We start from the raw sequence: 57,671 nt of genomic DNA, 5'->3' as shown, positions 1-57,671 counted from the left end.
ACTGAAGGTGAAGGTCCAAGCCTCTGGCTGTCGTCGTCGTTTGTTCGGTTGCTGGAGCTGACCACAGACACGTCAGGCCTCCTTCCCGCCCACAAGGCGTTTCTGAATCAAGGCAATCAGCAGCACGCCGATCACCAGCACTACTCCCAAAGCAGCTGCCACATCGGGATTCCCCTGGAGGATGCCCTTTTGGTACATCAGGAAGACCGGCGATGTGGAAGCGCCGTCAGGACCACCGCCGCCTGTGAGCAGATACGGCTCGGTGAACAGATTGGCACCGGTAATGGTGGCCAGGAGCGTGACCAGCACGCTGGCGGAACGTACGCCAGGGACCGTCACGTTCCAGAATTGGCTCCACTTGTTCGCACCGTCAACGGACGCGGATTCGTAGAGCTCGTCGGGGATGTTCTGCAGCGCAGCCAGGTAGAGCAGAATGAAGAATCCCAGTTGCTTCCACGTCACGTACAGGGCAACAGTGGGCATGGCGAGCCAGGAGTTGACCAGCCAGGACGGCTGCGGAGCGAGCGGCCCAAGCAAGGAGTTCACCAAACCGTTTTGCTGGAACAGGAACAGCCAGACGCCAACAACGGCAACGCTCGCCGTGACATAGGGGACGTAGTAGCTGACGCGGAAAAAAGTCTTGAGCCGGGTGACCCGGTTCAAAGCGTTGGCCAGGACCAGCGACAACCCCACGGTCAGGGGAACGTTGATGGCCATGAACACGCCAATGTTGGCGAATGATCGCTGGACGGCTGGATCTGACAACACCGTGACGTAGTTTTCCAAGCCTACAAACGGACGATCCACTGGCACGCCGGGGGCGGTGAAGAAGAAATCGTGGAAGGAAATATAGACCGCGTACCCCAAGGGGTAGGCCAGTACGGCAAGGATGAAAATCACGTAGGGTGCGCTGAACAGCAACCCCAGCGGCTGTCGACCCAGGATACTCCTGCGCCGCAGCCGCCGGGCCCCCATGCGCCCATCGGCCTTCCCTGTCACGGATGTGCTTTCTGAAGAGCGAAGTGGCATGGGAACCACCAGCTACTTCTGGGCTGCCAGTTGGTTGATCTTCTCTGCCGCGCCCTTGAATGAGGCGTCAATGCTCTCATTGCCGAAGATGACGGACTTGGCATAGGCGGTGCGGAAGGTGGACCAGATCTCTACGGAGTTAGCTACATTCGGAACCTCAACGGTCCGGGCCGCCTGCTCGGCAAACTGCTTGTAGGCAGGGTTCTTGGCGAAGTAGTCCGGGTAGACCGTGGTCAGGTCCTTGCGCATCGGCATCTGCCCTGTATCGGTCAGCAGCTTGCCGTCCTGATCCTGGCTCGTGGCGAACTTCAAAACTTCCCAAGCTGTGCCCTGGTTCTTGCAGGCAGAGTACATTCCCACGTTCTTGGCGTCGGAGAAGGTGTAACCGTCGTCCTGGGCCTTGGACCCGGGAACAGGGGCGGTGCCCCAATTGACCTTGCCCTGGTAGTAATTGATGGCCCACGGTCCGGCCAGGGAGATGGCCGCCTTGCCCTCGCCGAAGGAGTCGCCCTGGTAAACCTCGCTGGAAGCCAGCTTTTCCTTGTACAGGGTCTCGAACATCCCGGCTACTTGTTTGCCGGTCTCATCGTCGAACGTAGCTTTGCCGTCCTTCACCAAGGGAGCTCCCCCGGAGGCTGCAGCGTAGAAAGGGTAGAAATCGAACCAGGACTGGAAAAAGTCGCTCGCGGGGGATGGCCACACAGCGTTGGCCACCGCTCCGGATTTGACCAGCGTGCGCGCCGTGTCCAGGAACTCTTCCTGTGTTGCCAGCTTGGGGTTTTCCGGATCGAGTCCGGCTTTCTGGAAGAGGTCCTTGTTGTAGAAGAGGACTACGGGGTTGGACTTCCATGGCATCTGATACGTCTTGCCGTCGGCAGACTTGTACTGGTCCGCGAGATCGCCAGTTCGGTCCTTGATGTACTGGGCGCCATCCGGGAATTTGTCCAAGGCGACCAGGCCGCCTTGCTTCTGGAACTGCGGCACGGCCACGGGTGCCGTGTTAAAGACCAAGCACGGGGCGTTGCCTGCTGTGATGGCTGCTCCGATGACTTCCTCGGAAGATTTGCCGGCAGGGATCTCCTGGGCGTCGATCTTTTCGTCCGGGTGGCTCGCGTTCCACGACTCCACCATTGCCTTGCCCCATTTCACCTCGAACTCGTTGTTGGAGTACCAGATCTTAATGGGGCCCTTGGCTGAGGCGGCAGCATCGGCGCTGGTGTTTGTTGCACCGCCTCCGCAGCCGGCCATTGTGGCTCCCAGCACCGCCAAGGCTGCCAAAGACACTATTCGCATCGAGGTTTTTCCGTGCTTCATTGCAACTCCTAGATTGAAAATGGTTGGTGCGTTTGTTGCCTGGTCCCCGCAAGGCGGGAAGCATGCCACATCAGGTGCCGGCGTTGATGAGCCCGCTGCCCGGGCGTTCCCAGCTAGAGGGCGAGACTGTTGTGTTGCCTTGCGGCGACGGGAGACTGCTCGGGTGGCCTAGGCCGCGGACCTGACGGGACCCGTGGATCCACGGACCAGTAACCGTGGGGCCGGCAGTAGGATGTCCTCGGCCGGGGTTCCATTGAGATACTTGAGCAGCAACTCCGCCGCAGCTTGTCCCCACAACAGCGGATCGGCGGCAATCGTGGTTAGTGGGGGATTTAGGTATTGGGTGATTTCGGTGTTGTCGTAGCCAGTGATGGACAAGTCCGCCGGAACGGTGAATCCCCGCGTTTGGGCCAATGATTGTCCGGCGATGGCCATGAGGTCGTTGGCATAAACAATGGCGGTAGGCCGGTCCTGGCGGCTGAGGAGGGAATCGGTGGCAGCTGCGCCGCTGGCCGCAGTAAAGTCCGCTTCAATGAAGAGGTCGTCCTTGAGGCCTGCTGTTTCCAGCGTCTTTGACCACGCCCCGCGGCGGCTGCGGCTGTGAATGTAGTTCTGTGGCCCGCCCACGTGGGCAACGCGGGTATGGCCCAGCGAGATCAGGTGTTGCACTGCGGAGCTGATGCCATCGGTATCGTCCATGCAGACTGCGGGAAAAGGAGAGTTGGATTCCGGGCGATTGAGGGTAACGGCGGGTAGGCCCAGCTCATCCAGCAGAGCCAAGCGGGAATCGTCGTTTCGCATGTCAGTCAGGATGACACCGTCAACGCGGCCATCCTCGGCGAGCTTTCGGTAGCTTTGCTCCTCTGTTTCTGGTCCGGAAGCGATGGACAGCACCAGGGTGTATTGGTGCTCTACCAACGAGGTTTCAATCCCTGCGATAAAGGCAGGGAAGAACGGGTCTGTGCCTAGTAGTTTCGCATCGCGGGCAACCACAAGGCCCAACGCATAGGCCTTGGACGAGGACAACCCTTTGGCCCGGATGCTGGGCTTCCATCCCAGCTCCCTGGCAACTTGGAGAATCCGTGCCCGGGTTCCTTCACTGACGCCCGGCTGGCCGTTCAACGCGTAGGAGACAGCGCCCTTGCTGACACCGGCTGCACTCGCGACATCGTTGATGGTTACGGCCATTGCGTCTCGATTCTTCATTAGGTGACCGACGTCACTTGACCGGTTCAGTTGTTTGTAAGTAAACCGGTTCAGTTGAAGTAAGTCAAGGCTCTCGGTAATCGGAGATTTTGGCTTAGGGTATTCCAATGTTCTCAGAATCCACACCGATGTCAGAGAAGCAGGCGTCACCCATCAGGCTTGACCAGGCCATGGAAACCTCTCCTTCCGACCAAGACTGGTATAAGAAGGCGGTGGTTTATCAGATCTACGTGCGAAGTTTTTGTGATTCGAACGGCGACGGCGTAGGCGACTTGCAAGGCATCATCGGGAAACTTGATTATCTTCACATGCTAGGCGTTGACGTCCTCTGGCTATGTCCCGTCTATGTGTCCCCGCAGGATGACAACGGCTATGACATCAGTAACTACCAGGACATCGATCCCCTTTTCGGCTCCCTTCGGGATGTCGACGCACTGATTAATGGCCTGCATGACCGCGGTATGAAGCTCATCATGGACCTGGTGGTCAACCACACATCGGACGAACATCCTTGGTTCGTGGAATCTCGTTCCAGCAGGGACAACCCCAAACGTGACTGGTATTGGTGGCGGTCATCCGAGGCTGCGCCACCAGCACGTCCGGGTGCGGAACCCAACAACTGGGGCTCAGCATTTTCCGGGTCGGCTTGGGAATTTGATGAATCTACGGATCAGTATTATCTACATGTTTTTTCGCGAAAACAGCCTGACCTCAATTGGGAAAATCCGAACGTTCGTGCTGCGATTCATCAAATGATGAATTGGTGGCTCGACCGCGGCGTGGACGGGTTCAGAATGGACGTCATCAATTTCATTTCGAAGGTGCCCACCTTGCCTGATGGAGTAACTGAACCGAACAAGCCCTACGCGGACGGAAGACCCTACTATGTCAACGGACCGAGGCTGCATGAATTTCTGCAGGAGTTCCATAGGAATGTCTTTGAACACCGTAACGACCAAATACTCACGGTTGGTGAGATGCCGGGAGTGACTGTGGAGGACGCGGTGAGGTTCACGGAGCACGGCGGCCCGGGGCTGAACATGATTTTCCAGTTCGACCACATGACCTTGGACATGACGCGCGGCAACAAATGGCTGCCCGGGGAGTTGCGGCTTGAAGAGCTGAAGGCGTGCTTGGGGCGTTGGCAGGAGGGGATGGCGGAGCGAGGCTGGAACAGCCTTTTTTGGGGTAACCATGACTCAGCTCGCGCCGTGTCCCGCTTTGGTGACGATAGCGAATACCGCGTCCAATCGGCCAAGATGCTCGCAGGGGTCCTGCACCTCCACCGGGGCACTCCCTACGTTTACCAGGGTGAGGAACTAGGTATGACCAATATGGTTTTTGACGCGATCAGCGAGCACAGGGACATTGAAGTCCTCAACTATCACCGGGAAGCTAGCGGGCACGGTGGGCAATCTGAGGCAGAAATCCTGAAGGCGGTGCGTCCTCTTAACCGCGACAATGCCCGCACACCGTTTCATTGGGATTCGACTCCCGGGGCTGGTTTCTCCAGTGGCACGCCATGGATAGCGGTGAATCCCAATTCCAGTTCCATCAACGCCGAGGCACAAATCGATGATCCGGAATCTGTATTCACGTTCTACAGGCAACTAATCGGGTTGCGCCACTCCGATATTGTGATCTCGCACGGCGACTTCAGGATGCTCTTGCCCTTCGACCGGAATGTCTATGCTTTCATGCGTTCCCTGGACGGAGTGGAGATGCTTGTCCTCGGCAACTTCTCAGATCGCGAAGTAGAAGTGGACATCGATGACGCTTCCTGGGCTTCTGCGGATCAGGTGCTTGGCAACTATGCCACTGAAGCATCGCTGATGATGCGCCCTTGGGAATTGAAAGTGTTCCGTCGCTTGCAGCCTCCTGTGGCTGCCATCTCGAATCAGCTATCCGTCCTTGACGAAACCGGGGGTCGACCAGAATGACGGGAGGTCGCTGATGTGTGGACCAGAACGCTCGCTCTGTGATCACCTGGCTCCGGCGTCAAAGAACCAGGCTTCGGCCTTGGTGCGGCGAAAACCGCCCCGCCTCCCGCCCGGGCGCATCAGTAGATCACTGCTGCGAACGGCGGAAAGCGGGGCGGCAATCGGGCCCTGCATGGTTTGAGCCCGCTGGGGTGGGCTCAAGCCCGCTTATTGAGTTGGCTTAGTACCAGTTGTTGGCCAAGTGGAAGGCAAGGGCCGCCGAGGGGGAACCGTAGCGTTCCTTGATGTAGTTCAGGCCCCACTTGATCTGGGTCTGGTAGTTGGTCAGCCAGTCATCGCCTGCGGTTGCCATCTTCGAAGCGGGCAATGATTGCACGATTCCGTAGGCACCACTGGAGGTGTTGGTCGCGGTGGTCCGCCAGTTGGATTCCTTCTCCCACAGTGTGTTCAGGGCAGTCATTTCGCCCGGACCCCAGCCGTAGTTGGCGAGGATGCTGGCGGCGTATGCCTTGGCAGCGGCGGGATCGTCCACGGCCTTGGGAGTGGCGGCTGCGGCTGCGGCTGCAGCAGCGGCGGCATCGGCAGCCTGCTTGGCGGCTGCATCAGCGGCAGCCTTTTCGGCGGCGGCCTGTGCGGCAGCTGCCTGGTCGGCGGCGGCTTTCTCGGCCGCAGCTTTTTCGGCGGCGGCTTGTGCCGCAGCTGCCTGGTCTGCAGCGGCCCTGTCTGCAGCGCCCTTCTTGGCAGCAGCATCCAAGGACGCCGAGATTTCAGCTGTTTTGTTGCTGGCCTGGGCGGTAGCCTGCGTCTCGGACGCCCGGCTCGTTTCGGGGAGATTGAATGCGGCGTTTGCGGCCTGGCCAAGCGATGCGACGCCCAATGCTGCGGCAACGACTCCTGCAACAACAGACATTCGTTGCCCGGTCTTGCCGCGGCGTGCAGCGTTCTTCAGAACGGTTTGCGACTTCGTCAGGGGAGCGTTGTGTTCGTCACGGTGACGCGCGGAAGGGCGCGTCTGATCGTTGAGTTCAGACATGTGTGATTACCTCTCAGCGCCTGCGGAGTTAGCTGTCGGGTTCGGATGAGGTCATCCGGCCGCGCGCGTGGCTGCGGCTTCACCCCAAGGGCAAGGAAAGTACTGTGCCCGGAGACTCTGGGTCCCCCGTCTCTGCCTCGAATGAGAACGGAACTCCGGGAAGTGGCAGAGCTCGGCGCATCCCGGGTGTGGGCCAGTTAGGGGCGACCCACCCTTTCGAAGGTACAGGAGGTTTCGGCTTAAGTCACATTTGGGTAACAGAGATCACGTTCACGGCGAGTCATGTTGCCCGATTCGTTATATGCGTTCGTTCAAAGCTGCGGGGAGTCGGAGAGTGAACTCCGTGCGTCCCGGCTGGGACGTTACTTCCACGCTGCCGCCATGCGCCTGGACGATGGATTCGACGATTGACAAGCCCAATCCGGAGGTCCCTTCCGACCCCGATCTCGCCGCGTCAGCCCGGGCAAAACGCGAGAAGATTCGCCCCTGGAAAGCAGTCGGAATACCAGGCCCGTTGTCCGTGACTGTGACCACCGCGCTACCGTCGGCGGAAAGCATGACGCCTGTGACCACCGTGGTACCTGGATCGGTGTGCTTGCGGGCGTTGGACAGCAGATTGGCCAGCACCTGATGCAGCTGGGTTGCGTCCCCGCGCACCGTAATGGGCTCGTCAGGGAGTTGGAGCTTCCAGATGTGGTCCGGTGCCATCACCTTTTCGTCGCTGACTGTCTCGATCACCAGCTGCGTCAGATCAACATCCGTGACCTTCAACGGCTGGCCTTCGTCCAGGCGCGCCAACAACAACAGGTCCTCCACAAGCGTGGTCATCCGTTCCGACTGGCTCTGGACCCGCGCCAGCGACTTCCTGCCGTCCTCCGTGAAGTTCTCCGTCATACGAAGCAGCTCGGTGTATCCACGGATGGCGGTCAGCGGTGTCCGAAGTTCGTGGGAGGCATCGGCAACGAACTGCCGGACCTTGGTTTCGCTCTCCTGACGGGCTTCCAGGGCCCTGGAAACGTTGTTGAGCATTTGGTTCAAAGCGTGGCCCACGCTGCCAACTTCAGTTCCAGGATGAGCGGCCGACGGCGGTACGCGCACCGCGAGTGCCACCTCACCGGCGTCGAGGGGAAGGCGCGATACTTTCGTTGCAACCTCCGAGAGTTGCTCCAGTGGCCGCATGGTCCGGCGGATGATGACGGTGCCGGCGAGGCCGATCAGCACCAGGCCGCCAAGTGAAACAAACACCATGGTCCATACCAGCGAGGCCTCGGCATTTTGCTTGTCAGCCAACGGCAGGCCTGTCGCAATCACATCGCCGTAGTTGGTCTCAACTGCCACCAGCCGATAGTCGCCGTTGGACAATGAACGGTCTACGGGCCGGTTGTCGCGGGGGAGCGAGAGCAGGACCTGCTTGTCTTCTGCCGAGAGTGCGACCCGGCGACCGTTTGCGTTGAGGAAGCCCGAGTTGATGACCGTGGAACCATCGATCCTCGCGTTAAGTGTCCCGGCGCCCTGGCCACGGGCCTCAAGGGGATCCGGCCGACCGCTGGAGGGAAAGTTCGACGGCGGTCTGCCGAAGTCATTCGCGCGGCCTGACGCCTGCTCCAACTGCTTGTCGAGCTGTTTGTTGAAGTACATGTCCATGGAGGCGTAACTAACCACTCCAACTGCACCGCAAATCGCCACCAGCAATGCCATCGCCACCAGGACCAACCGCGTGCGCAGATGCCAGGTGGAGGGATTGAGCCAGTTCCGCTGGGTCTTACGGGCTACTCCGGAAGAGGTGGACAAGATTCAGTCCGCAGGCTTGATGACGTAGCCAGCGCCACGGATGGTGTGGATCATTGGCGGGTGGTTGGCTTCGATTTTCTTGCGCAGGTAGGAAATGTACAGTTCCACGATGTTGGCCTGCCCGCCGAAGTCATAGTCCCAGACGCGGTCAAGGATCTGTGCCTTGCTGACCACCCGCTTGGGGTTCTCCATGAGATAACGAAGAAGCTCAAACTGCGTTGCCGTGAGCTGGATGTCCTCGCCGGCGCGCGAAACCTCCCGTGTGTCCACGTTGAGGGTGAGATCACCCACCACCAGTTCCGCTGTATCCATGGCCGCAACGCCCGAGCGTTGTACGAGACGGTGCAGGCGCAGGAGAACCTCCTCCATGCTGAAGGGCTTGGTGACGTAGTCGTCCCCGCCGGCGGCCAGGCCAACGATGCGGTCCTGGACAGCGTCCTTGGCCGTGAGGAACAGTGCGGGCACTTCCGGCGCGAAGGCGCGGATCCGGTTGAGGACCTCGACGCCGTCGAATCCTGGAAGCATCACGTCCAGCACCAGCACGTCGGGGCGGAAGTCCTTGGCAAGCTTCACAGCTTCCGGTCCGTCGGCTGCCACCGCTACGGACCAGCCTGCCATGCGGAGGCCCATGCTCATGAGCTCAGCGAGACTCGGTTCGTCGTCCACCACCAAGGCTCGGATGGGGGAGCCGTCCGGGTGGGAAAGCTGGGGAAGGTTGTTCGTCATGGAGTGCGGGGATGCCATGTGACAACTCTCCATTCTGCTGGTTTGCCGAAGCTTTGCCGGTCCTGTGAGGATGCTGTGAGGTCAACACTAGCCACGTGGGAGTTCATTGGTAGGCGTTGCGGGAGTGCGGCAGTGAATACTCGCCTTCTACGGCTTGTAGCAGATTTTGAGGGAAAAATTCGAGCTTGGAGCAGGTTGCGATTGGACAGCAAGTGTTTCAGATCTTGAGATTCCGTCCTTTTGCCCCTCATGGGAATCAGGGAGGTCATCATGCACCATCTGCCGAAGAAAATTCATGATAAGCCGAATATTTCTCACCGAGACCGAATGAAATGACGTTCATTTTCCGCGACGGAAGAATTGTGATCTGCGGCACAATAGACCCTCTTGTCTCAAAATGTGGACGGTTTCACGCTTTGTTACTTGCGTGTTGCCATTGTTACGTTGCACACTTCCAATGTGAACAAGAACTCAACAGCACCTGCAGCCGCAGCAATCTGGTCCAGCACACCCGCTGGCGACGAGACCCGCTGTTGTCGAATGCAAGCCTAACTTTCCACCCCGAAGAAGTTTCAGGCATTCGCCCCCTAGCCCAGCGTTGGGCGCCCTTCCCCAAACTCATTGCGGGGACAACCAGCATTCGAAGCCGCGATGACGGCTATTCACTTTTGAGGTAATCACTCCATGTCAGTTGCATCCGGTTACGTCCACATCTCCGTCCGAAACGCCAACAAGGCCGCTTCCAACGCAGGCCTCCGCCCCGGCTTCGGCAACCGCCCCGGCTACGCCCCCGCCACCCAGGGCAACGGCCAGCAGGCTCCCGGCTACGTGCCCCAGGGCTACAACCCCAACTCCTACGGCCAGTTGCGGGCAGTTCCCACCAATGAGCCAGCACCCATGACGGCGCCTACTCCCGTCATTGCGCAGTCTGACCGCCTCCGTCCCGTTGCCAACGACAACGTGGCCCGCGGCTTCGTGCTCTACATGGGCATTGACGAAGAAACTGCAGCAGCGGCTGGAACCTCCATTGCCAAGCTCGCCCAGGAAATCCGGGCCTACGCCCAGTCCCTGGTCACCGGCGCTGAGAGCTACGCTGCAGTCGCCGTCGCACCCGCCGGGGCACCCGGCTCCGCGCTCGACGTCGTACGTTCCACCTTCGGTGACCCCACGGTCGCCGCCCGCCAGCGCACCGAGGCTTCACGCCCGGCACCGCAGCAGGAAGCCCGCCCCTCCGGCGTGTTGATCGACCTCGCCCGCCGCGAAGTCCACCTCGACGGTGAGTCGCTGAACCTGACGTTCAAGGAATTTGAACTCCTCAACTACCTCGTCGAAAACGGCACCCGCACGGTTGGCCGCGACGAACTGCTTGAGGGCCTGTGGCGCAACGCCGAAGAAGTGCCCAACGAGCGCACCATCGACGTCCACATCCGCCGCCTCCGCTCCAAGCTGGGCCGCCTCGCCAACACCGTACGCACCGTGCGTGGCCAGGGCTACCGCTTCTACGAGCACCCTGAGGTCATCGTCTGGGCCGCTCCGGAATACTCGATCTAGCCATTGCTTCCGCGAAAGCGCCTGTCCTGTAAAGGGCGGGCGCTTTCGCTTTCGCGGGACGATCTCTCGGCGCCTGCGCTCGTACCTCACGCAACAACGGCGCTTTCGGGATGCCCCGCTGCGCTGCAGCGCCCTCTCTTCGGTGGGCCGCTTTCGAACTTTCGGGGCCAGTGAGCATGTGCCTTCGCGGCGCTAAGGTTGTGGAATGAGTGACCATCACATCAGGCGCCTGGTGATCATGCGCCACGCCAAAGCGGATTGGCCCATGGGGGTCCCGGACCATGAACGTCCCCTCGAGGAACGCGGACACCGTGAAGCTCCGCTGGCTGGGCGATGGTTGCTCAAGCATGGGGTAGTTCCAGACTTCATTCTGTGCTCGTCTGCGCTGAGGACCCGCCAAACCTGCACGTGGGTGTGCGATGAGTTGGGGGACAAAGCCCCGACGCCCAAGCTCGAGGACGGCTTGTACGCTGCCTCGGCAAACCGGATGTTGACCGTGATCAACCATGTCCCGGACACTGTCACCACCTTGATGGTGATCTCGCACATGCCCGGTGTCCAGGACCTGGCCATGCATCTTGCTTCGCGCGACTCGGACCATGATGCCTACATGGATGCCGCCACACGGTTCCCAACCAGTGCTTTGACGGTGATGGAGACTGAGAAGCCATGGGCGGAGCTGGATGGGCAGGACGCTCGTCTGACGCACTTCAAAGTGCCGCGCAAGTAACCCAACTGACTGGCATTAGGGGTTGTTTCGAGGGCTCAAAACAACCCCTATTGCGAGCTATTTGGGTTCAGGGCGGACGGGCAGCTCGTGTTCTGCCGCCACTTCGCGCAGCAGCCGGACGGCATGCCGGATATTGGGGCTGGCGGTCATGGTCTTTCGATACACGATTCCGACGGCTCGCTGCTGGATGGGGTTGACGACCGGCACTGCAACGACGCCGGGTGGCAGGGGTGGCCTGCCCAGCCGAGGCACCAGTGCTACGGCCACGGCCTGCTCCACCATGGCAATATGGGTGGAGAAATCGGGATCGTAGACACGGATATCGGGGACCCTCCCAAGCCCGGCGAAGATCTGGAGGAGGGCTTCGTTGCAGATGGCGCCGGCCGGCGTACTGACCCAGGTTTCGTCCAGCAGGTCTTCACGCTCGACGACGGTCCGTCCGGCAAGTTCGTGGCTGCTGTTAACGAGGACGTCGGCCTGGTCCAGGCAGAGGTCCTCGTGCGCCAGGTTCTCAGGAATGACCAGCGGCACGGAGTTCCAGTTATGCACTACCGCAAGCTCAGCCTCGCCTGACGCAACCCGGTGCACGGCTTCACGCGGGTCCTCCGCCAGTACGCTGACTTCAAGTTCCGAATCCCTACCGATACGTCCGAGCATGGGCCCCACCAAGCCACGGCAGGCCGTTGAGAACGCCACCAGCCGCAGCAGCCCGGAAGGCTTCGCGGGATCGGCGAGGAGTGTTGCCTGGAGTTCCTCGAGTTCGCCCATTATTCGCCGTCCATAGCCGGCGAGGGCAAGGCCCCGTTCCGTAAGGAGTACACCGCGGCCATTGCGTTCCAGGACGGCCACTCCGGTTTGCTTCTCCAGCTTCTTTATCTGCTGGGAAACCGCCGAAGGACTGTAGCCCATCACGTCCGAGGCGGCCACGACAGATCCGTGCTGTTCCACAGCTACCAGGGCGCGCAGAGCTGAAATGTCGATCATGAAGTAAACCTACTTGATTTCATACAGAATTCAACGCTGGTGCTTAAACCATTCGAGATGCCACAGTGATTCTTGTGAACCTTCGCCACTCCGCCCTCGCCGTCCTCGTCGCTGTCCTTTGGGGCGTGAACTTTGTCGCGATAGACCTTGGCCTCCACGCCAACGGCCGCGATGTCCCGCCGTTGCTGTTCGTCGCCTTCCGATTCCTGCTGGTCGTTTTTCCGTTCATTCTGTTTATCCGCAAACCCGACGTGAGCTGGAAGGCGATCATCGGCGTCGGGCTTTTCATGAGTGCCGGTCAGTTTGGACTGCTGTACCTGGGCATGGCTCTGGGGATGCCCGCGGGCCTGGCCTCCCTCGTCTTGCAGGCGCAGGTGCTGTTCACAGTGCTGATCGCGGCCCGGTTCCTTGGCGAGAGGCCCAGCCGCAGGCAGATGCTGGGCGTTGTGCTCGGCCTCGCGGGTCTGGGCGTGGTCGCGGTGGGGCGCAGTGCCGTGGCTCCTATCCTGCCTCTCATGATTGTGCTGGCGGCGGCGTTGTCCTGGGCGATCGGAAACGTGGTTGCGCGGCACTCGAAAGCGGCGTCGGGCCTTGGGTTGGTGGTCTGGTCCGGGGCCGTAGTGCCGCTCCCTTTGGCGGGATTGTCACTCGTAGTGGACGGCCCCAGCACAGTGTGGGCGACCATCACGGACCTCCAAATACCCACCATCCTGAGCGCCATCTACACGGCGGTTTTCGCCTCGCTTATCGGGTACGGCATCTGGAACCGGCTGTTGACGCTCTACCCGAGTTCCGACGTCGTGCCGTTCACGCTGCTGGTTCCAGTGGTCGGCATGACGGCTGCCTGGCTGGTCCTGAACGAAATCCCAACGGCGCCCGAGATTATGGGAGGGCTGATCCTGCTCGTCGGAGTCGCGACCGCCGTGCTCGGCGCCTCACGAAAACGTCCGGAAACTCCCGTTGTGAGGCCTGCTCTGCGCGTCTAATCGCCCGCGAAGCACGCAGAGCGGGCGTCGCAACGCAGGGGGCTAGCGCTTGGAGGCGGGCTTGCGCTGTGTGGAAACGCCCGACGGCGGACGCTTGGCTGCCGTCGAAGGCGTGCGGGGTGTTGCGGGACGCTTCGCCGGAGAGGCTTTTGCGGCGCTCGAAGGACGTGCCGTCGACGTAGTTGGCCGTTTTGCAGGTGCGGCTGGACGTGAGCTGGCAGCTCGTTTGGTTGGCGTTGTGGCCCGCTTAGGCACTGGGACGGGTTGCCTGGCCCTGCTGAAACCAAACGATGGCCAGACCGCCCCGAGGAACAGCACAGCCAGCGTCCCCACCCCAGCCACTGCGGCCAGGTAGAAGTAGATGTCTGAGTCCTCGGTGCTTACAGCACTCCCCATGGCGTTGGCGTCCTGGTTGAACGCGAGGCCCCACATGCGCAGGAATGCAATGCTGAAGCCGATGAACAGGCTGGTCCCGGCAGCGCCAAGGAGAACCACGAGGTATCGCCGCCGGTTGAAGACCTGCACTATCGATGCCAAATAGCAGGTCAGCACCGCTCCCAGGAACAAGTACAGAACCAGTTCTTCGAGGACCACGGCTGCGAGCACCAAGAGCCCGAGGGACACAAAAGCGGCTACCACCGCAAGCTTTCCGCTGTTCCCCATGTGACGCATGAGTCTAATCATCGCCGACCAGCGGGCCGCGCCACGCCGTCGTAGATTGCAGTTGGATACCGTTCCCGGGGAAGACCTACTTCACGACGTACCCGTGCATGATGGTCATGACCGCGGCGACACTCTGTTCCCGGGTGCGCTCGGGGTTGTAGGTTTGCCGGTCGAGTCCCACCACGAAGATGGCCCCGAAAATGGCCGCCTCCAGGCTGCCGCGGACGATTGACTCGTCCACCTTGTATCCGGCGGCCACACGTTCCACCGCCGAACCGATCACGGCCAGGAGTTCGCCTCGTAGCTCCGCAAACACGGCACTCCACTCGCCGGGCGTCCGCCAGTTTTCGCTCACCCACAGCCGCGCGAAAGACGGGTACTCGTCCATGAACTCCATGGCCTGACCCACCATGTTCTTCATGGCCTCCAGGGGATCGCTGCTTTGCCCTTCGATTGCTTGGAGGCGTACCAGCATGATGTCCACGCCGTGCCGCAGCAGCTGCGCGATCAGGTCCGACTTGCTGCCGAAGTTGTAGTAGACCGTTCCCTTGGACACGCCGGCCGCGGCCGCGATCTCATCCACGGTCACTCCAGCGGCGCCACGTTCGCCAATCAGCTCCATGGACGCTTCGAAGAGGCGCTGCTTGGTGGCGTTGGTGCGCCCGGGACGCAGCTTCTTTTCCGCGGTTCCTGCGGCGGGCCCCGGCTCTGAAGGGGCTGCCGGCTGGGTGCTGGTCATACTGCGATCTCCGGCTTCAGCGTCTTGAGGGTCCACATCTTGTGTTTGCGGACAGCGAGCGTGGACAGTGCCGCTCCCAGCAAAGTGTATCCAAGCAGGCCCAGGACCGTCGGCCAGATCATGCTGAGTTCGCCGCCGTAGATCAGATGCCGCATCCCGGTGACGACGTAGCCCATGGGCAGGACTTCGTGCACCACGTGAAGTGGCATGGGGGTGGTCTGCCAAGGGAACGTACCGCCCGAGGACACGAGCTGCAGAACCAGCAGGATCAGCACCACGAACTTGCCCGGGGTTCCCATGAGCGCCACGATGCCTTGGATGATCGCGCTGAACGCCATTACGGCGGCGAGCATGAACAGCCACATGCCCACGGGGTGGGCGGAGTTCAAGCCGAGGCCCAAATTCACCACGAGGGTCAGGATCGTGGCCTGAAGGACCGAGACAACGAAGAACGGAAGCCAGCCTCCGACGGCGATTTTCCATGCCGGGGCGTTCGACGCCAGCGCCCGCTGGGTGATAGGTCGCATGGCCTGTACCAGCATGAACACACCGATCCAGAGCGCCAGCGTCAGGAAGAAGGGTGCCAGGCCGGCGCCATAAGAACCTGCCTTGGCCTGCGATACGTTGTCCACCGCGACCGGATCTGCGATCACTTTGGAAACACTGCTCTTCTGTTCATCGTTCGGGTTCGGGATTTCCCCGGCACCCTTGGCAAGCTCTGTGGCCAGGGTATGTGAGCCATCGGAAGCCTTCACTGCGCCAGTGGCAAGCTGTCCGGCACCGTCGTTGAGTTGGTGGGCGCCGTCGTCGAGCTTTATGGCACCGTCCAGTGCGCTCTGCTGGCCGGCGGCCAGCGCGGACGCCCCGGTTTTCAGCTGCCCGGCTCCGGCCGCTGCCTGCGAAATCGCGTCAGTGAGAGTAGGCGTTGCGGCGGCGAGCTTCGATGCCCCGGCGCTCACGGCAGCTGAACCATCCGAGAGCTGTTGAATTTTGGCTGCGTCGCCGGCGATCTTGGCCTTTGCGTCCGTGACGGGGCTTGATGCGGCGGCCGCGTCGAAGTCCGCCAGGACCTTGTCTGCCTGCTCCTGCGTCAGTACGCCGGCGCTGACCAGACGGGTGTTGGATTCCACAACACGGTTGCGGAGGCCCTTGTCCGCGGCATCCAGCTGCCCGACGACGTCCTGGACCTTCGCATTCAGCTCGGCGTTCCCTGCGGCTACTTGCGCCGCACCGTCGGCAAGCTTTTGCGAATCCGCCGGGAGGGTAGCCGTTTTGTTCTTCAGCTCCGTGAGGCCCGAGCTCAGCTGGCCCGCGCCGTCATTGAGTTGCACAGCGCCGTCGCGGAGCTGCGTTTGACCAGCGACCAGCTGATCGGCCCCGGTGACCAACTGGGTTGTGCCGTCGTGCAGCGTTGCTGCGCCGTCACTGAGCTGACCCACTCCCGTGGCGAGTTCGGACGCTCCGTCCGCAGCTCTCACGATGGAGGCATGGATGGTACCGAAGCCGGTGAGGAGCTGGTTGGCTGTTTCCTCGCCGACCTCCTTGGCGACCGTTGAATGAACTGCTGTGGTGAGTTTGTCCACGATGGTGCTCAGCAGGTAGTTGTTGGCGTCGTTCGTGGTGACATGGAGCATCGCCTGGTTGGCGGCGTCGAAGCTGCCGGGGGAGACCAGGTTTGCGGAGAAGTCCTTGGGGATCCGCAGAGCGAAGGCGTATTCGCCGGTCCGAACACCAGCCTCTGCGGCCTCGGCGCTGGAAACCTGCTTCCAGTTGAAGACGTGGCCGTCTACCAGGCTGTCAGCAACCTTCTTGCCAGCCTGCAGCTCGGTGCCATCCTTGGACGTTGCCCCCGTGTCCTCAACCACCAATGCGGCGTCGATCTGGTTCAGATTGCCGTACGGATCCCAATTGGCGTAGAGATACACCGCGCCGTAGAGCAGCGGCACCATGGTCAGGGCCAGGATGGTCAGCTTGGGCAGGAGCCCGCCGGTCATGCGCTTGAGTTCGGAGCGGGCAAGCCGCAGAACAGTCACTTTGCAGTCCTTTGAAGGTCTTTGAATTCGGGTTCGGATGCGTCGTCTTGAATCTCGCGGGCCGGGATTGGGCTCGTTGTCGCTTGCGCGTTCGTCGCCTGTGCCGGCTCGGACACTTCAACGGTTTCCGGTTCCTGCGGGTGGGCCACTGAGTTGCCAATTACGGCAGCAGGGCCAGCCCAGTTGTCCGGGAGGGCGCTGACGACGGCGACGACGGCAAGGGGCCGCCCGGCGTCGGACGCCAGTGCCTCAAGCCGGGGCAACCACGCCGCGGGATCGGCGCTGTGGCGATCGGGTGAATCGACCACCAGGAGGTCGGTAGCTGGATCTGCCAAGGCGAGGGCAGTCAGGAGCTCGAGCCGGCGGCCGGCGGGAAGCTGTTCGATCCACAAGCCGGCAATGTCTTCAAAGCTGTTGATCTTCAGCCACGGTTTGCTGAGCAGCGCGCCACGGTAACGGCGGGGGATGAGGGAGAGGTCCTCTGTGACGAGGTCGCGAACGCTTAGATGCTGTTCAGGCTCATTGACGCCGGGCGAATCCACCAAGGCGCTCGCCAGCCGGATCTTTTTGGTCTTGCTGTTGTTGTCCCAACTGAGGACGCCGTTGCTGGGTTTCATGCGGCCACTGAGTGCCAAGGCCAAGGCGGTCCGCTGATCCTGGCCTTCGCCGGCCACGAGCAAGAGTTCGCCACGACGGGCCTGGAGTGACGTTGCCGGAAGGAGGTCATCCCGGCGGCCGTTGATCTGAAGTTGCTGTACGGACAGCACAATGAGCCTTTCGCAGAAATTGTGTCTGCTGAAAGTCTAACTGAACTGACCAGTCAGTTCAAATAAGCGCTAGAGGCCGTACTTCTCCAAAAGCCGCAACCACACCTCGCTGAGGGTGGGGTACGACGGCACAGCGTGCCACAACCTGTCCAAGGGGACTTCGCCCACGATCGCGATGGTGGCCGAGTGGAGCAGTTCAGCTACCCCCGGCCCGACGAACGTAGCGCCAAGGATGACTTTCCGGTCCTCGTCCACCACGATCTGCGCCCACCCTTTGTAATCGGCGGAATAGAGCTGGGATCCGGAGACGTTGATGGGCAACTCCACTCCCGTGACGTGCTTGCCCTGGAGCAGGGCCTGCTCAAGGCTGGGACCCACCGAGGCCACTTCCGGATCTGTGAAGACGACGCTTGGAATGGCGTGCTCGTCGGCCGTATGTGCCCACGCGCTCCAGGGACGGGGCGTGCCCTGGAGCTTGCCATTTGCCCGGGCAACGATGGCATCGCCGGTAGCCCGGGCTTCGTACTTGCCCTGGTGCGTAAGCAACACATTGCCCGCGGCATCGCCTGTGGCGTACAGCCACAGTCCACTGGTGCCATCGCTTGCCGGGCCCTCCACCAGCCCACTGGCATCCGTGGTGAGCCGGAGCGGTTTTCCGTTCTGCGGTTCAACGCCCACATTTTCCAAGCCCAAATTGGCCAATGCCGGATGCCGGCCGGATGCGACCAGGACTTTGTCAGCCGTGACGGTCCCGCCGTTGAACGTGACCGTGACCGAGCCGTCGTCGTTCTTTTCTACTTTGTCCACATCCGTGTGGAGGTGGACTGTTACGCCATCGGCGCGCAGCCCTGCCAGGACCAGGTCAGCTGCCTCTTCTGGATAGCTGCTCAGAAGGCGACCACGAGCAATAAGTGTCACCACGGAACCAAGGCGGGCAAAAGCCTGGGCCAATTCGACGCCGGCCACTCCACCTCCGAGCACCGCAAACCGCTGTGGGATGACTTTTGCCGCAGTGGCACCGCGGGTGGTCCAGAAGGGTACGTCCTTGAGGCCCTCGATATCCGGGATGGTAGGTGTGGAACCTGTGGCCACGACCACGGCATGGTGCGCTTTGAGCGCGTAGCTATTGCCGTCGAGCCCGTCCACTTGGACCTCGCGTGGTCCTGTGATGCGCCCGCGCCCACGGATCAGCTCGATGCCGGCGCTATCCAGCCATTCGACCTGGCTCCCGTCCTGCCAATTGTTCGTGAACCAGTCCCGGTGCTTCAGGGCCGACTTTGCGTCGATAACTCCAGTGACCGCTTCCGACGCTCCGGGAATTCCCTGCGCCGCGTGGAGCACGCTGCCTGGCCGGAGGAGCGCTTTGGAAGGAATGCACGCCCAATAGGAGCATTCGCCGCCAACCAGTTCGCTTTCCACAACCACTGCCGTCAGTCCGCCACGAGCCACGCGGTCCGCAACATTTTCCCCAACGGCGCCCGCGCCGATCACAATTACGTCGAATTCACGGGAGTTTTCGGCAGCCATGGGAGAAGCCTACAACCGCTACCGCCGCGTTGTGAGGCCCGTTTTGCGCGCTTAGCGTGGGTTTTGGGGCGCAGAGCAGGCCCAGCAACGCGGGGGCTGAGCCCTTATGCGTGCATCGCGCCCTTGAACCAGCCCGTAATCGTGGCCGGGTGCGTGATCGCGGTGCCCACAACCACTGCGAACGCGCCGGTATTGAGGGCCTGACGCGCTTGGGCGGGGGTGTGGATGCGACCTTCGGCGATGAGCGGCTTGCCCAGTTCGGCAGAGGCGATCTGCTCCAGCAACTCCAGGTCCGGGCCGTCGGTCTTGGGGCGCTCGCCGGTGTAACCAGCCAACGTTGTGCCGATCAGGTCCGCGCCGGCTTCAACGGCTGCAACAGCATCGTCAAAGGAACCGCAGTCCGCCATGACCAGCGCGTGGGACCCGGCGTGGATGCCGGCAACGGTCGCCTGAAGGGACAAGCCGTCCGGGCGAGCCCGGCGTGTGCCATCAATCGCGACAACATGTGCACCGGCACCAGCCACGGCAAGCGCGTGCCGGAGAGTGGGGGTGATGAAGACCCCATCATGCCCGTCCTTCCAGAGGCCAATAATGGGAACTTCGACGGCGGCACGCGCGAACTGTACGTCGGCTAACCCTTGGACGCGGATCGCCGCAGCACCGCCGATGACAGCCGAGGCCGCCACCTGGGCCGTGGTGCGGGGATCGCGCATGGGTTCGCCCGGATACGCCTGGCAGGAGACGATCAGCTGGGAACGGAGGGCTTTGATGCCTTCGGGGGTCAGGATCATGTTGTCTCTCTTCTAAAGGACGAGTTTCGCGGCACCAACGATGGCAGCGGTGTTGCCCAGGGTTGCCCGCAGCACGGGGACCTCGGTCAACGGTGCCAGCAATTCCTGGCGCAAAGCCGTCTCCATGGGCTTCCACCAAAACTCGCCGGCGTCGGCCAGCCCACCAGAAATCACCACGGTTTCAGGGTCAAGAATGTTGATCAGTCCGCCCACCGCTTGGCCTGCGGCGGCCGCGCCGAGACCAACGGCACGCAAGGCGGCGGCGCGCCCGTCAGTCGACACAGCGGCAGCACCGCCGTCGTGAGTTCCGTAAGCGGCCAGCGCAAACACGCCCCGTGTGTCCGCTGCCTCACGCGAGGAACCACCAAAGCGCAGGTACGACTCGTAGATGGCGGGCCCCGAAGCCACGGCCTCGACGTGTCCTGATCCACCGCACACGCAAGACAACGGCACGCCATCAAATACAGCCAGCGGCGACGCGAAGTGACCCACATGCCCGCCAACAAAGCGGTGTCCGAGAACAGGTGCGCCGTTCAGCACAAAGCTCCCGCCGACGCCGGTTCCGAACGCCACCATGAGCGAACTTGAGGAGCCGGCGGCCGCGCCAAGCCAAGCCTCACCGAGGGCGTGGGCGTGGACGTCGTTGACGGCCCGGACCGCCGAAAGAGGCAGGGAAAGACGGGTGGACAGCCCCGAAACAAGCTCAGTCCCGGCCCAGCCATGAATCGCATCCGTGGCTGACACCACGGCCCCGGAAGAAGCATCAATAACCCCGGCGGAGCCGATGCCGACGCCGGAAACTGTAACTCCGGCGTCGGCAGCCCGCTCCACCAAGCCCGCGATCAGCGTCGCAGTGGCGTCGAGGATCGCTTCGCCACCGTCCCTGTTCAACGTCGGAATGGTCTCCGACATGAGCACTTCACCAAGCTCGGAAACAACCCCGGCGGCAGTTTTGGTGCCGCCGAGGTCAACACCGACCACGTGGGTCATGGAAGCGGTCATGAAAATTTAGACCAGCCCGTTCCGTTCCAGAATTTCACGGATCAGCGCCGTCTCTTCGGAGTTCAGGGACAGCATGGGCTCGCTCATGGTGTTGGACTCAATAACTCCCATGACCTGAAGTGCAGTCTTGAAAGCACCCAGGCCAGCAGCGCCGCCGGACACGCGGCCGTTAGGGGTGTAGACGATCTCGAAGACGTCGGCCAGACGGTCCTGCTCCCTTGCTGCGAGAGCCCAGTCGCCCGTCTGGGCAGCGTCGAACAGGCGGCGGTAGCCGGCCGGATCAACGTTGCCGAGACCCGGAACCACGCCCTGCGCACCGCCCAGGAGGGCGCCGTCCACCACAACTTCGTGGCCAGTGAAAATATCGAAGTTGGGAATGTCCTTGGCGGCGAGCAGCAGTTGGCGGAACGAAACGTCGTCGCCCGAGGAGTCCTTGACGCCCGCTATGACGCCGTCGCGGCCGAGGCGTACCAGGAGGTCCGTGGGCAGCTTGAAGTGCGTGCGGACCGGGACGTCGTACGCGAAGATCGGCTTCTCGATGGCGGCGTGGATGCTGCGGAAATGCGCCTCGGTTTCCGCCGCATTGCCGATGGCGTAGTACATGGACGTGACAACGATCGCGTCGGCACCTAGATCCACCACCTTCCGCGCTTCCTCGATCACCCGGTTGGTGGTCTGCTCGTTGGCGCCGACGATCAGTGGGACCGCTCCGGCGTTGGCGTCGGCGATGGTGGAGACCACCAGCTCACGCTCGGCGTTGGTCAGGTAGGGGACTTCGCCGGAGGAGCCGAGGACGAAAAGTCCGGACACACCGCCGTCGATCAGGTGCTTGGTGACGTTCTTCAGCGATGCGGTGTCGATGCTGCCGTCGGCGTGGCGGGGGGTGATGACCGGGGGGATGACGCCCTGGAACTGAGTGGACACAGAATTCTCCGTTGTTTGTAACTTGTGAAAGGAAAAGCTAGATGTGGAGCAGGCTCGGCGCGGCGCCCAGCAGCTTCTTGGTGTAGTCGTTGCTGGGGTTGTCGAAGACCTGGGTGGCTGTGCCTTGTTCGACGATCTTGCCGAAGTACATGACGCAGATACGGTCCGAGACGTAGCGGACGGTCTGGATGTCATGCGAGATGAACACCATGCCGAGGTTCAGCTGCGTCTTCAGGTCAGACAACAGGTTCAGGACCTGCGCGCGGACCGAAACGTCCAAGGCCGACGTCGGTTCATCCGCCACAATGATGTCCGGATCCAACGCCAATGCACGGGCGATTGCCACACGCTGGCGCTGACCACCGGAAACCTGCGACGGCGTCACCTCCGCTGCCGAGTGCGGCAGGCCAACCAGCGCCAACAGTTCCTTGACCTTGGCAGCACGGCTGGAAGCGTTCCCGATGCCGTGGATCTGCAGGGGGTCGGTGAGGATGTCCTGGATGGTCATGCGCGGGTTGAGCGCCGTAGCCGGGTCCTGGAAGACGACCGAGACGGAGCGTCCAAACTGCTTTCGCATGGCGGCGTTCCGCTTGATGGCGGGCTTTCCGTGGAACAAGACCCTGCCCGACGTCGGTGGTTGGAGTCCCACAAGTACGGACGCGAGGGTGGACTTGCCACAGCCGGACTCACCAACGATGCCCACGGTTTCGCCGCGGCTGATGGTGAAGTCCACTCCGTCGACGGCTTTGACGATGTTGGGCCGGAAAAGTCCGCCGGTCCTTGCATGGTGGTAGACCTTGACGTCTTTGAGCTCGATGACCGGCTTGGAGCCTGAATCGCTCATTTTGCGTCCTCCTTCAGATGGCTCGCCCAGTAGTGGTCGGCGTCGTCACCGTTGGCGGTTGGAACGGTGGTGAGGACGAGCTTCTGGTTGGGATCGGCGTCGGCCCTGAGTGAGCGGGCCGCGAAGCGGTCGCCCGCAGCAAAATCGCGCGGTGAAGGGACTGTGCCGGGGATCTGGTGCAGCCGGACGGCGTCGGCCTCGATGGAGACGACGGCACCCAGCAAGCCGCGGGTGTACTCATGCTTGGGGTTCTGCAGGAGCTCGGAAGCCCGTGCGGATTCCACCACCTGGCCGGCGTACATGACTGTGATGCGGTGGGCCAAGGAGGCCACCAACGCGAGGTCGTGACTGACGAATACCATGGCGAAACCAAGTTGCTCACGGAGTTCGTTGAGCAGATCCACCACCTGCTTTTGCACGGTGACATCCAAGGCCGTGGTGGGCTCATCGGCAACAACGATCTTCGGTGAGCGGGACAGGGCCATGGCGATCAGCACGCGCTGGCGTTGGCCGCCGGAGAGCTCATGGGGGTAGCTGGCAAGCGTCCTGGCGGGGTCCAGTTTCACCATTTCCAGCAGTTCAGCAGGTGTCTTTCGGCCACCACGTTTGGTGAGCTGCTCCAGCTGGTCCTTGATCTTCATCGATGGGTTCAGCGAGCTCAACGCGTCCTGGTAGACCATGGCAATCTGCTCGCCGCGCAGGCCCTCATAGGCCTTGGGGTTGCTGTGCGGCGTCTTCGCCTCGAGGAGTTCCTTGCCATCAAACAGGATGGAACCGGTGACTTGTGCTGTCTTGGGCAGGAGGCCCATCACAGCGAGTGACGTGATCGACTTGCCACAACCGGACTCGCCCACCAGGCCCATGGTTTCGCCTTCGCGGACCGTGAAGGAGACGTTGTCCACGATTGCGGTCTCGCCGAAACGGCCCGGGAAGCGGATGGACAGGTTTTTCACCTCAAGGACATTGCGGGCTCCGGGGGAGACCTGCGGGAGGCGGTCCGTGCGCTTGGCTTCAATGGCTGCCAGCAGTTCCAATTCGCGGTCCAGGAGGAGGTGCGGGTTGGCGGCGGCCAGCTTCACATCGGTGAGGACGGTGGAGCTGCCCCCATCAGAAGTGACGGTGTCGCCGAAAGCCGGCCGAACGCCGTCGAGCTCGTGTTCCTCCACCACCGACGGCTGGGCAACGGAGGTGGCGACCTCGGAATCAACAGCGATAGCCGCGGCCGAGCCGTCGTCGTCCTTCACGGCAGGAGCACGGCGCAGCTTCGGGTTCACCATGGCGTCGGTGAGGCCCTCGGCGAGGATGTTCAGGGACAGGACGGTCAGCAGAATTGTCAGGCCAGCGAACGTGGTGGCCCACCAGCCACCGGACAGGACCAGATTGCGGCCGTAGGAAATCACGTTGCCCCACGAGGGCGCCGGGTCCTGAACGCCGGCACCCAGGAAGGAGAGTGAGGCTTCCAGGATGATGGCGTCTGCCACCATCACTGTGGCGAACACCAGGACGGGAGCGGCGGTGTTGCGGACGATGTGCTTGACCAGGATGTAGAACCGGCCTGCACCGATCACGCGTTCGGCACGAACGTAGTCTTCGCCATATTGCGCAAGCACGTTGGCGCGGACCACGCGGGCCAGTTGAGGCGTGTAGATGATGGCGATTGCGATGATGATGGTCGGGACCGAGTTGCCGAACGCGGCCAGCAAAACTGCGGCCAGTGCGATGCCCGGGAACGCCATGAGGATGTCCATGAGCCGCATGATGATCTCGTTGACCGACTTGCTGGAGGTCGCGGCGAAGGATCCGAGCAGTGCACCGGCGAGGATCGCCAGGCCAACCGCGCCAAGGCCGATCAACAGCGACGACTGCGCTCCAAACAGGAGGCGCGAGAAGATGTCGCGGCCCAGGCGGTCGGTGCCGAAGAAGTGCTCGGCGCCAGGCGGGGTTGCCGGGATGAACGTCTCAAGGGGATCGTGCGGAGCGATGACCGGCGCGAGGACGGCCGCGAGCACAATCATGACGAGGAAGAGCAGGGCGATGCGGGAGCCCCAGGGCAGGGCCTTGAAGCGGATGCCCGGGGCACTTAGCCGTTCTGCGAGCTTGCTGCGCATGAGCTATACCGTCCTGATTCGGGGGTTGATGAGCAGGTAGAGAAGGTCCACCACGATGTTCACCAGAACAAAAGTGACCGAGATGGTGAGCACCACGCCCTGGACCAGGTTGACGTCCAGGTTGGTGATGCCGTTGAGGATCAGCTGGCCCATGCCGGGCAGGGCGAAGATCATTTCAATCACGACGGCGCCACCCAACAGGTAGCCCACGCGGAGTCCCAGCACGGTCACCGGGGTGACGAGGGCATTGCGGAGAACATTCTTGGAAACCACTTCGCGGTAGGGGACGCCGTTGCCGATGGCTGTGCGGACGTAGTCGCGGTCAAGCTCTTCCACCATGGAGGTCCGGACCACTCGGATCAACGACGCTGAGACGGGGATGCCGAGCGCAAGTGCCGGAAGGGCCATCGAGTTGAGCCAACCGCCAAAGCCGGATTCCGGCGTCGCAATTCCGCCTGAGGGGAACATCGGGTTGCTTCCCAGGGCGAACCACTGGATGAGCAGGATGCCAAGCCAGAACGACGGCGTGGCGATCGCGGCGATCGAGAAGACGCGGACCAATTGGTCCTGCCACTTGTCGCGGTAGAGGGCGCCGAGGATGCCGAATGCCAGGGAAAGAACAATCGCGATAATGACGCCCAGGAAGGTCAGCTGGAGCGTCAAAGGGAACGCAGAGCCGATCATGGAAGCCACCGACTTTGCGGGCGGGGTTGTGACGCCGAGGTCAAACTGCAGCAGCTTCCCAAGGAAACGGAAGTATTGCAGGACCAAGGGATCGTTCAGGCCATTTTCCTGGCGGTACTGCTGCTTGGCTTCTTCGCTGGCGCCGTCACCGAGGGCGGAACTGGCTTGGTCGCCGGGGGCGGCCTGCAGGACGAGGAAGACGAGCAACGTAATGCCCAGGATCATCAATGGCAATGCTGCAAGCCTGCGACCAAGCAGACGCAATATCGTGACCAATTTGTTCTCCGGTTGGTTGGGGGTGCTGCTGGTTGTGGGGCCTGCTCTGCGTACTATTTAGGGGATTTAGGCCGCAAAGCAGGCCTCGCAACTCAGGTTTCTAGGCGGTACGTCCGACGTCGATGAACGACAATCCGGTGGTGGGCAGAGGCTGGAAGCCCTTGAGTTTTTTCTCGTCCCAGGCGCTGGGGAGCTGGCGGTGGAGGACCGGGTAGAGGGGGACCTCGTCCGAGACCATGTCCACGATTTCGGCCACGATCTTCTTGGCGTTGTCGCCGGAGGCTTGCGACCCCTTGTTCATGAGTTCCTGCAACTTGGTGCGTTCCGGAGTGGTCCAGAAGGCGCGCTTCTCCATCCACGTGGCGCCCGAGTAGAACCAGCTCAGCAGCAGGTCCGCGTCGTTGCCGAACACGGACGGATCACCCGGAGCAGCAACGACTGTGTAATCGCCCTTGCCCACGCGGTCGCTGTAAAGGGCGCCGGACTGCAGGCTCTTCACGGTGACCTTGACGCCGGGGATCTTGTTCCAGGACTCCAGGATCAGGGGTGCAACGTCCTTCACCCACGCGGTGTCCGTGGTGAGGAGTTCGAATTCGAGGCTGCCAACGCCCGCCTGCTTGAGTAGGTCTTCGGCCTTTTTAGTGTCAAAACCATAGACGTTCCTGGCCTTGACATAGTCCGGGTGGCCCTCCTGGAAGTAGGAGCTTGCCGCCTTGGCGTTGCCGAACAGGGCCTTCTTGATGATGGCTTCCTTGTCCATGCCATAGTGCAGTGCCTGGCGGACCAGTTTGTTGTCGAAAGGGGCCTTTGCGCAGTTGAACATGAGGAACAGCAGGCCGAAGGACTGGACGGATTCCACCTTGACCTTGGACTTCAAGCCGTCGACGTCCAGGTACGGAACATCCTCGATGGCCTGGACGCGTCCGGATTGGACTGCGGTAACACGGGCGGCTGCGTCTGAAAGAAGGAGCCAGGTCATGCCCTTGGCCAACGCTGGCTTGGGGCCGTTGTAGTCTGCGAACGCTTCGAAGACGATCTTGTCGTCCTTGACGGCGGAGACCAGTTTGTACGGACCGGAGCCGATTGGCTTGGCGTCGAAGGCCTTCAGATCGCTGGCGAGTGCCTTGGGAACAATCTTGACCACCGAGATGCGGGGTCCGAAGCCCGGGAAGGCGTACTTGAGGGTGAATTCCACTGTCTTGGCATCCAAGGGCTTGACGTCCTGGATGAAGGGGATGAACTGGGAAAACAGGGACTTGTTCGCCGGGTCCATGACACGTGTAAAGGAGAAAGCGACGTCCTCGGTGGTGACGGGGGAGCCGTCGTGGAACTTGGCACCATCGCGGATGGTCACCTGGTACGTGGTGTCGTTGATCTTCTTCGGATCCGTTGCGGCCAGTGCGTTGTAGGGCTGTCGGGTTGCCGGGTGCAGCTCGATGAGGCCTTCAAAGATATGCAGGTTGGCTGCCATCGGTGTGGCTCCCGAGGAGCTCAGCGGGTCGAAGCCCGTGGAGAGAGCGTAGGAGATGCCTGCCTCGATCATGAGGTCCTTGTTCACGGCTGCCGTGTTCGCCGCGTTCCCTGTTGTGGTGCTGGCAGCGCCGCCGCACGCAGAGAGGGTTGCCGTGAAGGCGGCTGCTGCACCAACTGCGCCGCTTAGCTTCAGGAAATTCCGGCGGCTGGCGTCGTTGACCAGCGGCAGGCTGTTGATGGTCTTGCTCATAAGGGTGCCTCACCATTCGACTGTCGTGGGTTATCGGATGTAGGACGTCCGATGCTCGTATTGAAACTGTAAGGGTGGTCACAAGGGGACGTCAAGTGAGAAATGGATCACGGTGAGGCTGCCCGGGAAGCCGGGAACCGTCGGGTTCCTCGCCGCCAGCGCGCCTGAATGCGGAATTCTCAAGGAATTCCGAAGACATACCTATCAAGGAGGTGGGACATCCGATATTGTATGTTGCGAGTCACTCATTCTGCGGTGAGCATCAAGCTCGCCTCAATATTAACACCGCACTACTTCTGCGTCCGAGGTTCACAAGCCTCTGAGGGGAAGAGTGCATCGGCAAGGAGAGCGCCATGACAACTTCCGGTGTCGTTCCGCAAGCGCGGTTCAGTGCACAGGCCCGGCTGCGTGCATTGCAGTCGGACATTATGGAACTCATCCTTGAGCGCGAGCTCGAGGCGGGTGACCCGTTGCCCACGGAGAGCGAGCTTTCAGTCGCCCTGGGCGTAGGGCGCAATACGTTGCGTGAGTCCCTGAAAGTGCTGCAGGCGTTGGGAGTGATCGAGATCCGCCATGGCTTCGGGATGTTCGTGGCGCCCAGCAACTTCGATGCCTTGGCTGATGGCCTGACATTCCGGGGCCGGCTTTCCCTCCGGCACCAGGGACTCGAAGCCTTGCAGCTGGTGGACGTGCGGCAGGCGTTGGAGTCCGGGCTGATCGGCTCCTCTATCGATGTGATGACCAAGGAGCAGCTGGCGTCCATCGAGGAATCGGTGAAGCAAATGGAAGAACTCGCCGCCGCCGGTGAGAACTTCGTGGCGGCCGACGCCGAATTCCACCGCCGACTATTCGAACCCCTTAACAACGAGCTGCTGATCAACCTGATGGGGGTCTTCTGGAAGGTATACCGGAAGATCCACGTAGAGATCGGCGCAGGTAACGAGGACCTGGCCAAGACGGCCGCCATCCATCGGAATATTTATGCCGCCGTTGCAGCGGGAGACAAGGTGCTCTCGGCCGAGCTGCTCAACCGTCACTTCGACGGCATCCGGCGCCGGATCAGCGAGGCAGTGGGGGAGTAAGCGTCCCCACATACGGCAAGGGCCGCCGTCGTACTTTTCGGAAAGTACGACGGCGGCCCTTTGCGTTTCCTGCGTGACTCACCTTCCCTGCCGCGTAACCCAACTGGGTCGCATTAGAGCGCGTTTAGGGCGGTCTAAACGCGCTTAACTGCTACGTAGTTGGGCCACGGCGGGCAAAACAAAAGACCCGCACCGGCGAACCGGTGCGGGTCTCTATCTGTGCGCCCAAAGGGATTCGAACCCCTGACCTTCTGTTCCGTAGACAGACGCTCTATCCAGCTGAGCTATGGGCGCATTTCGCGTGATTCTCGGCGGTCTGTTTCTCTGACCCCCTCGAACCTCAATAAACTTTACAGAAGTTCATGTGAAGTTCCAAATCGAAAAGCTGTAATCTACGCAACTAGACCGGTCTATGTGACCTTCCTCACTTAAAACGCCGTCCTCTGAAACTGAAACCCTGAATTCTAGGGGTTTTTCGTTTCGACTCCACTGGACATCTGACGTCTGACAACGGATTGGTCTGGTCCGCGACCCCTATCGTTTAGGACACACCACTGAACCCGAGGAAGGGAACCGCAATGGGCGATCTGGCGCGACTGCCGCTGCTTGAGAAGGCACCTACTACGCATGCACGCCTGCTGGCCTGGGTTGAGGAAGTAGCCGAGCTTACTCAGCCGGACCGCATCCACTGGGTTGATGGCAGCGAAGCGGAAAACAAGAAGCTGACCGACGAACTGGTTGAGGCCGGCACCCTGAAGAGGCTGAACCCGGAAACGTTCCCGAATTCCTTCGCGGCGTTCTCCGACCCCGCCGACGTTGCCCGTGTGGAAGAGCAGACCTTCATCTGCTCCGAGAACGAGCGCGACGCAGGGTTCACGAACAACTGGATGGCTCCGGCCGAAATGAAGCAGAAGCTGCGCGGACTGTTCGCCGGCTCCATGCGCGGCCGCACCATGTACGTCATTCCTTTTGTCATGGGCCACCTGGATGCAGAGGACCCGAAGTTCGGCGTTGAGATCACTGACTCCGCCTACGTTGTAGCTTCCATGCGGATCATGGCCCGCATCGGCTCGGACGTCCTGGACCGCATCACGCAGACCGATGCATTCTTTGTGCCGGCCCTCCACTCGCTGGGCGCACCCCTGGAACCCGGCCAGGCCGACGTCGCGTGGCCGTGCAACACCGACAAGTGGATCGTCCACTTCCCCGAAGAGCGCTCCATCTGGTCCTTCGGTTCCGGCTACGGCGGAAACGCGCTGCTGGGCAAGAAGTGCTACGCACTGCGCATCGCCTCGGTGATGGCACGCGACGAGGGCTGGCTTGCCGAGCACATGCTCATCCTCAAGCTGACCTCTCCCGAGCAGAAGACCTACTACGTCTCCGCTGCCTTCCCGTCGGCTTGCGGCAAGACCAACCTCGCTTTGCTTGACCCCACCATCAAGGGCTGGAAGGTCGAGACCCTCGGCGACGACATCACCTGGATGCGCTTCGGCAAGGAAGGCGAGCTCCGCGCCGTCAACCCCGAAGCCGGCCTGTTCGGCGTCGCGCCGGGCACCGGTTGGGGCACCAACCCCAACGCCATGCGTGCCATCGCCAAGGGCAACAGCATCTTCACCAATGTTGCGCTGACCGATGACGGCGGCGTTTGGTGGGAAGGTATGACGGAGGAAACTCCGGCGCACCTGACCGACTGGCGCGGCGAGTCCTGGACTCCGGACTCCGACGCCCCGGCTGCACACCCGAACTCCCGTTTCTGCACGCCGATCGACCAGATCGACATGCTCGCCGAAGAGTACTTCAGCCCGGACGGCGTGGAGTTGTCCGCGATCCTGTTCGGCGGACGCCGTAAGACCACCATCCCGCTGGTCACCGAGGCCCGCGACTGGTCCAACGGTATCTTCATGGGTGCCACGCTTTCGTCGGAAACCACGGCCGCTGCAGCTGGCGCCGTCGGTGTTGTCCGCCGCGATCCCATGGCAATGCTGCCGTTCATCGGTTACGACGCAGGCGACTACCTGAACCACTGGGTGAACCTGTCCGCCAAGGCCAACCCGGAGCGCCTGCCCAAGATCTTCCTGGTCAACTGGTTCCGTCGCACTGCTGATGGTGGCTTCGCCTGGCCTGGTTTCGGTGACAACGCCCGCGTACTCAAGTGGGCAATCGAACGCCTCGAAGGCAAGGCGGACGCTGTGGAAACGCCGATCGGTTTCGTTCCGACCGGCGACTCCATCGACCTTGAAGGCCTGAACATGACGCCGGCCGAGGTCGAGGCGGCCGTCCGCGTTGACGCCGGCGAATGGGAAACGGAACTTGCATCCATCGAGGAATGGTTCGCCAACTTCGGCGAGTCTCTCCCCGCGGCGCTGCAGTCCGAGCTGGACGGCCTCAAGAGCCGTCTGGGCTAGACCTCTTAAGGACAACGGCGTTCTTAAGACGACGGCGGCCCGTCACCTTTTCATCAAAGGTGACGGGCCGCCGTCGTGCTTTCGGCGTCTTAGAGGGGTTTGGCGCCCCGCCTTAGTTCGCGAGCCAAACGTCGGGGCCGAAAACTTCGTAGTGGATACTGGTGGCCGGGATGCCGGCCTCGATCGCTTCGTCGCGAATCTTCTTCATGAAAGGCAACGGCCCGCAGAGGTACAAGGAAGCGTCCGCGGGCATGTCGATTTCCCTCAGGGACATGAAGCCTGCGTTGACGCGGTGCATTTCATTGCCGGGCTGCGGCGATTCGAGCCAGAGCTGCAGTTCGGCGTCAATGCTTGCGGCGTCTGCAGTCATTTGGCCGCTCAATGCCCAACTGTCCATGGAACGTTCGGCGTGCAGGACAAGAACCTGGCGATCAGTGCCGGCCTCGGCCAAGGAGCGCAGGATCGAGGCTGTCGGCGTGCACCCGATCCCCGCCGACGCGAGCACCACCGGTCCTTCGCCGTCGTTGAGGGTGATCTCGCCATAAGGGTTGGAGATTTCGAGCACATCGTTAGGTTCGACGGCGGTATGCAGGGCGGTGGATACCTCGCCGCCGTCGTTTAGCTTGGTGGTGAAGGTCCGGCTGGTCCCGGCGTCGCCTGACAGTGAATACTGCCGCACTTGGCGCAAGCCGTCAGGGAGTACGACCTTGACGCTCACATACTGGCCGGGAAGAGCCGGTGTTACCGGAGTGTCGTCGGCAGGTTCCAAGGTGAATGTCATGGCGTCCTTGCCAGCCGGTACTTTGGAAACCACACGCCAAGGCATCCACATCTTATTGTTTGACTGGGAGGCGTAGAGGTCCTTCTCAAGCTTGATCAGGGCGTCTGCCATGAGCCAGTAGACCTCCGTCCATGCCTCGGCGATTTCAGGCGTAATAACGTCCGACAAGTCGGCAGCGATTGCTGCGAAGAGGTGCTCGTAGACCACTCCATACTGCTCTTCGGCGATGCCCAGTGAGGCGTGCTTGTGGGCGATCCGGGCCAGGACCTTTTCCGGGAGCGTGCCCGGGTTGTTCACCAGGTGGGTTGCGAAGGCGGCGATACTCCCGGCGAGTGCCTGTTGCTGATCACCCGAGCGCTGGTTGGAGCGGCTGAACAGTCCATCGAGCAACTCAGGGTGCGCTGCAAAGAGGCGCTTGTAGAAGTCGGCGGTGATGTCACCAATACGCGAGCCAACCAGGGGAAGCGTGGCTTCAATAATCGGGCGGGATTTTTCCGAGAGCATGATTCTCCTGCGGGTAGGGGTCCGGCGGGTTATTCGAACCGTCACAATACAAGCATTTCGAATGCCTGTATTTATATCTCAATTTCTACTCCTTGTAGAAAAGATGTGCAAATCGGATCGCGATCCGGTCCGGACGCGGTCAGGGCAGGGGTGCGGGGGACCTGAATTCGGGTCGGAGGCCTATTGTTTGGAAGACCGGATTCATCTGCCGTGCATGAGGCAGGGACGAGATGACGACGGTGTCGAGCTCACGATAGAAGGCTTCGCGGGCCCGGTTCATTGCGTGGCGGAGACCGCACTCTGTGATGAGGGGGCAGTCATGGGTGGGGGACTGGCATTCGGCGGGATCCTGCCGGCTGTCCAAGTGGCGAAGGAGCTGGCCAACCGTTGCTTGGCGTCCCGCTTCGTTCAGGCGCGATCCACCCAAGCGGCCTCGTTCCACATCAATCAATCCAAGGCTGCGCAATCGGACCATGGCCTTGCTGACATGGTTATACGGAGTGCCCACGGCATCGGCAACAGCCTGGGTAGTCAGCAACGTGCCCTCAGGAGCGGACGCCAACACCATGACGGCGCGGAGGCTCACATCTGCGAACGCGTTGATTTTCATGGGATCAGCTTACGTAGTCAGGTCTAGTCCACCCAGAGCGAGGGCTCGTGGGTGTCAGGCTCAAGGGCGCCGAAGGAGAAACCGTCGGCTGCTTGGACGTAGGGGATGACTGCTGCCATGACCCCGCCATCCCGGTGCTCGGCGGTGCCGTGGATGCCATCCGAGCCATGCTCGGGCAGCGCGACATCACTTGCGATGGCCACGGCCCGATAATCGTTGCGACCCTGGCGAAGTAATTCCTGGACATCCGTCAACATCGCTCCCGCGTCAATGTGGCCGTCCTCGTCCGGCTCGCCTGGAGAAACCATGACAATCCGCATCTCGCCTTCGTGTGAAAGCGTGATGCCAAAGGGGAGAAAGCCGCCGTTCTGCAGAATGTGCTCCTGGGCAGTCCCCAGTGCAGTCCCCAGAATCTCCCGGAGTTCACGCTCTTGGACGGTCCCGGTGGAATCGGCCTCGTCGGTTGGCTGCTCGCTCATGTTTGCCTGTCCTTATGCCCTGACCAGTGCCAGGACGCGGTCGCGGATTTTTTCCATGGTGGGCAGGTCTTTGGCTTCGGCGTTCAGGCGCAGGAACGGCTCCGTGTTGGAGGGGCGCAGGTTGAACCACCAGCTGCCGTCCTTGGCGCTGAAGGTGCTGCCGTCCATGTGGTCTATTTCGACGTCATCATGCTGGAAATCGAGGCGGACCCGCTCGATGGCGCCTGCTTTGTCTTCGATCTCGGAGTTGATTTCCCCGGAGGAGACGTAGGGCTCGTACTGGCGCCCGAGTTCGGACAGCGGACCGTCCTGCTCGCCCAGGGCCGCCAGGACATGCATCGCGGCGAGCATACCGGTGTCCGCATTCCAGAAATCACGGAAATAGAAGTGTGCCGAGTGCTCCCCGCCGAATACTGCACCTTCTTCGGCCATCACGGCTTTGATGAAGGAATGGCCGACGCGGGTCCGGACTGCCCGGCCGCCGTCCTTGGCAACGAGTTCGGGAACGGCTTTGGACGTGAGCAGGTTGTGGATGATCACCGGGGTCTGTTCCCCGGATGCCTGGGCTCGGGCGATCTCCCTGCGTGCCACCATGCCCGTGATCGCCGATGGGGAGACGGGCTCGCCCTTTTCATCGACCACGAAGCATCGGTCAGCGTCGCCGTCGAAGGCAAGGCCGATATCGGCGCCGTGTTTGATTACGGCGGCTTGGAGATCACGGAGGTTTTCCGGTTCCAGCGGGTTGGCCGGGTGGTTCGGGAACGAGCCGTCCAGTTCGAAGTAGAGCGGGATGATCTCGAACGGCAGGGCAGGGAGGAGCTTGTTGCCAAGCACAGCAGGGGTGGTCAGCCCGGCCATGCCGTTACCGGCGTCCACGACGATCTTCAATGGCCGGGAACCGGAGAGATCCACCAGCTGGCGCAGGTATTGGGAATAGTCCTTCAGCACGTCATGGACACCGATCTGCCCCCGCGTCGCCGCCGCGGGGATGGTGCCTTCGTTCAGGTAGCGCTCGGCGAGGGCCTGGATCTCCTTCAGGCCACTCTCGGAGGAAATCGGTTGAGCCCCTGCCTTGGCCATTTTGATGCCGTTGTATTCGGCCGGGTTATGGCTGGCAGTGAACGTGGCACCGGCTGCGTTCAAGGCACCGCAGGCGTAGTAGAGCTCGTCAGTGGAGATCAAGTCCAGCAATTGGACGTTGGCGCCCCGGGTGGCAGCACCGTTCGCGAAGGCCTGGCTGAACTCCGGCGAGGACGGGCGCATGTCTCCGCCAACAAGGACGGTTTCACCTTCAAGACCCAAAACGTCGATGAAGGCAGCACCGACTGCCTCGACGATTTCAGCCGTGATGGATTCCCCCACGATGCCCCGGACGTCATACGCCTTGAAGGATGCCGAGAGGTCGAAGTTCTTGTTCTGCTCGCTAGTCACGGGCTCAATCCTACTGTGGCAGCGCAATTGAGCATGAACGGGGGAAGCTGCTATGTGGAAAAGCCGGTCCTGGCACACCGCTTTCCACATAGCCGGGGCCACCGGTTATGGCTGTCAGGGGCTGCTGGAATACTGGGTCCATGGCCAACAACTCCCAAAATGCCGCTGTTTCCGTGGAATCCCCTACCCGCCAGAGGGCTTTGGCTTGTCTTCGTGAGCTTGTGGGGCACCCCGAGGCAGAGTTCCATGACGGCCAGTTCGAGGCCATTGAGGCATTGGTGGACGCGGGGCGCCGGGCCTTGGTGGTCCAACGCACGGGTTGGGGAAAATCCGCCGTCTACTTCGTCTCCTCCTTGTTGCTGCGTCAGCGGGGTGCCGGTCCCACGCTGATCGTGTCTCCTCTGCTCGCGCTCATGCGGGACCAAGTAGCGGCCGCCGCACGGGCGGGAGTCCGGGCTGTGGCCATCAACTCAGCCAACGCGCTTGAGTGGGACACTGTCCTGGCCCAGTTGGCAGCTGACGAGGCGGACGTTCTCCTGGTGTCGCCGGAGCGCCTCACCAATCCCTCGTTCAGGGAGAACCAGTTGCCCGAGCTGATCCGCAGGACCGGATTGCTTGTTATCGACGAAGCCCACTGCATTTCGGATTGGGGCCACGACTTCCGGCCCGATTACCGGCGCATCGCGGATCTCATTGCCCAATTGCCCGACCCGGTTCCGGTCCTCGCCACCACGGCTACCGCCAACTCCCGCGTTGTCCACGATATCGAGGAACAACTCGGCGCCGGAGTGCTGACCATCCGGGGTGCGCTGGGCCGCGAGTCGCTGCGACTCGGGGTTCTGAACTTGTCCGACTCCCGCGATCGCCTGGGGTGGCTGCTGACGCACCTGGCGGACCTCCCCGGTAGCGGAATCATTTACGCGCTGACCGTCTCAGCCGCAGAGGATACTGCCCGGCTTCTTTCCGAGGCCGGACACAATGTCTTGTCCTATACCGGCCGGACTGATCCTGCCGATCGGGAGCGGGCAGAACAACTCCTCAAGGACAACCAAGTCAAGGCGCTTGTGGCCACCTCGGCGTTGGGGATGGGATTCGACAAACCGGACCTTGGTTTCGTCATTCACCTCGGCGCGCCGTCCTCGCCGGTCGCCTATTACCAGCAGGTTGGTCGAGCAGGCCGAGGTGCAGCCAACGCTGATGTCCTGTTGCTTCCAGGCTCCGAGGACCGCGAAATTTGGCAGTATTTTGCCACCGCGTCCATGCCCTCAGCTGAAAAGGCCGACGCCGTCTTGAGGGTGCTTGGAGAGGCGAACGCGGCCATGTCCACGGTGGCGCTCGAAGCACGCGTGGACCTTCGGCGCACGCCTCTGGAACTCCTCCTTAAGGTCTTGGCCGTTGACGGGGCAGTTGAACGCGTAGGTGGCGGTTGGCGGGCTACTGGACGGCCATGGACCTACGATGCAGAGCGCTATGCCCGCATCGCGGAGGCCCGGGTGGATGAGCAGGACTCCATGGTGATTTACCAGGACACTGCAGGTTGTCGCATGGAGTACATCACCTCTGTGCTCGACGACGAGACTGCCGCCCCTTGTGGCCGTTGTGACAACTGTGCTGGACGATGGTTCCCAGTGGACATTGCAGCGGCTGCCGTTGATGCAGCCGGCCAGACGCTCCGTCGCGCCGGGATCGTGGTGGAACCGCGGCTCCAGTGGCCCAGCGGAATGGACAGGCTGGGAGTGGGAGTCAAAGGCAAGATCAAGCCGGACGAAAGCATTTCCGAAGGCCGTGTGCTGGCAAGGCTGACGGACTTGGGCTGGGGTGGCGCGCTCCGCGAGCTCTTTGCCGCCGGGGCACCCGATAGGGCAGTGGACCCCGCGATGCTGCAGGCCTGCGTTCAGGTTCTGCGCGAATGGTCAGGGGCCGACGGCGGAACCGCCTGGAGCGGGGCGGGGCGCCCGGCGGCGGTCGTCAGCATTCCCTCAAGGAGCAAACCACAACTTGTGGACTCGCTGGCGCAGGGGATCGCAGGCATAGGGCGGATGCCGTACTTGGGTCAACTGCATCCAGAGCACGGCGGGCCCACAGGGTCCCGTGGAGGCAACAGCGCTTACAGGCTCGCGGGAGTATGGGACCGTCTGGCGGTCGGACCGCAATTGGCCCAGGCACTGGCAGGCATTGGTGACCAACCTGTCCTCTTGGTGGACGACCTCATCGACAGCCGCTGGACACTGACTGTTGCGGCGAGGGCGCTCAGACGGTCCGGGGTAGGTGCGGTACTGCCGCTCGCCCTGGCACAGGCGGGGTAGGGCGCAGGCGGCGTTTCGCTCAACCCGGGGCAGTGCTTCAAGGCGAGGAAGTGCGCTGAAAACCGTCATGTTGTGAACGCTCCCACGGTGCCTCTATAGGATCGAGCAAATACGAGGATCGAGCAAACACGCGCGCCTGCTGCTGCAGGCGATTAGACAAGACTTGGACCGGACCATGAGCACAAAACCGAGCAACACCGACGTCGAAGCGGCCAATGAAACCAGTTGGCGGCCGCGTTTGGCACTGCTGGTGGCGGCAACGTTCTTCATGGAGTTTCTTGACGGAACGATCCTCACCACGGCCATCCCCAGCATTGCGGCCGATTTCCGGGTGGCACCGGCTGACATCAACATCACGATGACTGCCTATTTGGTGACAGTGGCCATGGGGATCCCCTTGAGCAGTTGGCTTGCCGAGCGGTTTGGCGCCCGCAGGATATTCTGTCTGGCTATTTCGGTGTTCACTATTGCTTCCCTTTTCTGCGCAGTAAGCACCGACTTGACCATGCTGACGTTGAGTCGGGTGGCGCAGGGGGCAGGCGGCGCCATGATGGTTCCCGTGGGCACCCTGGTGGTTTTGCGGGGTACGCCCAAATCCGAACTTCTCCGTGCCACCGCCTACTTGGTATGGCCAGGCCTTCTTGCCCCCGTTTTGGCTCCCATGGTGGGGGGCGCCCTCACGACTTTCCTGTCGTGGCACTGGATCTTCATCATCAACGTCCCCCTCGGCCTGGCTGCCTTCATTGCGGCACTGAGGTTGGTTCCGCGGACTCAATTTGATGCCAACCGCCGTCTTGACTGGTTTGGCCTCTTGCTGACTACCTTGGGCGTGGGTTCCCTTGTGGTGGGGCTGGAAACGCTGGGCGGACACGCATCGAATCTGCTGGCTGTTGTGGTGGTGACTGCCGGCTTGGTTTCCCTCGCAGGTGCGGTCTGGTGGATGAGCAAAGCAAGGGTTCCGCTGTTCAACCTCAGCGTATTTGGCACCAGGACTTTCAGGGCGACATCCACGGGCGGTTTCATTTACCGGCTGACCATCAGCTCGGTTCCCTTCTTGCTGCCTCTCATGTTCCAGGATGGATTTGGGTGGGATCCCTTGAAGGCCGGGGTCATGGTAGCCGCAGTCTTCGTGGGCAACATCGGGATCAAGCCGGCCACCACACCCCTGATAAGGCGCTTCGGGTTCAAACCGGTGCTCGTCTTTGCATCGTTCGCGTCGGCCGTGACGTTTGCCTTGTGTGCGTTTCTGAATGCCCAAACACCAGAGCCCCTCATTTTCGCGTTGTTGCTGCTCAGCGGTGCCTTCCGATCCATAGGCTTCTCGGCCTACGCGTCCGTGCAGTATGCCGACATCGTCCCGGGGCAGCTGCCCTCGGCCAACGCTATCTCTGCGACCCTCGTACAGCTGGCAGCTGCGGCAGGGATCGCTGTGGGGGCCTTGTTCCTGAGGCTGTTCGAGTCAACGGATGTGCTCGGGGTTGACCAGGTAGCAGCCTATAAGGGGGCTTTCATAGCCATGGCTGTCCTCATGTTGGTCAGTACAGTGGACAGTCTGACCCTGCAGCGGCATGCCGGCGCGGAAGTCAGCCACGGGGCGAAGCGCAGCTAGACCGGCGCGGGCACAGGGCTTGGGGTAAAAGCCGGGTTAACGCAAAAGGTCCCGGTTCGAAAACCGGGACCAATTCGCGGAGACGGGGGGATTTGAACCCCCGGTGGAGTTGTGCCCCACACTTCATTAGCAGTGAAGCCCATTCGGCCGCTCTGGCACGTCTCCATTTGCTATTGCTAGCCCACCAAGGATACGCAGAACGTGCCGTCCAGTGCAAAACCGCCTTCAATCGGCTGCCCATTTCGAGGGCTGGCTACCTGCGGGGCCGTTCGCAGGGGCCTTACGTGCAGCGGGCCATCGAAACGGAACCTCAGTTGCTCCCGGCCAGCACACGCCACAGGAAGTGGTTGCTCCGGGCTTGGAGTGCGGCTGCCTGCCTGTTGTCCGAGGCGCCGGCATGCCCGCCTTCGAGTGCCTCATGGAACCAGACATTCGGGATACCCATCGCCTGCATCCGAGCTGCCATCTTTCGGGCTTGGACGGGGCCTACCCGATCATCCGACGTCGCAGTCCAAATGAAGGTTTCGGGGTATTCGACGCCGTCGTGAAGTAGGTGATAGGGGGAGAAGGTCCGGATGAACTCCCACTGCTCAGGCAAATCCGGGTCTCCGTACTCGGCGATCCATGAATATCCGGCAGAGAGTTTGGTGTAGCGGCGCATGTCCAGCAATGGCACGCCGCAGGACACTGCACCAAACAGTTCCGGGTACTGGGTCAGCATGTTGCCTACCAGCAGCCCACCATTTGAGCCGCCCACACAGCCGAGTCGACGGCGGCTGGTCACGCCGCGGGAGATGAGGTCCTGTGCCACGGCGGCGAAGTCTTCGTAGGCACGGTGCCGCTTTTCCTGCAGCGCTGCCCGGTGCCACGAGGGCCCGTATTCGCCGCCGCCACGGATGTTCGCCACAACGTACACACCGCCACGGGTGTGCGAGCCGGGACCGTCAGCCAAGGCAGCAGCCGAAGTGCGACGCTCCAGCCAAGCCCTGCCAATGGTGCCGCTGTAGGCGGGGGTGCGGGAAACTTCGAATCCGCCACAGCCTGAGAGCTGCGTAGGATTTTGTCCGTCCAGGACCAGGTCCTTGGATGCCACCTGGAAGTAGGGGACTTTGGTCCCATCCGCCGAGACAGCGAAATGCTGCTGGACCTCATAGTCGCCGTCATTGAAGAACGACGGCGATCGCTTCACCACGGCGTGCTGGCTGGTGACCCCGGCAGCTGCTCCGGCAACAGACGAACCCGTCGGCCCTGCAGTGAGGGTTCCGCGGGTGAGGGTAGTGGGCGTAGTGAAACCGGTGGCGACCAACCAGTAGTCATTTCCGGCTCCGGATTCATCTTCGTCGTCCACCGCGTAGGCATTGACGTCGTGAAGCGGCGGGCACGCGTCCAGGACGGTGGCAACCCAGCTGCTGTCGGAATCGACGTGGGAAGGGTCCAGCACCCTGATTTCGGAAGAGACGTCGCGCAGGAGGTTGAGCAGCAGATAGTCCTTGGTCCAACTCCACGACTGCAGCGACGTATGGTCATCGGGGGTAAACAGCACCACAAATTGGCGCGATCCAGCCAGGTAGCCTTCGAGGTCAGCGGCCAGCAGGGAACCGGCCGCGTAGGTGACGCCGGAAACGTCCCAGTCCTTCTGCAGGCGGAGCATCAGCCATTCTCGGTGGGCGCTGATGTTCACGTCGGTGGGCACATCGATTTCAAGCCATGAGTCGTCGCGAAGCAGCCACGTCTTGCGGTTGTAGAAGTCGATGTAGTCTACGGCGAAGGTCCGTTCGAAGCCCGGGGTTGAGTCATGGGCCACGATGGCCAGCATGTGGTCTTCGGGGATGTCGAAGATCCGCTCTGCCTGGGCGAGGGATTGGCCGCGACGCAGCTTCACGCCGGTCCGGGCGTACGAGGAGGTGGTTGCAGGCAACCCTTCTGCCGTACTGGAGACAAGCAGTGTGTCCGCATCGAGCCAACTCACGTTGCCTTTTGCCGTGGGCAGATCGAATCCGCCGGCGGCAGGGTCAACAAAGGTGCGGGATTCGACGTCGAACTCGCGGTGACGGTTGGCGTCACCGCCGTCGGGGGACAGCGAAACCATCGCGAAGCGGTACGTGTCCCCGTCCGAAGGACGAAGGAACCCGGCCCCATGGAACACCCATTCGACGCCTTCTGCTGCGGCGAGGGCATCGATGTCCAGCAGCACGTCCCATTCGGGAGCCTCGGAGACGTAACTTTCCCAGGTAGTGCGGCGCCAAAGGCCCTTGGGGTGCTCCTGGTCCTTCCAGAAGTTGTAGTAGAAATCGCCGCGTTTGTTCACCATGGCGATCCGGTCAGTCGAATCCAGGACCTCCAGGATGCCGGCTTCAACCGCTGCGTAGTCTGCGTCCTCCAGCAAATCCTCGGTTCGCGCGTTCTGTTCCCGGACCCAGGCCAGCTGTTCTTCGCCGTGGATGTCCTCCAACCACACGTTCTCATCCGTGGGTTCGGGCGCGATGGTCGCAGCGTGGCGAGGCCCGGACTTGGTCTCCAGATCCGTGTCATTGTCAGGAAGGGGCGTCTGATCAGCTTCTGTGGTGGTCATCGCCCCATCCAAGCAACACTTTTCAACTGGAAGCAAGTCACGCAGAAGTTAGGCTTGAGCGTGGCTAAATCGCAAATCAATCGTGTTGCCCTTATTGGGGCCGGCCCCCGGGGCACGAGTGTCCTTGAGCGGCTACTCGCGAATTGGGCCGCAGGGGCCACCAGCCGCGCGAACCGGACCGATACCGGGCAGCGCACACTGCACATCCACGTTGTGGATCCTTTCCCGCCAGCATCCGGCCATGTGTGGCAGCCGGAGCAGTCCAGGCTGTACCTGATGAACACACAGGCGTTCTATCCGACGCTCATCCCGGAAGACCCCAAGCTTGCGCAGCCCCTCGCAGGCGGTTCGTTCGACCAGTGGCGCGCCGCCCGACGTCGTGATGGACAGGGGCTGAACGACGCCGAAAAGGCGGAGTTGGCCACCTTGGAGTCCCACGATTTTCCCAGCAGGGCGCTCTACGGACGGTACCTGCGGCAGACTTTGGCGGAGCTGCTTCAGCGAATGCCCGACGGCGTGGAGGTCACCTTCCATGAGACGACCGCCGTGGCGGCGCGCCCGGTCCCGGCAAGCCCAGGCATCGCAGGTGGGCAAGCGTTCGACGTCGAACTGGCCGACGGCACTACCCTCACCGTCGGCTCGGTGGTCCTCGCGCTGGGACACATCGAGTCACGTTTGAATCCGGAGCAGCGTTCGTTCCAACGGGCAGCCGACGAGCACGGCCTCCTCTATTTCCCGCCTGCACCGCCAGCCGACGTTGACTGGCAGCGGGTGCCGGACAACGAGCCCGTCCTGGTGCGTGGGATGGGACTGAATTTCTTCGATGTCATGGGCCAGCTGACTGAGGGCCGGGGAGGCAAGTTCGTCGAAGCCGGCGTACCGGGAGCCGGAGTTCTCGAGTACCGGCCCTCGGGCAGGGAACCCAGGATTATCGCAGCATCCCGGCGCGGAACCCCGTACCGGGCCAAGGCTGGTTTGGCAGGGTATTACCCCAGCAGCATCACCATGCGTTACCTGACCGAGGCAGCAGTGGACCGGTTCAGGGCAGCCGGTATCCAGCCCGGATTCGACCACGATCTTTGGCCGCTCCTGCACCGGGACGCCTTGTGGGCCTATTACTCCACCCTGGCAAGGTCGCAGCCTGCCGCCATCCGCGATGCAGCGCAGTTCCTCGCGGACCTTGAGGACGCGTTGCAACCCCACGCGCACACCACCGCCAACTGGGAAAGCGACGTCGCCGCCTTGGTGGACAAGCACGTGCTTGCCTCCCGCCGACTGAATGTCCGCGGACTCGCTGCGCCCTTGGCGGGCCGGACGTTCGCGTCCCGCCGGGAACTGGATCTGGCGATAACGGCCTACCTGGACGACGACGCACGACGCTCCGCACTGGGCGAAGCGGATCCCGTGAAAATGGCAATCGGCGCACTGCACACCGGCAGGGCGATCCTGAAGTCCGTCGTGGCAGACGGTGGTATCACGGACGAATCGTGGGTCGCTGAACTGAGGGGATGGTTCGAATCGTTCGTTGAAGGCCTTGCCAGCGGGGCCCCGGCACTGCGTTCGGAGCAGTTGGCTGCTTTGGCGCGTGCCGGCGTCGTGGGTTTCGTTGGACCCGACCCGAAGTTCAGTGTGGATAGAAGCGCCAAGGTTTTCCGGGCAGTCTCTCCATGGGTCCACGACGGGCCAGCGGAGGCACCCACGTTGATTGAAGCGATGTCGCCGGCCAACAGGGTGGGCATCAATATTTCTCCACTCCTGGAACAACTCATGGCTGACGGCCTTGTGCGAACCAAAATCATGATGAGTGCCGAGGGCACGCCGGTGCAGACAACCGGACTGGATGTGGAACCGCACCCGTACCGGCCTGTGGCGTCCAACGGCTCTGTGACCCGGGGGATGTATGTTTTGGGCCTGCAATTGTCGGCGACCCAGTGGGGAACGGCCATTGCTGCAGAGGCGCGTCCGGCGACCGGGAAGGCTTATGCCAGCGGCCAGCGAACCCTGCGGGATGCCGACGAAATCGCCCGTAGCATTCTGGCCAGCTAGCTGCCTTTGTTTGCAGTGAGTCCAACGCTTCGCTAGTGTGTGAGCTGCATCACCGGCAAAGTGGTGCGCGCTTTTGATCTGCGGCGGGAGAGTCCTGCCGGTACATCCCGTCAGGCGCCGTAGGAGCAAACCCTCCCCAGGAATCTCTCAGGCCCATGTACCGCCGCGGCGAGGCAACTCTGGAAAGCAGTCCGGGCATCCGGGCTCACCGAAGGTGCAAGCAGGCCATCCCTGCGGAAACTCTCAGGTCCACCTACAGAGTGGGGAGGAACCCGAATCATCGTGGCACCCAGTGCCGCCTGAACAATGGAGTTCCTCTTGACGATTCAGCGCCCACCATCCTCCGTCCCGCACCAAGCAGGCTCACCACATCTCGAACCACACCTCGAACGGCAGCTCAGCAACCGGCACATCCAGCTGATCGCGATAGGCGGTGCAATTGGCACGGGCCTGTTCATGGGCTCGGGAAAGACCATTTCTGCCGCTGGTCCATCCGTCATTTTCGTGTACATGATCATCGGCTTCATGCTCTTCTTCGTCATGCGCGCCATGGGCGAGTTGCTCCTGAGCAACCTGAACTACAAATCCTTCAGCGACTTTGCAGCGGACCTGCTGGGTCCCTGGGCCGGGTTCTTCACCGGCTGGACCTATTGGTTCTGCTGGGTCATTACCGGCATCGCCGACGTCATCGCGATCGCCGGGTACTCCAAGGAGCTCTGGCCTTCCCTTCCACTCTGGGTGCCAGGATTGATCACCATCGGCATCCTGCTGCTTCTGAACCTGGCTACGGTGAAAGCATTCGGCGAGACCGAATTCTGGTTCGCCCTCATCAAGATCGTCGCCATCGCGGCACTGATCATCGTCGGTTTGTTCATGATTTTCAGCGGCTTCCAGTCCGACGCCGGACCGGCCAGCTTCACCAACCTGTGGAGCCACGGTGGCTTCTTCCCCAACGAATTCATGGGCTTCGTCGCCGGTTTCCAGATCGCCGTCTTCGCTTTCGTCGGCATTGAATTGGTAGGTACCACGGCCGCCGAGGCAAAGGACCCGGAGAAGAACCTGCCCAAGGCCATCAACTCGATTCCGATCCGCGTGCTGCTCTTCTATGTGGGTGCCCTCATCATCCTGATGTCCGTCACCCCGTGGACCCAGTTCGCGGCCGGCCACAGTCCATTCATTGCGATGTTCTCCCTGGCCGGCCTGGGTGCGGCGGCTACGATCGTCAACCTGGTGGTTCTCAGCTCTGCGATGTCCTCAGCCAACTCGGGTATCTACTCAACGTCCCGCATGGTTTACGGACTGGCCCAGGAAGGCGACGCGCCGGCTGTGTTTGGCGCGCTCTCAAGCCGCAAAGTACCCCGCAACGCCCTGTTCCTTTCCTGCGTCCTGCTGCTGTCCGGCGTAGTCCTCATGTATGCCGGGCAGGACATCGGCAAGGCGTTCGACATGGTGACCACCGTGTCTGCGGTTTGCTTCGTCTTCGTATGGTCCATCATCCTGGCCAGCTACCTTGCATTCCGCAAGCGGCGGCCACACCTGCATGATGCTTCGGCGTTCAAAATGCCAGGCGGCGTGGTGATGGTGTGGGTGGTTTTTGCCTTCTTTGCCTTCGTGCTTTGGACCCTGACCACGCAGCCGGACACTTTTGCTGCGCTCCTGGCCACGCCGCTGTGGTTCCTGATTCTGGGGGTGGCCTGGGTCATCCTGCGTCGCCGGCCAGCGCACCTGGTTCGCTTTAGGGAGTTCCAGGCGCAGCTTGAGAAGGACGCCAAGCACGCGGAGGAACCCGAGCTCGCCAAGAAGTAGGCGAAAATCCAAAAAGGTAGCCCTTCACGAGTCATCCTCCTGAGGGGCTACCTTTCTTGGCGGGTCATGCGAAGGGGCCGCCTAGCCCCTCAGACACTTCTGGTACTCCAACCAGGCCCACGCGTAGTGCAACCAGCCCACGGCGTCGTACCACTTGGACGGTTTGGTGGGCGGAGTGCATTGCGGGGGATTCGTGCCGCTCCCTGCAACCGTCACCAGGGCCTTTACCACGGTTCCGGACTCCACGGCGGTCAGCACCAATGTGCCACTGCCTGCAGCTGCCGCCGCGGGAACCTTGAGGTTCACTGTGGCAGTGCCTGCCGTTACCGGCACGGAGTCGAGCGTTATCGCCGCGCCCTTGCTGTCCACGAAGACGGCATTGAGAGTGTTGTTGGCCGGGCTGCCGATCGAGGTGAGGTTCAGCTTGGAGATAGCGAGTGCCATGGGCTCACCCGCTTTGACCTCTGCGGCGGTGGTGTTTACCACGGCAACTGACCGGCGCGCGAAGTCCGGAGATACGGGGTTGTGCTCACGGAGGTACTTGATCCAGGCATCGCGGTCCACCAACCCGGTGTCTTTCGTGTTGCTGCCTTCCTTGAAGATGCGGAAGTTGTCGCCGCCGGTAGCCAGGAAGCTGAACGTACCGATCCTGTACTGCTTGGCGGGGTCGATGACTGCGCCGCCTACCCAGATGCCGGTGATGCGGTCGCCTTCCGGGCGGGCGGCGTCGTAGGTGTAGTTGACGTTCCTGGAAAGTCCAAGCTGCTGGTACGGGCGGCTGGGAAGTGTTCCGTCAACGTTGGTCTGCCACTGCTGCTCAAGAAGGGTCTTGAACTGGGCGCCAGTGAGGGAGGTAGTCCACAGGTTGTTCACGAACGGCAGGACCGCGTTGGCCTCAGCGTAGGTGATGGTGCCGTCCGGGGCGTAGTAGAGCTCGTTACGCAGGCCGCCAGGGTTCACGACGCCTATCTCCGCAGCACCCAGTTCAGGCGCCTGGAGCGTGTCCACCAAGGAGTCCGCTACCAGGTTTCCGAGGGTGGATTCGTTCGCGCGGTCGTCCCGCTTGGGGGCGCCGCCAGCCGGATCCGGAGTGAAGGCGGTGGTGATATCAGCTGTCACTGCACCCACCGGCTGATTCCCGATCACGGCAGCATCGGCAAGAGCCTTGTCCACGATCGCCTTGACTGCGGCCACGCGAGGATAGGCGGCAACGAGGCTTTCCGAAGTGTCCGTGGTCCGATCCACCACGGCAGCTTTATAGCTTGTGACCGAATGCGTGGTGGTATCGATGGTGAGAGTAACGCTTCCCACGTTTTCGCCGTAGTTGCCGGTCTGCACAATGGGACGGGTTTTGCCGGTGGGTTGGCCGTTGGCGTCCAGCAAGGGTGCGTCCCAGGCGTATTCCTTGTGGGTGTGCCCGGTGAAGATGGCGGCTACGTCGGGGGTGGTCTCGTTGACGAGCTTGGCGAACGGTCCACCGGCTGCGACTTCCTGCTCCAGGGTGGCACCCTCCGGTGTGCCCGATGCAGCGCCGTCGTGGTTTTCCACGATGATCAGATCGGCCAGGTCTTCTGCCTTGATCTTTGCGGCCACCCGGTTGATGGCTTCCACCGGATCACCGAACTCAAGATCCGTGATGCCGGCGGGAGTCACCAGCGACGGCACTTCCTGCGTGACGGTGCCGATGACAGCCACCCGGATGCCGTTCATCTCCAGGACCTTGTACTCCGGCAGGACCGGAGTCTTGGTGCCCGCCTGGTAAACGTTCGCGCCCAAGTAGGCAAACTTGGCGTTGGTACCATCGGCGATGACGCGGTCGCGCAGATCCTGCCACCCGCCGTCGAACTCGTGGTTGCCCACTGCCGAAGCCCGGAGTTCCAAGGCATTGAGGACGTCGATGGTCGGCTGGTCCTTGGCAACCGAGGACGCGAAAAGCGAAGCGCCGATGTTGTCTCCAGCAGAAATGAAGGCGGTTGCGCCGGGGGCGGCCTCGGCGCGGAGCTTCTCCACAGTGCCGGCGAAGAGGACAGTGTTGGAGTCGATCCGGCCGTGGAAGTCGTTGATGCCAAGGAACTGCAGGTCAACAGTGGCCGGCACATCCGGTCCCAGGTTCATACCCACCACCACGGGGTCGTGATCGCTGGCGCGGAACTCGTCTCCGGCATAGTAGTTGGTCACATTGTTGTTATACCTGCTGTACTCCAGCGCCACGGACTCCACGGAGTTGATGTTCCAAATGTCGGTTCCCGTGACTATCCCGGCCGCTGCCGGGGAAGCAAGGATGTGGTCCAGCGAGCCCACCATGCCCCCGAAGAGGTAAGAGTGCTTGCCGGTACCAGCTTCAAGGTCCGCGTAACCTGCGCCAGTGAGGACATTGATGGGGTCTTCCTTGGCATAGGCGTTGAAGTCGCCAATCAGGAAGACCTTGTGTGTGCCCTTGGTGGCTTGGAGGTCCCTGGAGAAGGCGAGGAGTGATTCAGCCTGCTTTGTGCGGGCAATGTTCGAGGCGCCCTGGCCCTTGTCCGTGTCATCCGGGGTTGCAGCGGAACCCTTGGACTTGAAGTGGTTCACGATCGCGATGAACTTCTTGTCCTCGTCCGCGCCGACTGGCTTGAAGACCTGCGCCAGCGGTTTGCGGGCGCTTGCAAAGGCCACGGTGTCGTTGTGGATGATTGACTCCCCGACCGGCTCGGCTACGGCCTTCTTATAAATGAACGCGGTGCGGATCATATCCTCATCGCTGGGAGGGGGAGCGTTTGCGGGTGTCCGCACGTAGTCCCATACGCCCGGCGTCTTCACATTGAGGGCGGCCACCAGCTTGGACAAAGCGTCATCACGGTTCTTGCCGAACTGGGCGGAGTTCTCGATTTCCTCAAGGGATACGACGTCCGCACCTGCCTTGGTAATCGCAGCGACGATCTTGCCCTGCTGGCGTTGGAGGTTCTCAGCATTGGCAGCACCCCGGGCGTTGCAACCTTCCTTGACCGTGATCGGATTCCCGTCCCGGTCGGTGTAGAAAATGCAGCCGCTGAGCTGGTCGCCAGTGGTGGTGAAGTAGTTCAGCACATTGAAGGAGGCAAGCTTTAGGTTTCCGCCAACGTCAGCGGGGCCGTCGGGACGGGTTGTCGTGAAGCTTGCAGGCTGCACAGTCTCCGCATTCGTGGGAGTCAGCGCCGTGAGGGGCTGGAACTTCCACGAATTATTGCCGTAGCCCAGGATCACGTCTGTCCGGAATTGCACCGGAGAGCCCACGCGAACGGAATCGGACGTGGTCAGGTATGGCAGTTGCTGGGCCTTCGTGGTGGCGTCCTTGAGGAAGTTGGTGGACGCGCCGTCGTCGAGCTTGATGGCACGGAGGGCGTTCCCGGCCACCACGTCGGCATATTCTGCTGAACCATAGGTAGCGACCGCCGTCGGCTGCACTAACGGCGATGTCCCGGCCGCGAGGCCGATTTCGCCATACTGGTTCAGCGAATAGTTGTCCGTCACGGTGTACGGGCCTTGTGGGGCGACGAGCATGCCTTCAAGGGCTTCGCGCGCGGCCTCGTTGGCGGGCATCTGGAAGGCAGTGGGCTTTACCTCCGGCGCAGCTTCGCTCAGTTTCTGCAGGCCGGCAGCCTCAACCGTGAGCTGTGTCTGGTTGGCGAACTCGCTGACGACACCCGTGAGTTCCACGTAGTCGCCGGGCTGTACCGTACCCGCCGTCGTGGGGGAGTAGATGAACAAAGCGTCCGACGCCGTCCTGGCCGCCCCTGCGGCCTCCCCGCCGCTTCCGGGGGTTTGGACGTAGTAGCCGTTGAAACCTCCCGAAGCGTAAACGGCAGTTACCTTGCCACGGGTAGTTACCGTGCTGCCGACGAGCGGACTCGTGGCGCCGGTGCCTTGGATTTCGGGGATGGTCCTGGATCCTGGGTCCGGCTCGGGTTCCGCGGGCGGCGTCCCGCCGCCGGACGCCGTGGGCGTTATGGTGGCGCTCAAGCTGAAGTCGGCGGCATTGGAGTCGGTGTCCACACCGTTGCTCCGATTGAGGCTTTTGACGTCAGTGTTGCCCGTGGGGGCGGTTGCTGCCGACGTTTCGAAAGTGTTTGATGTGCCGTAGCCGAGGAGATCCGCGATGGCGGCATTGTCCGTCACGGAGCCAGCGGCCAGGGGAGAAACCGCGTTGGCCTGCTTCGCCAGGACCAGGGTGCCGGCGGTTCCACCGGGGTTCAAGGTTCCAGTTGCCTGCACATCCGGGGCGGGCAGGGCCGGCGCCGTGGAGGTGCTGCTGTTCGTGGCTCCTTGGATCAGGTAATAGCCCTTGGCGGGGATGCTGCCCGTAAGCGGAGTGATGCCGGTGGGCGCTCCCGTGCTGGTTGCCGACCGGTACTGTAGCGACCACCCTGCCAGACTGACCGGAGTGTCCGAGGAGTTGTAGAGCTCTACGAACTTGTTCTTGAAAGCAGAGCCGCTGCTGCCCCCGCTGAGGTAGGCCTCGTTGATGACCACAGCCGAGGTGCCCGGCGGCGCCGACGGATCGTCGGCCGCAATTGCGGGAACGGCTGTCAGCGGAGCCGAGAGCAAACCAATCGAAAGGGCTGCTCCAGCTGCTGTTTTCCAGTGTTTTTGGTGCATCCGCTCTAACTTTCATTAGGAACCCTGTGGGGCTCTTTGGACTACGCCCGCTGTCTTGTGAAGTGGGCGATATGCCGGAAGTTACTCCGGGTAAACCTGGGTATCGGGCATAGCAGAACACGTCGGAATGAACAGGAAGTGGACCGGTGATGGATGGAGGGCGCGCGGATCCTGCCGACTGCCTCGGTCAAGAGGCAGCCGCAGGAACCGAACGTTCAGGGGTTTAGCTGGCCGGCGCCATGTTCTGGATCACCTTGAAGACGGCACCTGTAGGGTCCGACAACGTGGCCAAGCGTCCAAAGGGGGTGTCTTCTGCCGCTTCCATGACGGTAGCGCCCAGGGCCGTGGCCTGTTCCACGGTGGCGTCAGTATTGTCCACTGCGAAGTACACGCTCCACATGGACGGAACCTGCTCCGGGAGGAAGCCGGCAGCGTCCATGATGCCGGCCTTGGCATCGTCACCAGCGCCCAGCGTGGTGTAACGGAACTCCGGCGTATCGCTCATGACGGCAGTTTCCCAACCGAAGACGCTCTGGTAGAAGCTGACCGCTGACTCGTAGTCCTTCGCGAGTAGTTCGTGCCATGCCGGGGCGCCGGATTCGGCAGCGACCTCATAACCCTTCATTTCCCCGAACTGCCAGGCCCCGATTGCAGCTCCTGAAGAGTCGCCATACATGGCCATGATGCCCTGTTCAGGAACATCCATGGGCTCCAGGAGGACTTGGCCACCATGGGCGGCAGCTGCCTCCGTGGTGGCTTTGATGTCGTCCGTGCGCAGGTACGTCGACCACACATCCGGCATGGCCCCCATGTCTGCCTGTTTCTGCATGATGCCCGCAACCAGGCGTCCATCCTTGGAAGCTGTGATGTAGCCGCCGTACTTCTCCTGGTCGCCTGTCTCGTAAGTCCAACCAAAGAGTGCGTTGTAGAAGGACTTGGCTTTGTCCGTATCGGATGTCATCAAATCAATCCAGCACGGTGCGCCAGAGGTGATGTCAGGCGTAGGCATATGTGAGGCTCCTGTGTTCGTTCCGCGGCGGAAGCTACGGCTGTTTGTCGGCGGTTGTGAGGACAAGCAGAACACTATGCGGGGGCTATGACAGTTTCAATGATTTTCTGGGTGTCAGTTCTCAGATCCGGCTGGGAGCCTGACTTCCGGCCCGGTTTTAAGCCAAAAATGCCCCGGGCTCGTGAACCCGGGGCATCTGCTGGCGGAAGGTAAGGGATTTGAACCCTTGGTACGGGGTTACCGCACACTGGTTTTCAAGACCAGCTCCTTAGGCCGCTCGGACAACCTTCCCTGCCTAGTAGTGTTTCATAGGGAGTTGGCTGTTCCAAAACATCACGTTCTCCAGTCCCTGCCCCGGGCCTGGATGTACAAGCAAGAAACCGGGAGTTCGTCATGAAAGCCGTCTATATTTCTGAACCAGGCGGACCCGAAGTCCTCGAAGTCCGCGACGTACCGGCTCCGGTGCCGGGCGAGGGCGAGGTACTGATCGACGTCGTGGCTGCTGGCCTCAACCGTGCCGACGTCCAGCAGCGCCGCGGCTTCTACCCACCGCCCCCAGGGGCTTCGGAGATTCCCGGGCTGGAGGTCTCCGGCCGCATTGCCGCCTTCGGGCCAGGTGTCACCAAAGCCTTCTCGGTGGGGGACAAAGTAGTGGCCCTGTTGTCCGGCGGGGGATATGCCCAGCAGGTCGCCGTGCCCGCAGAGCAAGTACTGCGACTACCCGATGGCGTAGACCTGGTCACCGCTGCGGCACTGCCCGAGGTGGCGGCAACCGTCTACTCGAACCTCATCATGACGGCCCAGCTCCAACCGGGGGAGACCGTACTCATCCACGGCGCTACCGGCGGCATTGGCGCCATGGCCATTCAGCTCGCCAAAGCCTATGGGGCCAAGGTTGCCACCACCGCCGGCTCTGATGAAAAAGTTGGCACGGCAAAGGCCTTCCTCGGTGCCGATATCGCCATCAACTACAACGAAGAAGACTTCCCTGAAAGCCTCAAGGCACAAAACGGAGGCAAAGGCGCAGACGTGATCCTCGACGTCGTGGGCGCCAAGTACCTGCAAAAGAACATCGAAGCGCTCGCCGACTATGGCCGGCTGATCGTCATTGGCCTGCAGGGCGGAACCAAAGCCGAAATAAACCTGGGACAGCTGCTCAGCAAGCGTGCTGCCGTCATCGGAACCGCCCTCCGGCCACGCCCGGTGGCCGAAAAGGGCATCATTATGTCCGCCGTGCGGGAGTCCGTGTGGCCCATGCTCGCCGACGGCCGCATCAAGCCCCTGGTGGCCAAATCATTTCCGCTGGACCATGTCCGCGAGGCACATGAATACTTTGATTCCGGAGAGCACGTAGGTAAGGTCCTCCTGCTCCTCTAACAACCACGGCAGCCCCGTTAATGCAGGACGTCCCCACCAATTCCCAGTAGCAAGGAGCCTCATGTCCATCCGGCACAGCCTGCTTGCCCTGCTTCAGGACCAGCCCCGGTATGGCTATGAGCTGCGTGTGGAATTCGAGGACCGTACGGGTGCTGCCTGGCCGCTGAACATCGGTCAGGTGTACACCACGCTGGACCGGCTTGAGCGCGATGGCCTTGTCAGCAAAGACGGCGACGACGGCGGTGGCCACGTCGTTTACAGCATCACTGACGCCGGGGTTGCCGAAGTTGCGGCCTGGTTTGAGGGAGCCGTGGACCGCGACAACCCGCCGCGGAATGAGATTGCCATTAAGCTAGCCTTGGCCGTGACGCTGCCCGGGGTGGATGCCTCGGCCGTGATCCAGTCCCAGCGGGAGGTTTCGGTTCGCGCGCTGCACGAACATACGCAAACACGGAAGGCTGTCTCGGCCAACCAGCGGTCCTCTGATACTGCATGGCTTTTGGTGCTCGATTCCCTGATCTTTCAAGCCGAGGCGGAAGTGCGGTGGCTGGATCTTTGCGAGGCCCGCATGGTCCAGTCGCAGGGCAACAGAGGGCTGAGTTAGTACGCCCGCCGCAGAGGTACTACCGCTTACCGCAAGACCATCGGGGTTCCTGTGTCACGCCCCACTTCTGTATGTCCTCTTTGTTAGCGTGCCCTGACTGTTCAGCGCACCCGCGGCCACAACCGCAGCAGTTCTCAAGGAGGAGACACGGGCATGACCCCTGACCATACAGAACCTGGCCAAACAGAACTTGATCGCACAGAGCTTGACCGCACAGAACTCGACCGAACAGGAGAAGTGAAGGGCGTCGATCCTGCGCTGCCTGCAACGGCCGTGGATGAATCCGTCCTGGATGCCGAGGACCGCAGATGGACTCCGGCAAGGATCGGAATCTGGGTGGCGATTTCCCTGCTGGGGGCCGTGGCCTGGTTCATGCTGGCATTGGTCCGCGGCGAGACCGTCAACGCCATCTGGTTTGTTTTCGCAGCCGTGTGTACCTACCTGATCGGCTACCGCTTCTACTCCAAGGTCATTGAGCGATACCTCCTTAAGCCCAACGATCGGCGTGCCACGCCAGCCGAATACAAGGCCGACGGCAAGGACTATGTCCGCACTGACCGTAACGTCCTGTTTGGACACCATTTCGCGGCCATCGCCGGCGCTGGACCCTTGGTGGGCCCGATCATTGCGGCCCAGATGGGCTATCTGCCCGGCACTATCTGGATCATCATCGGCGTCGTTCTTGCCGGCGCGGTGCAGGACTACCTGGTCATGTTCTTCTCGATGCGCCGCGGTGGCCGTTCCCTGGGTCAGATGGCCCGAGAGGAACTCGGTGTCATTGGTGGTACGGCGGCGCTCGTGGCAACGCTGCTCATCATGATCATCATCGTGGCCATTCTTGCCCTGGTGGTGGTCAACGCCCTGGGTGAGAGCCCGTGGGGCGTGTTCTCGGTGGGCATGACGATTCCCATCGCGCTGTTCATGGGCGTCTACCTGCGTTATCTTCGTCCGGGCAAGGTCATGGAAGTCTCCATCATCGGCTTTGTTCTGCTGATGGCAGCGATCATTGGTGGCGGTGCCGTGGCCGGCACCGAGTGGGGCTCTGCCTTCTTCCACCTGGACAAGGTCACTATCGCCTGGGGCCTCATCATCTACGGTTTCATCGCGGCCATCCTGCCCGTGTGGTTGCTCCTTGCGCCGCGTGACTACTTGTCTACGTTCATGAAGATCGGCGTGATCGTGATGCTCGCCGTCGCCATCATCGTGGTCCGCCCTGAAATCGACGTCCCGGCCTTTAGCGAGTTCGCGGGCCGTGAGAACGGCCCGGTCTTCTCGGGGGCGCTCTTCCCGTTCCTCTTCGTCACCATCGCCTGTGGTGCGTTGTCCGGTTTCCATGCGCTCATCTCCTCGGGAACCACGCCCAAATTGATCGAGAAGGAACGTCAGACCCGCTTCATCGGCTACGGCGGCATGTTGATGGAATCGTTCGTGGCCATCATGGCGCTGGTGGCTGCCATTTCGATCGATCGCGGCATCTACTTCGCCATGAACGCGCCACTGGCACTGACGGGTGGCACCGTGGAGTCGGCTGCGCAGTGGGTAAACAGTCTTGGACTGGCCAACGTCAACATCACTCCTGACCTTTTGGCCCAGACTGCCAAGGACGTGGGAGAAGAGAGCATCATCTCGCGCTCCGGTGGAGCGCCCACCTTGGCGGTCGGCCTGGCCCACATCATGCAGCAGTTCATTGGCGGCCCCGCAATGATGGCCTTCTGGTACCACTTCGCCATCATGTTCGAAGCCCTCTTCATCCTTACGGCAGTGGACGCCGGCACCCGGGTTGCCCGCTTTATGCTGCAGGACTCCATCGGTAACTTCGTGCCCAGGTTCAAGGATCCTGCATGGCGCCCTGGCGCTTGGTTGTGCACCGCCGTCATGGTGGGAGCCTGGGGTGCGGTACTTTTGCTGGGCGTTACGGATCCGCTGGGCGGCATCAATACGTTCTTCCCGTTGTTTGGCATCGCGAACCAGCTTCTGGCTGCGATTGCCCTGGCAGTGTGCATGGCCATTGCGGCCAAGCGCGGGGCTTTCCGTTACCTGTGGATCGTGGCTGTTCCCCTGGCTTTTGCCGCCGTCGTGACCGTCACGGCCAGCTTCCACAAGATCTTCTCGCCGGTTCCCGCAGTGGGCTACTTCGCCAACAACCAGGCGTTCGCGAAAGCCCTGGCAGATGGCAAGACGTCCTTCGGCACCGCCAAAACGGTGGAAGCCATGGAGGCGGTAGTGCGTAACACCATGATCCAGGGCGTGCTGTCCGTGATCTTCGTGACGCTGAGCATCATCGTGATCATCACCGCAGTGGTGGCAGCGGCCAAAGCGTTCCGTGCCGGGGGCGGTAAGGACCACGAGGATCCGGCAGTGGCCTCCAAGGTCTTCGCCCCGGCCGGGCTGTTCCCGACCTCCGCAGAGAAGGAGTTGCTCGCCGAATGGAACGCCTTGCCGGCCGGGCAACGGACACAAAAGGCGGGGCATCACTAATGCACGCCGTCGTCAGGGGATTCCGGGGCTTTGCCGCCTACATGAGTTCGCTCATGGGTGCCGACGCTTACCGCAAATACCTGGACCACTTCACGTCCACGGGCCACTCCGGTCCCGCCATGACAGAACGTGAGTTCTGGCGGGACCGGATGGACCGGCAGGACAGTAATCCACAAGGCCGCTGCTGTTGACGTGTAGTTTCGCTACGAACGAAGTCCAAAATCCGGTCCTGGACCCAGGTTCCCGTGAACCGCATGAGAGTATGAACGGATGAGCGATCTGAACAACATTCAGCCCACGGATGAGGCTTCGGACGACACCCCTGTGGAAGGAACCACCTTGGACGAGGGCACCACCACGCCCACAGAAGAGCATTCGGGCAATGCGGTACCTGTCAAGGATTCCAAGCCCCGGGGCGCGAACCTCCAGGAACTTGTTGACGAGCCGGCCAAGGTAATGAGGATCGGTACCATGATCCGCCAACTCCTTGAAGAGGTGAAGAGCGCACCGCTGGACGACGCCGCCCGCGGCCGGCTCGCAGAGATTCACGAGCGCTCCATCAAGGAACTCGAGGACGGATTAGCGCCGGAGCTCATCGAAGAGTTGGAACGCATCAGTCTTCCCTTCCCCGATGAGAAGGCGCCATCGGATGCAGAGCTTCGTATCGCCCAAGCCCAGCTTGTGGGCTGGTTGGAGGGCCTCTTCCACGGCATTCAGGCTGCGGTCGCGGCTCAGCAGGCCGCAAAGGCACAGATGCAACTCCGTCAGCTTCCGCCAGGGACTGTCATTGCGCCCGGCATTGTCATCGGCGAAAACGGTCAACCGCAGCGCGCCGCTGCACCGGGTGCGCCTGGTGCGGCGCCCCAGGGCCGACCCGAAGATCCGGACCACGGCCCGGGCCAGTACCTCTGAGCTTGACCGTGGGTTTCTTTGGGGCCGTCCGGCAAGGGCGGAAGGACGATCTTGAGCTGGGTAAGGGGCTCTGGCGCCGCGCCCACGATCGCTTTCACCGCGGATTGGACCGGTACCATCAGGTCCTTGAGGGTGTCGACGACGACCAGCTCTACAACGAGCTCGTGGAGATCGCGAATGAGCTGGCTGAGTTGTCTCCTCGTGTGAGGACCATCTGCGTGGAAGCCCAAAAGAGGGCGCCGAGCGATGGCTTGGACGTTCCTGGTTCTCTAGCCGGCGTTCACCGCGCTCTTTCCAAGGCTGGGAATTCCTTGGCCACCACGGCCGAGGCAGCGGCCATGCTTCGGCTGGCCGTTGGCCCCGTCCCTGTGGGTGCATTGTCTGTCAGGCGCCGGGCGGAGTCAGTCTTCGAGCAGGTTGCCGACGCTGAACGCCAACTACGGGCTCCAGAGGTTCAATAAAGCAAGCGTGTGCAAATACTGGCGCACGCCTATATTTACAGATTGCAAGCAGTTAAGCGGATAGCTGATCTCTGTAATATTTGGTGCCTCAGGCAACCCATTGCTGGCAGGATGACAAACATGACTTCGTCACCAACACTTACTTTCAACGACGGCAACACCATTCCCCAGCTCGGCTACGGGGTGTGGCAAGTTGAAGACGACGTAGCCGAAAAAGTTGTGCGCCAGGCGTTCGAAGCGGGCTTCCGCCACATCGACACCGCAAAGATTTACGGGAACGAGTCTGGAGTGGGCCGCGCCATTGCTTCCTCTGGCCTTTCCGCCGAAGAAATCTTCATCGCCACCAAGCTCTGGAACGCCGATCAAGGCTACGAGTCCACGCTTGCCGCGTTCGAAGAATCCATGGACCGCCTGGGCATTGAGACATTGGATCTCTACCTCATCCACTGGCAGCAGCCCAAGCAGGACAAGTTCGTGGACACCTGGAAGGCCCTGATCGAACTCAAGAAGCGCGGCCGGGTCAAGTCCATCGGTGTTTCCAACTTCACCGTTGAGGGACTGCAGCGCATCATCGATGAAACCGGAGTTGTCCCGGTCATCAACCAGGTGGAACTGCACCCGTTCTTCAACCAGGCCGAACTGCGCGCCTTCAACGCCTCCAAGGGCATCCTGACGCAGGCTTGGTCACCGCTGGGACAAGGTGGGGAACTGTTGGAGAATGCCACGGTGGCCGAAATCGCAGCCAAGCATGGCGCCACCCCGGCCCAGGTAGTCATCGCCTGGCACTTGGCCATCGGCAACGTCGTGATCCCCAAGTCCGTTACGGAATCCCGTATCCAGGAGAACTTCGCCGCCTTGGGCGTGAAGCTGGACGACGCCGACGTCGAGGCCATCAATGGCTTGGACCGCGGTGCCGAAGGCCGCATCGGCCCCGACCCGGCAGTCTCCGACTTCGCCTAAACCCGAAGCCTAAGCACGTGCCCCGCCCCGACCTGGGGTGGGGCACTCGCCGTTAACGCCCGACGCCGGTACTCGCCACCGGGGCGAAGCGCCCCGAAGTCCGTGGTGAACCTTGAGTCCGTGGTGAAATTGAGCGACGCAAGGGACGGAGTTCGCATGGTGGTGTTTGACGCGTTGGAACGGCAGATTGTCGCTGCCCTCCAACTGGATCCGCGCTGTCCTTGGCGCAAGATGGCGGCTGTGCTCGGTGAAGC

44 protein-coding genes, 3 tRNA genes and 2 riboswitches (1 of these 49 only partly in view) are annotated in these 57,671 nt (G+C 61.9%); of the genes, 18 read left to right on the top strand and 29 right to left on the bottom strand.

Annotated features, from left to right (window positions below; all coding sequences use genetic code 11):
- Nucleotides 1–72: 72 nt before the first annotated feature.
- The 3 genes from AC6I97_RS20465 to AC6I97_RS20455 form a co-directional block, all read right to left on the bottom strand.
- Entirely contained in the window at nucleotides 73–975 is a 903-nt protein-coding gene (locus AC6I97_RS20465; RefSeq protein WP_497947239.1) for a carbohydrate ABC transporter permease, read from the bottom strand.
- A gap of 66 nt (nucleotides 976–1,041) precedes the next feature.
- A complete protein-coding gene (locus AC6I97_RS20460) occupies nucleotides 1,042–2,343 on the bottom strand; it encodes an ABC transporter substrate-binding protein (protein WP_497946477.1) in 1,302 nt (433 codons plus the stop codon).
- 168 nt (nucleotides 2,344–2,511) lie between these two features.
- Entirely contained in the window at nucleotides 2,512–3,549 is a 1,038-nt protein-coding gene (locus tag AC6I97_RS20455; protein ID WP_497946473.1) for a LacI family DNA-binding transcriptional regulator, read from the bottom strand.
- A 170-nt stretch (nucleotides 3,550–3,719) separates the two neighbouring features.
- On the opposite strand from AC6I97_RS20455, the gene AC6I97_RS20450 reads away from it, so the two are divergent.
- Nucleotides 3,720–5,489: a glycoside hydrolase family 13 protein gene (locus AC6I97_RS20450; RefSeq protein ID WP_497947235.1), complete on the top strand. Its 1,770-nt coding sequence runs from the start codon at nucleotides 3,720–3,722 to the stop codon at nucleotides 5,487–5,489.
- A gap of 220 nt (nucleotides 5,490–5,709) precedes the next feature.
- Here the strand turns inward: AC6I97_RS20450 and AC6I97_RS20445 are convergent, their stop codons facing one another.
- From AC6I97_RS20445 to AC6I97_RS20435, 3 genes are all read right to left on the bottom strand, one after another.
- Nucleotides 5,710–6,522 carry an aggregation-promoting factor C-terminal-like domain-containing protein gene (locus AC6I97_RS20445; protein WP_497946471.1) on the bottom strand — a complete coding sequence of 271 codons (813 nt, stop codon included), beginning with the start codon at nucleotides 6,520–6,522 and terminating at the stop codon, nucleotides 5,710–5,712.
- Between the two features lie 5 nt (nucleotides 6,523–6,527).
- Nucleotides 6,528–6,685, bottom strand: a riboswitch (cyclic di-AMP (ydaO/yuaA leader).
- A 134-nt stretch (nucleotides 6,686–6,819) separates the two neighbouring features.
- Nucleotides 6,820–8,313: a sensor histidine kinase gene (locus tag AC6I97_RS20440; protein ID WP_309931779.1), complete on the bottom strand. Its 1,494-nt coding sequence runs from the start codon at nucleotides 8,311–8,313 to the stop codon at nucleotides 6,820–6,822.
- 3 nt (nucleotides 8,314–8,316) lie between these two features.
- Nucleotides 8,317–9,057, bottom strand: a complete 741-nt coding sequence (locus tag AC6I97_RS20435; protein WP_309931777.1) for a response regulator transcription factor — start codon at nucleotides 9,055–9,057, stop codon at nucleotides 8,317–8,319.
- 666 nt (nucleotides 9,058–9,723) lie between these two features.
- On the opposite strand from AC6I97_RS20435, the gene AC6I97_RS20430 reads away from it, so the two are divergent.
- A complete protein-coding gene (locus AC6I97_RS20430) occupies nucleotides 9,724–10,590 on the top strand; it encodes a winged helix-turn-helix domain-containing protein (RefSeq protein ID WP_224166449.1) in 867 nt (288 codons plus the stop codon).
- Nucleotides 10,591–10,795: 205 nt separating this feature from the next.
- Entirely contained in the window at nucleotides 10,796–11,320 is a 525-nt protein-coding gene (locus AC6I97_RS20425; protein WP_309931775.1) for a SixA phosphatase family protein, read from the top strand.
- A gap of 57 nt (nucleotides 11,321–11,377) precedes the next feature.
- Here AC6I97_RS20425 and AC6I97_RS20420 read toward each other — a convergent pair whose 3' ends face one another.
- Nucleotides 11,378–12,304, bottom strand: a complete 927-nt coding sequence (locus tag AC6I97_RS20420) for a LysR family transcriptional regulator (RefSeq protein WP_497946466.1) — start codon at nucleotides 12,302–12,304, stop codon at nucleotides 11,378–11,380.
- A 74-nt stretch (nucleotides 12,305–12,378) separates the two neighbouring features.
- Between AC6I97_RS20420 and AC6I97_RS20415 the strand changes: the two genes are divergently transcribed.
- Nucleotides 12,379–13,290: an EamA family transporter gene (locus tag AC6I97_RS20415; RefSeq protein WP_224167456.1), complete on the top strand. Its 912-nt coding sequence runs from the start codon at nucleotides 12,379–12,381 to the stop codon at nucleotides 13,288–13,290.
- 42 nt (nucleotides 13,291–13,332) lie between these two features.
- Here AC6I97_RS20415 and AC6I97_RS20410 read toward each other — a convergent pair whose 3' ends face one another.
- From AC6I97_RS20410 to AC6I97_RS20355, 12 genes are all read right to left on the bottom strand, one after another.
- Nucleotides 13,333–13,953: a hypothetical protein gene (locus AC6I97_RS20410; protein ID WP_497946463.1), complete on the bottom strand. Its 621-nt coding sequence runs from the start codon at nucleotides 13,951–13,953 to the stop codon at nucleotides 13,333–13,335.
- An 85-nt stretch (nucleotides 13,954–14,038) separates the two neighbouring features.
- Nucleotides 14,039–14,692 carry a TetR/AcrR family transcriptional regulator gene (locus tag AC6I97_RS20405; protein ID WP_497946462.1) on the bottom strand — a complete coding sequence of 218 codons (654 nt, stop codon included), beginning with the start codon at nucleotides 14,690–14,692 and terminating at the stop codon, nucleotides 14,039–14,041.
- A complete protein-coding gene (locus AC6I97_RS20400; RefSeq protein WP_497946461.1) occupies nucleotides 14,689–16,725 on the bottom strand; it encodes a YhgE/Pip family protein in 2,037 nt (678 codons plus the stop codon). Before AC6I97_RS20400 ends, AC6I97_RS20405 begins: the two co-directional genes overlap by 4 nt.
- On the bottom strand, nucleotides 16,722–17,492 hold the full coding sequence (locus AC6I97_RS20395; RefSeq protein ID WP_497946460.1) for a P-loop NTPase family protein: 771 nt from the start codon (nucleotides 17,490–17,492) through the stop codon (nucleotides 16,722–16,724). Before AC6I97_RS20395 ends, AC6I97_RS20400 begins: the two co-directional genes overlap by 4 nt.
- A gap of 69 nt (nucleotides 17,493–17,561) precedes the next feature.
- The gene (locus AC6I97_RS20390; RefSeq protein WP_497946459.1) at nucleotides 17,562–19,019 is read right to left on the bottom strand and encodes a dihydrolipoyl dehydrogenase family protein; all 1,458 of its coding nucleotides are present in this window, start codon (nucleotides 19,017–19,019) and stop codon (nucleotides 17,562–17,564) included.
- A gap of 104 nt (nucleotides 19,020–19,123) precedes the next feature.
- Nucleotides 19,124–19,810: an N-acetylmannosamine-6-phosphate 2-epimerase gene (locus AC6I97_RS20385; RefSeq protein WP_497946457.1), complete on the bottom strand. Its 687-nt coding sequence runs from the start codon at nucleotides 19,808–19,810 to the stop codon at nucleotides 19,124–19,126.
- 12 nt (nucleotides 19,811–19,822) lie between these two features.
- Nucleotides 19,823–20,800 (bottom strand): ROK family protein, encoded by a 978-nt coding sequence (locus AC6I97_RS20380; RefSeq protein ID WP_497946454.1) that lies wholly within the window; start codon nucleotides 20,798–20,800, stop codon nucleotides 19,823–19,825.
- Nucleotides 20,801–20,818: 18 nt separating this feature from the next.
- A complete protein-coding gene (locus tag AC6I97_RS20375) occupies nucleotides 20,819–21,736 on the bottom strand; it encodes a dihydrodipicolinate synthase family protein (RefSeq protein WP_497946453.1) in 918 nt (305 codons plus the stop codon).
- A gap of 37 nt (nucleotides 21,737–21,773) precedes the next feature.
- Nucleotides 21,774–22,580 carry an ABC transporter ATP-binding protein gene (locus AC6I97_RS20370; protein ID WP_497946451.1) on the bottom strand — a complete coding sequence of 269 codons (807 nt, stop codon included), beginning with the start codon at nucleotides 22,578–22,580 and terminating at the stop codon, nucleotides 21,774–21,776.
- Nucleotides 22,577–24,688 (bottom strand): dipeptide/oligopeptide/nickel ABC transporter permease/ATP-binding protein, encoded by a 2,112-nt coding sequence (locus AC6I97_RS20365; protein WP_497946450.1) that lies wholly within the window; start codon nucleotides 24,686–24,688, stop codon nucleotides 22,577–22,579. The genes AC6I97_RS20370 and AC6I97_RS20365 overlap by 4 nt, the downstream gene beginning before the upstream one ends.
- A 3-nt stretch (nucleotides 24,689–24,691) precedes the next feature.
- A complete protein-coding gene (locus AC6I97_RS20360; protein ID WP_224094398.1) occupies nucleotides 24,692–25,648 on the bottom strand; it encodes an ABC transporter permease in 957 nt (318 codons plus the stop codon).
- Between the two features lie 100 nt (nucleotides 25,649–25,748).
- A complete protein-coding gene (locus AC6I97_RS20355; RefSeq protein ID WP_497946446.1) occupies nucleotides 25,749–27,371 on the bottom strand; it encodes an ABC transporter substrate-binding protein in 1,623 nt (540 codons plus the stop codon).
- A 353-nt stretch (nucleotides 27,372–27,724) separates the two neighbouring features.
- Between AC6I97_RS20355 and AC6I97_RS20350 the strand changes: the two genes are divergently transcribed.
- A complete protein-coding gene (locus AC6I97_RS20350) occupies nucleotides 27,725–28,453 on the top strand; it encodes a FadR/GntR family transcriptional regulator (RefSeq protein ID WP_309930948.1) in 729 nt (242 codons plus the stop codon).
- A 220-nt stretch (nucleotides 28,454–28,673) separates the two neighbouring features.
- On the opposite strand, the gene AC6I97_RS20345 is transcribed toward AC6I97_RS20350, so the two are convergent.
- Nucleotides 28,674–28,747 (bottom strand) — tRNA-Arg (locus AC6I97_RS20345).
- Nucleotides 28,748–29,031: 284 nt separating this feature from the next.
- Between AC6I97_RS20345 and AC6I97_RS20340 the strand changes: the two genes are divergently transcribed.
- Nucleotides 29,032–30,858, top strand: a complete 1,827-nt coding sequence (locus tag AC6I97_RS20340) for a phosphoenolpyruvate carboxykinase (GTP) (protein WP_224094400.1) — start codon at nucleotides 29,032–29,034, stop codon at nucleotides 30,856–30,858.
- Nucleotides 30,859–30,970: 112 nt separating this feature from the next.
- Here the strand turns inward: AC6I97_RS20340 and AC6I97_RS20335 are convergent, their stop codons facing one another.
- From AC6I97_RS20335 to AC6I97_RS20320, 4 genes are all read right to left on the bottom strand, one after another.
- On the bottom strand, nucleotides 30,971–32,143 hold the full coding sequence (locus AC6I97_RS20335; RefSeq protein WP_497946442.1) for a globin domain-containing protein: 1,173 nt from the start codon (nucleotides 32,141–32,143) through the stop codon (nucleotides 30,971–30,973).
- Nucleotides 32,144–32,282: 139 nt separating this feature from the next.
- Nucleotides 32,283–32,753: an RrF2 family transcriptional regulator gene (locus AC6I97_RS20330; protein WP_497946440.1), complete on the bottom strand. Its 471-nt coding sequence runs from the start codon at nucleotides 32,751–32,753 to the stop codon at nucleotides 32,283–32,285.
- 23 nt (nucleotides 32,754–32,776) lie between these two features.
- Nucleotides 32,777–33,232 carry a hypothetical protein gene (locus tag AC6I97_RS20325; RefSeq protein ID WP_497946439.1) on the bottom strand — a complete coding sequence of 152 codons (456 nt, stop codon included), beginning with the start codon at nucleotides 33,230–33,232 and terminating at the stop codon, nucleotides 32,777–32,779.
- A 12-nt stretch (nucleotides 33,233–33,244) separates the two neighbouring features.
- The gene (locus AC6I97_RS20320; RefSeq protein ID WP_497946438.1) at nucleotides 33,245–34,663 is read right to left on the bottom strand and encodes a phosphomannomutase/phosphoglucomutase; all 1,419 of its coding nucleotides are present in this window, start codon (nucleotides 34,661–34,663) and stop codon (nucleotides 33,245–33,247) included.
- 140 nt (nucleotides 34,664–34,803) lie between these two features.
- On the opposite strand from AC6I97_RS20320, the gene AC6I97_RS20315 reads away from it, so the two are divergent.
- Together AC6I97_RS20315 and AC6I97_RS20310 are read left to right on the top strand one after the other, a co-directional pair.
- Nucleotides 34,804–36,969, top strand: a complete 2,166-nt coding sequence (locus AC6I97_RS20315) for a RecQ family ATP-dependent DNA helicase (RefSeq protein ID WP_497946437.1) — start codon at nucleotides 34,804–34,806, stop codon at nucleotides 36,967–36,969.
- A 175-nt stretch (nucleotides 36,970–37,144) separates the two neighbouring features.
- Nucleotides 37,145–38,578, top strand: a complete 1,434-nt coding sequence (locus tag AC6I97_RS20310; protein ID WP_497946435.1) for an MFS transporter — start codon at nucleotides 37,145–37,147, stop codon at nucleotides 38,576–38,578.
- Between the two features lie 77 nt (nucleotides 38,579–38,655).
- Here AC6I97_RS20310 and AC6I97_RS20305 read toward each other — a convergent pair.
- Together AC6I97_RS20305 and AC6I97_RS20300 are read right to left on the bottom strand one after the other, a co-directional pair.
- Nucleotides 38,656–38,743 (bottom strand) — tRNA-Ser (locus AC6I97_RS20305).
- Nucleotides 38,744–38,888: 145 nt separating this feature from the next.
- Nucleotides 38,889–41,150, bottom strand: a complete 2,262-nt coding sequence (locus AC6I97_RS20300; protein ID WP_497946434.1) for a prolyl oligopeptidase family serine peptidase — start codon at nucleotides 41,148–41,150, stop codon at nucleotides 38,889–38,891.
- Nucleotides 41,151–41,210: 60 nt separating this feature from the next.
- Between AC6I97_RS20300 and AC6I97_RS20295 the strand changes: the two genes are divergently transcribed.
- Together AC6I97_RS20295 and cycA are read left to right on the top strand one after the other, a co-directional pair.
- Nucleotides 41,211–43,196 (top strand): FAD/NAD(P)-binding protein, encoded by a 1,986-nt coding sequence (locus AC6I97_RS20295; protein WP_497946432.1) that lies wholly within the window; start codon nucleotides 41,211–41,213, stop codon nucleotides 43,194–43,196.
- A gap of 74 nt (nucleotides 43,197–43,270) precedes the next feature.
- Nucleotides 43,271–43,369, top strand: a riboswitch (glycine riboswitch).
- A gap of 145 nt (nucleotides 43,370–43,514) precedes the next feature.
- Complete coding sequence (gene cycA / locus AC6I97_RS20290) at nucleotides 43,515–45,002, top strand: D-serine/D-alanine/glycine transporter (RefSeq protein ID WP_497946429.1); 1,488 nt, start codon at nucleotides 43,515–43,517, stop codon at nucleotides 45,000–45,002.
- Between the two features lie 81 nt (nucleotides 45,003–45,083).
- Here the strand turns inward: cycA and AC6I97_RS20285 are convergent, their stop codons facing one another.
- From AC6I97_RS20285 to AC6I97_RS20275, 3 genes are all read right to left on the bottom strand, one after another.
- Nucleotides 45,084–49,616, bottom strand: a complete 4,533-nt coding sequence (locus AC6I97_RS20285; protein ID WP_497946426.1) for an ExeM/NucH family extracellular endonuclease — start codon at nucleotides 49,614–49,616, stop codon at nucleotides 45,084–45,086.
- Between the two features lie 223 nt (nucleotides 49,617–49,839).
- Entirely contained in the window at nucleotides 49,840–50,625 is a 786-nt protein-coding gene (locus tag AC6I97_RS20280; RefSeq protein WP_497946423.1) for a VOC family protein, read from the bottom strand.
- A gap of 200 nt (nucleotides 50,626–50,825) precedes the next feature.
- A tRNA-Ser gene (locus AC6I97_RS20275) sits at nucleotides 50,826–50,916 on the bottom strand.
- Nucleotides 50,917–51,018: 102 nt separating this feature from the next.
- Between AC6I97_RS20275 and AC6I97_RS20270 the strand changes: the two genes are divergently transcribed.
- From AC6I97_RS20270 to AC6I97_RS20235, 8 genes are all read left to right on the top strand, one after another.
- Nucleotides 51,019–52,002 (top strand): NAD(P)H-quinone oxidoreductase, encoded by a 984-nt coding sequence (locus AC6I97_RS20270; protein ID WP_497946420.1) that lies wholly within the window; start codon nucleotides 51,019–51,021, stop codon nucleotides 52,000–52,002.
- Nucleotides 52,003–52,063: 61 nt separating this feature from the next.
- On the top strand, nucleotides 52,064–52,606 hold the full coding sequence (locus tag AC6I97_RS20265; RefSeq protein ID WP_224094415.1) for a PadR family transcriptional regulator: 543 nt from the start codon (nucleotides 52,064–52,066) through the stop codon (nucleotides 52,604–52,606).
- 153 nt (nucleotides 52,607–52,759) lie between these two features.
- Nucleotides 52,760–55,084, top strand: coding sequence for a carbon starvation CstA family protein (locus tag AC6I97_RS20260; protein ID WP_309930974.1), 2,325 nt, complete (start codon nucleotides 52,760–52,762; stop codon nucleotides 55,082–55,084).
- The gene (locus tag AC6I97_RS20255; protein ID WP_309930977.1) at nucleotides 55,084–55,275 is read left to right on the top strand and encodes a YbdD/YjiX family protein; all 192 of its coding nucleotides are present in this window, start codon (nucleotides 55,084–55,086) and stop codon (nucleotides 55,273–55,275) included. Before AC6I97_RS20260 ends, AC6I97_RS20255 begins: the two co-directional genes overlap by 1 nt.
- A 79-nt stretch (nucleotides 55,276–55,354) precedes the next feature.
- On the top strand, nucleotides 55,355–55,996 hold the full coding sequence (locus AC6I97_RS20250) for a bacterial proteasome activator family protein (RefSeq protein ID WP_224094421.1): 642 nt from the start codon (nucleotides 55,355–55,357) through the stop codon (nucleotides 55,994–55,996).
- Between the two features lie 8 nt (nucleotides 55,997–56,004).
- Entirely contained in the window at nucleotides 56,005–56,457 is a 453-nt protein-coding gene (locus AC6I97_RS20245) for a hypothetical protein (RefSeq protein ID WP_224094423.1), read from the top strand.
- Nucleotides 56,458–56,577: 120 nt separating this feature from the next.
- A complete protein-coding gene (locus tag AC6I97_RS20240; RefSeq protein WP_497946416.1) occupies nucleotides 56,578–57,417 on the top strand; it encodes an aldo/keto reductase in 840 nt (279 codons plus the stop codon).
- 156 nt (nucleotides 57,418–57,573) lie between these two features.
- A protein-coding gene (locus AC6I97_RS20235) for an AsnC family transcriptional regulator (RefSeq protein WP_497946414.1) crosses the window boundary here: on the top strand, nucleotides 57,574–57,671 show its beginning. It continues 859 nt past the right edge of the window; the window shows 98 of its 957 coding nt (coding positions 1–98); the start codon lies at nucleotides 57,574–57,576; its stop codon lies off the right edge, out of view.

Source organism: Arthrobacter sp. TmtSoilC48 (genome assembly GCF_059739425.1).
The sequence above is the reverse complement of the archived record's forward strand: the minus strand, read 5'-3'. Positions and strand labels throughout refer to the sequence as shown.

What these genes read in the sequence shown, in the direction of transcription:
- AC6I97_RS20260 (WP_309930974.1), top strand. Translation starts at nt 52,760, where the DNA reads ATGACCCCTGACCATACAGAACCTGGCCAAACAGAACTTGATCGCACA.
- AC6I97_RS20390 (WP_497946459.1), bottom strand. Translation starts at nt 19,019, where the DNA reads ATGGCTGCCGAAAACTCCCGTGAATTCGACGTAATTGTGATCGGCGCG.
- AC6I97_RS20265 (WP_224094415.1), top strand. Translation starts at nt 52,064, where the DNA reads ATGTCCATCCGGCACAGCCTGCTTGCCCTGCTTCAGGACCAGCCCCGG.
- AC6I97_RS20350 (WP_309930948.1), top strand. Translation starts at nt 27,725, where the DNA reads ATGACAACTTCCGGTGTCGTTCCGCAAGCGCGGTTCAGTGCACAGGCC.
- AC6I97_RS20445 (WP_497946471.1), bottom strand. Translation starts at nt 6,522, where the DNA reads ATGTCTGAACTCAACGATCAGACGCGCCCTTCCGCGCGTCACCGTGAC.
- AC6I97_RS20300 (WP_497946434.1), bottom strand. Translation starts at nt 41,150, where the DNA reads ATGACCACCACAGAAGCTGATCAGACGCCCCTTCCTGACAATGACACG.
- AC6I97_RS20240 (WP_497946416.1), top strand. Translation starts at nt 56,578, where the DNA reads ATGACTTCGTCACCAACACTTACTTTCAACGACGGCAACACCATTCCC.
- AC6I97_RS20330 (WP_497946440.1), bottom strand. Translation starts at nt 32,753, where the DNA reads ATGAAAATCAACGCGTTCGCAGATGTGAGCCTCCGCGCCGTCATGGTG.
- AC6I97_RS20420 (WP_497946466.1), bottom strand. Translation starts at nt 12,304, where the DNA reads ATGATCGACATTTCAGCTCTGCGCGCCCTGGTAGCTGTGGAACAGCAC.
- AC6I97_RS20315 (WP_497946437.1), top strand. Translation starts at nt 34,804, where the DNA reads ATGGCCAACAACTCCCAAAATGCCGCTGTTTCCGTGGAATCCCCTACC.
- AC6I97_RS20450 (WP_497947235.1), top strand. Translation starts at nt 3,720, where the DNA reads ATGGAAACCTCTCCTTCCGACCAAGACTGGTATAAGAAGGCGGTGGTT.
- AC6I97_RS20465 (WP_497947239.1), bottom strand. Translation starts at nt 975, where the DNA reads ATGGGGGCCCGGCGGCTGCGGCGCAGGAGTATCCTGGGTCGACAGCCG.
- AC6I97_RS20380 (WP_497946454.1), bottom strand. Translation starts at nt 20,800, where the DNA reads ATGACCCACGTGGTCGGTGTTGACCTCGGCGGCACCAAAACTGCCGCC.
- AC6I97_RS20410 (WP_497946463.1), bottom strand. Translation starts at nt 13,953, where the DNA reads ATGGGGAACAGCGGAAAGCTTGCGGTGGTAGCCGCTTTTGTGTCCCTC.
- AC6I97_RS20355 (WP_497946446.1), bottom strand. Translation starts at nt 27,371, where the DNA reads ATGAGCAAGACCATCAACAGCCTGCCGCTGGTCAACGACGCCAGCCGC.
- AC6I97_RS20405 (WP_497946462.1), bottom strand. Translation starts at nt 14,692, where the DNA reads ATGACCAGCACCCAGCCGGCAGCCCCTTCAGAGCCGGGGCCCGCCGCA.
- AC6I97_RS20325 (WP_497946439.1), bottom strand. Translation starts at nt 33,232, where the DNA reads ATGAGCGAGCAGCCAACCGACGAGGCCGATTCCACCGGGACCGTCCAA.
- AC6I97_RS20385 (WP_497946457.1), bottom strand. Translation starts at nt 19,810, where the DNA reads ATGATCCTGACCCCCGAAGGCATCAAAGCCCTCCGTTCCCAGCTGATC.
- AC6I97_RS20250 (WP_224094421.1), top strand. Translation starts at nt 55,355, where the DNA reads ATGAGCGATCTGAACAACATTCAGCCCACGGATGAGGCTTCGGACGAC.
- AC6I97_RS20435 (WP_309931777.1), bottom strand. Translation starts at nt 9,057, where the DNA reads ATGGCATCCCCGCACTCCATGACGAACAACCTTCCCCAGCTTTCCCAC.
- AC6I97_RS20280 (WP_497946423.1), bottom strand. Translation starts at nt 50,625, where the DNA reads ATGCCTACGCCTGACATCACCTCTGGCGCACCGTGCTGGATTGATTTG.
- AC6I97_RS20255 (WP_309930977.1), top strand. Translation starts at nt 55,084, where the DNA reads ATGCACGCCGTCGTCAGGGGATTCCGGGGCTTTGCCGCCTACATGAGT.
- AC6I97_RS20365 (WP_497946450.1), bottom strand. Translation starts at nt 24,688, where the DNA reads ATGCGCAGCAAGCTCGCAGAACGGCTAAGTGCCCCGGGCATCCGCTTC.
- AC6I97_RS20270 (WP_497946420.1), top strand. Translation starts at nt 51,019, where the DNA reads ATGAAAGCCGTCTATATTTCTGAACCAGGCGGACCCGAAGTCCTCGAA.
- AC6I97_RS20370 (WP_497946451.1), bottom strand. Translation starts at nt 22,580, where the DNA reads ATGAGCGATTCAGGCTCCAAGCCGGTCATCGAGCTCAAAGACGTCAAG.
- AC6I97_RS20460 (WP_497946477.1), bottom strand. Translation starts at nt 2,343, where the DNA reads ATGAAGCACGGAAAAACCTCGATGCGAATAGTGTCTTTGGCAGCCTTG.
- AC6I97_RS20335 (WP_497946442.1), bottom strand. Translation starts at nt 32,143, where the DNA reads ATGCTCTCGGAAAAATCCCGCCCGATTATTGAAGCCACGCTTCCCCTG.
- AC6I97_RS20340 (WP_224094400.1), top strand. Translation starts at nt 29,032, where the DNA reads ATGGGCGATCTGGCGCGACTGCCGCTGCTTGAGAAGGCACCTACTACG.
- AC6I97_RS20425 (WP_309931775.1), top strand. Translation starts at nt 10,796, where the DNA reads ATGAGTGACCATCACATCAGGCGCCTGGTGATCATGCGCCACGCCAAA.
- AC6I97_RS20430 (WP_224166449.1), top strand. Translation starts at nt 9,724, where the DNA reads ATGTCAGTTGCATCCGGTTACGTCCACATCTCCGTCCGAAACGCCAAC.
- AC6I97_RS20285 (WP_497946426.1), bottom strand. Translation starts at nt 49,616, where the DNA reads ATGCACCAAAAACACTGGAAAACAGCAGCTGGAGCAGCCCTTTCGATT.
- AC6I97_RS20455 (WP_497946473.1), bottom strand. Translation starts at nt 3,549, where the DNA reads ATGAAGAATCGAGACGCAATGGCCGTAACCATCAACGATGTCGCGAGT.
- AC6I97_RS20310 (WP_497946435.1), top strand. Translation starts at nt 37,145, where the DNA reads ATGAGCACAAAACCGAGCAACACCGACGTCGAAGCGGCCAATGAAACC.